This window comes from Photorhabdus stackebrandtii, from assembly GCF_011189495.1.
Taxonomy (GTDB): Bacteria; Pseudomonadota; Gammaproteobacteria; order Enterobacterales; family Enterobacteriaceae; genus Photorhabdus; species Photorhabdus khanii.
Genome location: NZ_PUJV01000003.1, coordinates 230,687 through 288,357, shown reverse-complemented (window position 1 = coordinate 288,357; position 57,671 = coordinate 230,687). Strand labels below are relative to the sequence as shown.

Sequence of the window (57,671 nt, the reverse complement as noted above, 5' to 3'; positions counted from 1 at the left end):
AGACATCTATAATATTGCTATAAAACAAAAAAAAGTAGAAATATCAAAGGATATCATTGAGCTTTTGAGCCGTGGTCGTGAAAAATTAGAGGAAAAATTAAATTCTGGAGAGGTTATATACGGGATTAATACAGGGTTTGGCGGGAATGCTAATTTAGTTGTGCCATTTGATAAGATCTCAGAGCATCAGAAAAATTTGTTGACTTTTCTTTCTGCCGGCACTGGGGATTTTATGTCCAAAACTTGTATTAAAGCGTCACAATTTACTATGTTACTTTCCGTTTGCAAAGGTTGGTCTGCAACCAGGCCAATTGTCGCTCAAACGATAGCCGATCATATTAATCATGATATTGTTCCTCTGGTTCCTCGCTATGGTTCAGTCGGCGCAAGCGGTGATTTGGTTCCTTTATCTTATATCGCGCGCGCATTATGTGGCATTGGTAAAGTTTATTATATGGGAGAAGAAATTAGCGCGGCTGAAGCAATTAAACATGCAGGGTTAACGCCATTATCATTAGAAGCAAAAGAAGGTCTTGCCCTCATTAATGGCACCAGGGTAATGTCAGGCATCAGCGCAATTGCTGTTATTAAACTGGAAAAACTATTTAAAGCAGCAATCTCTGCTATAGCTCTAGCTGTTGAAGCATTACTTGCGTCTCATGAGCATTATGATGCCCGAATTCAGCAAGTAAAAAATCACCCCGGCCAGAAAGCAGTAGCAAGTGCATTACGTAATTTATTGGCAGGTTCGACACAGATTAATTTATTATCAGGGATTAAAGAACAGGCAAATAAAGTTTGTCGTCACCAAGAAGTTACCCAACTAAATGATACCTTACAGGAAGTTTATTCAATTCGCTGTGCACCACAAATATTAGGCATAGTGCCAGAATCTTTAGCCTCAGCCCGAAAAATATTAGAGCGGGAAGTTATCTCTGCGAATGATAACCCACTGGTAGATCCAGAAAATGGCGATGTTCTGCATGGTGGGAATTTTATGGGACAATATGTCGCCCGGACAATGGATGCATTAAAACTGGATATCGCTTTAGTTGCCAATCACCTCCATGCGATTGTGGCACTTATGATGGATAACCGTTTTTCTCGTGGGTTACCCAATTCACTTAGCCCAACTCCTGGCATGTATCAAGGTTTTAAAGGTGTCCAGCTTTCTCAAACCGCTTTAGTTGCTGCAATTCGCCATGATTGTGCTGCATCCGGTATTCATACCCTCGCGACAGAACAATATAACCAGGATATTGTCAGTTTGGGATTACATGCTGCACAAGATGTTTTAGAAATGGAGCAGAAATTACGCAATATTGTATCAATGACAATTTTGGTAGTTTGTCAGGCAATTTATCTGCGTGGCAATATTAGTCAAATTGCGCCTGAAACAGCGAAATTTTACCATGCGGTACGTGAAATCTGCCCTCCTCTGGTAACCGATCGTGCATTGGATTCGGATATAATCCGAATTGCGGATGCAATTATTAATGATCAACTCCCACTACCAGAGATTCTTCTGGAAGAATAAAAAGAAAATGACTGAAAATTTTCAATGAGTTCTTGACTAAAAATGCAGAACCCCATTTACTGCAATAAAAACAGTATTAGTAAACAAGGGGTTTTGTATGATTATCTTTGTAACAGGAGCAACATCAGGTTTTGGTGAAGCGATCACCCGAAAATTTATCCAAAATGGCGCTAAAGTTATTGGAGCTGGCCGCCGTAAAGCACGATTAGAAAAATTAAAAGTTGAACTGGGTGAAGATTTCTACGCTGTTCAACTTGATGTGACTGATCGGGCTGCGATCAACCAGGTTATTCAACAATTACCAGAGTCACTTCGTAATATTGATGTTTTGGTTAATAACGCAGGTTTGGCGCTTGGATTGGAACCCGCGTATCTGGCTAATCAAAGTGATTGGGAAATAATGATTGATACCAATGCTAAAGGAGTTGTGAATATGACCCATGCCCTGCTGCCTGAAATGGTGGAAAAAAATCATGGGCATATTATTAACATCGGTTCTACCGCTGCGAATTGGCCATACTCAGGTGGGAATGTTTATGGCGCAACTAAAGCCTTCGTCAAACAGTTTAGTCTGGGCTTACGGGCAGATTTACAGGGAAAAAATATCCGTGTCACTGATATAGAACCTGGTTTAGTTGGCGGTACCGAGTTTTCTTTAGTCCGCTTTAAAGGTGACAATGATAAAGTGGATAAAACCTACGATGGAGCTCAGGCATTAACAGCCGAAGATGTCGCAGAAGCTGTTTTTTGGGTTGCCAATTTACCTGCACATGTCAACATTAATACATTGGAAATGATGCCGGTTTGTCAGTCATTTGCCGGGCTTAGTGTGCATAGAAATATATAATCACATTCTTCTTGATAATTTGTTGAATATCTTCATGCTATCTTATAATTTATCTATCTGATAATTTCCTATGTGCCATCGAATTTGGCTCCACTCTCTTTCAAGAGGATAAAAGATGAATTTTTGTAATTCTTTGATATTAAAAGCTATGCCCGCTATCGCTCTGGCCATTCCTTTGTTATGGCAAGCGCCGGCACTGGCGGCAACCTGCTCTTCCGGGGGGACCTGCGTCACAGTAAATGGCAGCGGAGATACTGCGCTAAGTAAAGAAGCGGCCCGTCAAAGTAAAGAGCAATGGGATGAAACCAAGAATCTTCGTACCAAAGTTAATAAACGTGCCGAGAAGGAATTTGATAAGTTCGATAAAGCAATTGATGCTCGCGACGCATGTATGAAAAGTACCAATATCAATGCTTATTGGGAACCCAATACCGAACGTTGCTTAGACAGCAATACTGGTATGCCTATCAGACCGTAATATAAGGTGATGATAATGAAGATGAAAAAAGCACTTTTATTCAGTGCGTTGATCGTTACTGTATCTCCATTTACGCTTGCTGCACAAGCTTCATGCGAAAGTGTGAAAGAGCAGATTGCACAGAAAATTATCCATAATGGTGTGCCAGAATCTGGCTTTAAATTGGAAATTATTCCTAATGACCAAACCGAACAAGCCGGTGGTAAGATTGTTGGTCATTGTGAAAATAATACCAAAAAGATTGTGTATACCCGGCAAGGAAGCCAATCCACAACCCCGTCAGTCACAGAATAAACCTTTATTGTTTTTCTGGGGGATACGCGGAATTCAGAGAAAATATTACACAAATACTTTCCAATCTAAATAGTGGTCGAGGCTGCACGCCTTCGACCTTTAATTTAATTAGCCATCCCACCTGTTAATCTTACCAGTCAGGCTGGTATTTCATTAATACAGAACCGCTATCCTCTCAAATAGAAAACAGCCGATCACCAGCTGCTTATCCAAATTTCGCCTTACGCCAAGTAATCCTGTTTTCTTATTTAGTGATCAAACATCACAGTCACGATATTTGTCAATTTTGCCTATCCAATATTACTTTACAACTTGTTTTAATAGAGTGGAAATATCCAGATAGCAGGATAGATCTTTTTCTTCCGGGCGTAAAATATAAGGGATTTCACCTAATTGTGGTGCATTAATGTGACGGCGTAACCTATCCATGATTTTCGCATAATGCGATATACCAGGATTAATTCTATTTGCTACCCATCCAATTAACTGCAATCCATCATTTATGATCGCCTGCGCGGTTAAAATTGAGTGGTTTACACAGCCAGGTTGAATGCCTACTACTAAAATGACTGGAATTTTTTCCCGAATCACCCAATCAAAATAAAAAGTTTCATCATTCAGCAACATACGCCAACCATCGTTACCTTCAATAATAACGCAATCTGCTTTATTGCTAAGATTATTTAATCCTTGTTTCATCTGATCGAAATCAACCTGGTTTTCTTCATAGTAACTGTTTTTCCAGATAACGGGGTTAATTTCTTCATATTTAAATTGAATGGGAGAAGATTTTTGCAAAATCACACCATCTCGATTACGCATTCCTTCTTCTGTTTCATACCCTTCTGTAGCTATAGGTTTATAACCTACGGCCGTTTTTCCGTCACGATTAAAAACTTGTAATAAGGCGCGGGTAACAACTGTTTTACCTATATTGGTATCTGTCCCCGTAACAAATAGGTGAGTTAACATAAATTCTGTTTTCCATAATGACAGATAAAATCCAGCTAATGAGCACTTAAGTTTAAAGGGGGCGGCTATAAGGGGGATTGCGTTAGCTCAATGTTTTGTTTAATTATTGCATAAATTGAGTAAGAAAAATTTATATAAAACAAATAGTACCACCAAAGAACGTTTGTCAGGTCTATTATCCTTTCATTAAATTGACCAACAATGAACCATCATATAAAGCTTTTTTTACTGATGACACCGCAGATAATGTTCCTGAGTTATTGAATTTGGTTGCAACCAACTCAACCTGTTTACTGTAAGCAGGCAAAGCGTGTCGTTGAATGCATCCATTAATGACAGGATATAAAATTTGCTGTGAAGCATTAAGTGGAGAACCAATCAGAATTTTTTCCGGGTTAAATAGATTCACCATAATTGCGATAATACGACCAATTTTTACCCCTATATCACGGATAATATCTATAGCTAGAGTATCACCGTTATTTGCCGCTTGACAAAATGATTCAATAGTCAGTGGTTCACAGTTCAGTAAAGAATCTGGCATCGTTATTAACTGCTGCCTGACTCTGGATAAAATGTGACTAATCCCTGCAACTGTTTCCAGACAGCCCAGGTTACCGCAAGAGCAGCGTTCACCATCAGGTTCAGCCTGAATATGCCCTATTTCCATAACACTATCATCGCCTGCATGTAATGTTTGTCCTGCAATGATAACGCCAACCCCAACATGTTCATCAATAACAACCTGGATAATATTCTGACAATTTTTTGCCGCACCATATAATAATTCAGCCATCGTCCAGGATGTGATTTCATGTTGGAGAAATACCGGCAATCCGGTACGACGATGCAGATATTCCCCTATTGACAATTCTTTAACCTGATAATAAGGAAAATTGCGGATTAGACCTTTAGTCGGATCTACAATCGCATTTACAGTTATGCTAATTGCCGTCAGACGTTCAAGGCGAGAGTGATAACGATTGAAAAATGCGTCAATCTCATCAGTAATACGGTCCAAAAAGGACTTTTTATTGCTGGCAGGTAATGGTAAAACATCTTCAACAATTAATTTGCTGCTTAGATCACGAAGGCCCAATATTAAATTTCCCAGGCTAATATTAACACACAAGAAATGCCAGCTTGCAGAATCAAGTTTCAGTCCGGTCGCCGGGCGTCCTCTGAATCCAAAATCCAGAAATTCTGTTTCCATTACTAAATGTGTCTCGACCAATTCCCGAACAATCTTAGTAATACTGGCTGGGGCAAGTTGTGCTCTTTTAGATAGCTCAATACGGGAAATTGGGCCATATTGATCAATTAACCGATAAACAGCACCAATATTAGTCTGTTTTATTTGATCAATATGACCTGGTTGTCCATCCATACTCACCCTTTTGCTCTTTAATTAATTTGTGCTTCGAAATAATTGTTGGCTGATTATGTCGATGTTTTAGGCAAAAGGTATCATTCTTTCAATCAATATGTGATATTAAACACGAAATTTAGCTGATTCTTACTCATTTTTCCCATTCAGGATATTAGATATGAGTAGTCTTGTCAGTCTATCTGCCGCGGCTGATACTGGTCGGCTTTTATGATTGACTAACCAAACCTCAGAGAAAGATCGGTTATCAGCTAATGGAATATACTGAACACCATCAACTTTCATACGGGTAAAAGATTCAGTCACGACGCTGATTCCTAATCCGGCAGAGACAAGGCCAAGAATAGTCATTGCCTCTCCTGCTTCCTGTGAAATCATCGGTGTCACACCCGCCTGAGTAAGTAAGGTGATAATTTCATCATACAAAGCAGTTCCAACTTCACGCTCAAAAAATACCAGCGGATAGCCCGCCAACATTTCGAGTTTTATCCCCTGTTGGGTATATTCTAATAAAGGGTGTCCATCATAAACAGCAAGCATAAAAGATTCACGAAATAATAGCCGATGCTCCAGATTATCCGGTAATTGCGTATTACGCATTATCCCTATATCTAACCGTCCAGTCAGCAACGGAGCAATTTGACGCTTGGTATTCATTTGATGCATATGAATAGATACCTCCGGGTATCGTTCGCGGAATTGCCGTAAACTCAACGTGACTTTATGCATAAAAGGTGTTGTGGAGGTGAAACCAATAGATATTTCACCTAATTCTCCTTTCTGCATTCTTGCTGCTTTTGTCGCTGCAGCATCAACCTGAGCCAGAATCTGATAAGCCTCTTCCAGAAACATGTTACCTGCCGGGGTCAGACTTACATTTCGGTTATTACGTTCTAATAACTGTGCGTTTATACTATTTTCAAGTGACTGAATTTGTTGACTTAATGGAGGCTGTGAAATATTAAGCCGTTCTGCTGCATGACCAAAATGTAATTCCTCTGCAACTGCAACAAAATAACGTAAGTGCCGTAATTCGATAGCCATAATCACCTTTGAGATCTAATACATATCATTATGAATTATTAATATATTAGACAAAATATTTTGCAATTCATATGCTTGATCTACATCAAAACGCAAGTTACTTATTATGAGTTAAGTAAGGAAATCATGTGAGCACCACCCGTAGCATCAGCGAAAGCCCAACTCCCGATAATAATCTTGTCCAGGATATTCAAAATAAGAAAGATTATATTCAGAAGGCAGATCCTTTATATATCAGAGTGACGTTGTCACTCTTTACCGTAGGATTAGCAACATTTGCCCTGCTCTACTTTGTTCAACCAATTTTACCTATATTATCTGAAGATTTTGGTGTTTCTCCGGCCACCAGCAGTTTATCTTTATCGCTTTCGACTGGTATGTTGGCATTGGGGTTATTGATAACCGGTCCTCTGTCTGATGCCATTGGCCGTAAAAATGTTATGGTAACCGCGTTATCTGCCGCCGCATTTTTCACTTTACTCAGTGCATTTATGACTCATTGGCATGGCATTTTGATTGTGCGTACTCTGGTTGGTTTATCCCTCAGTGGCGTAGCAGCTGTTGCAATGACTTATCTTAGTGAGGAGATTCATCCTCACTTTGTTGCTTTATCAATGGGGCTTTATATCAGCGGTAATGCTATTGGTGGAATGAGTGGACGATTAATATCAGGAGTGATAACTGATCACTTCTCATGGCGGGTTTCTGTCATCGTATTAGGCTTATTTGCCTTAATTGCTGCAATTATGTTTTGTCGTATGTTACCTGAATCCCGTCATTTTCGGCCAAGTTCCCTTAAACCTAAACCTTTATTGATCAATCTAAGATTACATTTTCGTGATAAAGGGTTGCCGTTATTATTTTTTGAAGCATTTTTGCTCATGGGTAGTTTTATTACGGTGTTTAATTATATCAGTTATCGTTTATTGGACTCCCCCTATCATTTTAGTCAATCAACTGTTGGTATGTTATCCATTGTCTATTTGGCCGGTACATACAGCGCATCTAAAATGGGTAGATTAACAAGTCAATATGGATTTGGAAAAATGCTGATAGTAACGATTAGTATGATGCTAATTGGTATTCTTATTACTATGCTGTCCTCTATTGTGATGATTATGATTGGGATGATCATACTTACTTCCGGTTTCTTTGCCGCACACGCTGTCGCCAGCAGTTGGGTTGGCCGTCGCGCTCGCCGGGCCAAAGCACAGGCGTCATCTCTTTATCTCTTTTGTTATTACGCCGGCTCAAGTGTAGCGGGTACTTTTGGCGGAATATTCTGGCTGCAATTGGGTTGGAATGGGGTTGTTTTATTTACTACCATTCTTATCCTTTTCGCCCTGCTTTTGGGGATTAAGCTCGCTAAGTTCTCTGAGACAAAATAATCAAAAACAACGCTTGAATTGCGGATTATGCTGGAAAAAGAAAAGGAGAATGAGGTAGTTAAGGAAACCAGTTTATAAGGCGAGTCCTCTTTTGGGTGTATTGACTGGGGTTTGTGGCGTAACGGAACAGTAAACGCCGTTAAGTGGTCAATTTAAATAGCCAAAACTAGTAAAATTAAACTGTTACTCCTGATTGAATTATTTGTTCTCACCCTCCGAGGCTGACTATGGTAAGTATCAATAATTAGTCTAACCAAATTGACCAGACCAACAAAAATGGTATACTTAAAAGTGTGTATAACAAGAGGTCATTTTATGGAAAAGATTAACATCTACGACGCGAAAACTAACCTGTCCAAAATTGTCCAGGAAGTCGCTCGCACTGGTGAACCAGTGATGATCGCTAAGAATGGTCATACACTGGTTAAAGTCATTGCATACAGAGAAGATAAACCGAAGCGCAAGCTGGGGTTCCTCAAAGGTAAAGGTAGCATTCCCGCCAATTTTGACGATATGAACAGCATCGAAGTTATTGATATGTTTGAAGGAAAATACTCTTAATGGATTTGCTGTTAGATACCAATATCTTGCTGTTCATGGCATATGAACCGCAAAAACTGAAAGGCGATATTGTTGATCTGCTTGAAGATACTGACAAAACTCTTTGTTTTAGTGCGGCGTCAATATGGGAAGTGGTCATTAAACGCAATCTGAACAAAGCTGATTTTTCTGTCGATCCCGAACAGTTCAGGGACGGGTTGTTTGAGGCTGGCTTGATTGAAATCCCCATAAAAAGCGAGCATACGCTTGTTGTAAGCGATTTACCTGAAAAACTACATAAAGACCCGTTTGACCGGTTAATTGTCGCTCAGGCGAAGCATATCAAAATTCCACTGATCACAAGTGATAGAAAGCTGATAGATTTTGTCAGTGATTATATAACCGTGATCCCTAACAAATAGCCAAAATAAGTAAGGTTATTTGGCTATCGTAGATAGGCTGGCTAAAAATAGCAATTCACGATGTCAGTTGGCTACCCAATTTTTGGCTATGTAAATTGACCGTTTAACGGTGTTTACTGCTCCATTGCTCCCGAAACCCCTTGACTCAAGTCAGCCACCCGAGAGAGGGTTTCAATATAGTATGAAACTAATTAATAACAACTTTAAAATCTGTAGGAACTAAATTTGCTAAAAAATGCGAACTGACCTTATTTTTCACCCGCAGAGCAAGGTTCGGAGAAAGGGAGTTCTTATCACTATAACGCAATTCACCATTCTTTATAAGATAAAAATAAGGATCAATGAAATTGACGCTGTATTCTCCAATCCCCGTATCACTGGAATATATGCCAAAATTATCAAAACCATTCTCAATGTACGTCCCGTTATTGAAAGACCAATCTTGAATTGGCTGCGTCCTTGACATTTCTACTGTAGAGCTTAGTGGAGTGAGAAACTGTGCTTTAAACGTGAATGCAAGATAAAGATTTGTAATACCTGGATAACGAAATAAGTTGCGAAACTCTGAAATGCTTTGACCATCAAACCATATAAATCCTGGGGTCCAAATGCGAAAATCCAAATTTTCCGCATGCCATTTTTCTATTTTTTTATCAGATGCCAATGGAAGTTTCGTAACGATACTATTTGGAGCATATTTATTTATATAAATATTAGTCATAATAGCGCCTCATCTTTTAATTAATTTACTTGGTTCAATAGCCCCACCTTACTTATTATCTCTTTTTCACAGTATACAACCATAATCGGATTGCCGCTAACTATTTGCCAAAATTGCTTCATGTTTGCCACATTTCTAAAATAATATACAGTAAGATTATCCCCATGTGCGAATAAAAGTGAACAAGTAATATTTTGCTTATGATTAACGGCTAGCCATTGGCCGCAAAACAATTTCTGCTGGGCAACTACCTGCTGGATGCTGAAGGATAAAAGCAATTGCATCAGTGACAGCAGAAAGTGGGATAGTTTCTACATCTTCTGGTAATTTAATTCCTAATTCTTCAAGCTGGCCTGGCGAAATTGCGCATACACGTATGCCTTGTTTCCATAGTTCTTGCTGTAACGCTGCAGTAAACCCAACGACTGCCCATTTTGATGCCGCATAGCAACTGGCCCCTGGTAAGCTGGCTTTCCCGGCCAGAGAACAAATATTAATAATGGAGGACTGTGTACTTGATAATAGATGTGGCAAAGCCAGATATGTCATATGAATTAAGGCGGTGACATTAGTCGTAATAACCTGATCAATTTCTTTCGGCATCAGATCCATCAGATTGCCAAAATGAAAGGTGCCGGCATTATTGATTAAGACATCCAATCCACCCAATTTTTCACAGGTGAAATCTATCAGTTGCTGGCGGAAATTATCATGACATATATCCCCCGAAAGTGAATATATTTCGCGATTATCCTGATATTGTTGGGACAATATCTTAAGTCGATTATCACGTCTGCCGGTTACCACCATTCGAAAGCCATTGCTTGCCAGCATTTCAGTAATTGCGCGACCAAGCAAACCACTGGCACCGGTGAGTAACACACGTTTATTATGCAACATCTCCTCTCCTTAATTTTAGCAACCTACGTTTAATTATGGCATAAGAAGGGGGTACTACACCTAATAACACAAAATAGCGGACTCCCATCCGGTGGTATTATTTGCCGATGAGAAATCCGCTTAGCTTTATATTATCATCAAATAGCTACAGAATTATTTATCATTCGTTTTTTGATGATTCGGTACAAGAGCGACAACCAAAACCAAGTACTCTGCCCGCTTCACTACCAGATAAGGTGCGCGGTACTGCCCCAGCCAGACTAACAGGTTGGGAAAAAGTCGCTAGCCGGAGAGAATTTTCCATTTGACCAGTTTCAGTATTGCCCAGATTTGTGTTTTCCATATGATTTACCTCTTTTTTTATATTAGATAGCAAAGTGTGCGCCTGAAATGACGCGGTACTATTAACGCTCGCTAAGCCAGCGCTAACATACATTGCTGAGCCTGTGCTCGGACATAACTACTGGGATCACACATGGCAAGACGACATACCTCATCACGATGTTGTGTATCAGTAGAAAAACTCAGCATGGAAACAAAAGCGATAGAACGTAACTCTTCACGGGCATGGTTGCTAGCAATTCTATGCAGGAGTTCTCTGCTACGTTCATTGCCTTCTTTCATCAAAACAGAAAATAAGGCCTTATGTGCACGGAATCGTTCAAACCGCCCTTTTTTAATCCATGCAACCTGAAAGCCAGAATTATTTGCCCTATCCAGATCAAATTCATATTGGCGCTGTCCACGCCCTCTGGGTTGAATGATGATATTGATAGAGACGGATAAATTTGGTGGTGGAAATTGAATATGCATATCTTTACTGCGAAAGAAAAATATGACTTTGCCTGGGGATAACATCTGTTCGCCAAAGTAATTCATAGCGACTTCTTCACCCTCAACGCCATCAACACTGTCATAGTCATACTCATAAAGACGTGTAGTATAACCATCACCAAAAAAGTTAGTTGTCAAAAAATCAAAATTATGGTCATGAGGTTCTAACCAGGAAAATGGCGCAGGTGCGGACTGAGGCCCAGGAGGTAGCCATAGAACCATGCGAATAGCAAATCTCTGGTCGCTATATAGAATAAATGTCGGTGGCTGAACATTGTTTCCAGATTGAAATTGGTTAGGAAATTCTAATTGGTTACAGATGATGTCCAATACTTCCTGCTTGTTAGCCGCAAAATCTACTAACCATTGACTGGCTATTTCTATCTCTTCCCGCTGGTAACGGCCACAGGAAACGTTATCCACCATACTACTGGTCTTCAAAAGCTGAACCAGTTCAGGCAATGCCAATGGCTTACCTGGTTTAGGCGTGAATTCAAGAGTCATGCATTTTTCTCCTGCAAAGTTGCCAACACTGTCTGAATCGCATTACGGACATAGTTGCTGTTATCATCCAATGCACTATCAATCAACGGTTGTGAAGCCTGATGACGAAGAATAGCAGCCCACGCCATCGCTCTGGCTTCTTCTGCCTGGTGAGTTTTAGCAATATGGATCAGCAGTTTTTGTGTACGTGGATTCCCCTGATATGTCATGACTGAGAAGATCGAACGCTGCGAAATTACCCGTTGCAAGCTATTGAATTTTGGTTTGCCAACAATACGCCCCTCCGATTCCGATAGTTCAAAAATCGTTTGACGAGCGGAAGGAACACTTTTAGGAATAATGAGATTCAAAGAAGCTGACAACGAAGCAGGTTCGTGCTGGATGTGTACGTCCTTATTGGCGTAATAATAAATAATATCCCCCTCCTCCAGAAACATATCCCCTGCGTAACTGAGCGGTGTTTCCCCACTGTTGCTCTGCTCAATTGGAGCATAGTCAAAACCATATAGGGAGGTACGGTATCCAGGGCCAAAGAAACCAACACTCATCAGGTCAAATGCATGATCATGGGCATAACGGTAGGAAAAAGGGATACTCCGTGCCTGAAATCCCACAGGGATCCAGACCATCAAGCGCAACACAAAAACTGGGCAAGTGTACAGAACATAACTTTGTGATTGTCCATTATTGGCATACTGAAAAGTTTCAGGAGTCGCTAAGGCGTTACTCACATGTTGCAATACTTCATGACGATTAAGCGCGAAGGCTTTAAGGTGAGATGCCGTATTTAACATATCATCCTGGTTATAACAGGATGCACTCAACCGCTCGATAACGCCGGAATCGGTCAGATATTCGATTAAAGCCGCCAAAGTAATTTGCGCATCAGGTTCAACTGCCAATTTTATTGCCATGTTTAATCCTCCCTTGCAACATCAAATCCATTGAGCTGTAAACTATTTCTTGCCGTTTCACGCATCATCGTATCGGTATCTTCACGGGCTATCTGGTGTAACAATTCCAGACATGCAGCACTATCAATCTGCGCCAGACTTTCTATGGCCTCCCAACGAACAAAATTGGCGTAGTCAGACGTTGCGAGTTTCGTCAGGGCAGCACTTGCGCCATGATATTTCATCGCTCCCAATAGCCGGACATACAGCTGAATACGTGACGCACTTAAGTTAGTGCAAATAGTTTCGATTGGTTGTAAGCTCAGTCGATCGTAAATCCAACTGATCCACCCTTTGGCACCTGAATGTGCAATGAGTAAAAAAGAGCTATCATGATTATCACAACCGAAATCAAGAATATTCTCGTAAGCATTAAAGCGATATAACCGATTTGGCTCGAAAGTGAAAACGCCTAATGAAGTCAATGCTTCTGGTTGCATAAATGGATCATCATGATTAATTTTGCATTTATAATAAGGAATTTGTATTGCTTCTTGTGATGGATTGATGATAAAAGTATCGAACTCATTGACGTACAATTTCTCATTATTCGTTTTACCAATAAAGCGAATAAGTAAATTAAAATTTTTCTGTCGGTGAATATAAATACTATCCTCAGAGAGAAGTTCATATTTATCAGTAATTTCTTTCTTTTCTAACAGATCATTCAGTATCTCAATAATATTATCACGTGATAACTTATTTAAAACCTCACCTACTGACCAAAAATCCCCACCATGACTCTCCATCGTCTTAGAGATTATCTTTTCCAACTGTTCTAATTTTAAAATTTCTTCTGTACTCTGTTCATCAAAATGTAAAGGTTTACACTTTCTTGCTTTTGGCAACCCATTTTTTTCATGTAGAGTCGTAAAATAGCTATCACGTGAATCACGTAGCCAGTCTGACAGAGAGATATTTTTTTCTTCTGCTTCAGCAATAAGATTATCAATGCTTTTTTCAGCGATTAACTGGGTAATACTATTTTTAATGATCATGTTCTCCAAACGATCTTCTGTTTCTCTATTCACTACAATTCCCATTCCAACTGAATATTGTGGTGTATTTCCAATATGATAATGATGTGGTGGAAGAATAAACATATCGCCGGCTTCTATTGTCCAATTATCGGCATAGGGCCGTAGTTTCTCCATATCAAACCGATATCTTATTCCCTCTATTTTTTCAAAAATATCCTTATTGAACAGAGACATTTCTTTGGCATTAGGCCCAAGATGAAAATGCACCACTGAGCTATAAGGATCATCAAGATGGACACCAAACGGTGTGTATCCATAGTTACCAATAAACAGACAAGTTCCTATTAAGGTATTTCTTTCTCCAAGAATTTTTCGCAAAGGAGCAAAAATTGAAGAAACTGCTTGAGAAATATAATCAGACCAACGTTCAGTATCATTGACAATAACACAGAACCGTTCACCCCCAGTCGTTCGCGATATCCAGTTCTCAAACGTCTCGTTTTCATGAGGATCGGTATAAAGGATAGGATCAATGTGTTCCGCACTTAATCGACCCTCTATATACACCCGAAATAAAGATTCCTGAGAAGCCATCATCTCTTTTTTCAAAATGTTAAATAGTGAAAACAAGACATCATCAGAAAACAATTCAGGATCAAAAGCCTCTTTTATTAATTTAGCAGGCATAATCACAGGTGAATTAACCGGATCGTAAGTCTGTTCATCTTCTCTTATCTTATGTATCTGATAATGCTCACAAACCTCATTAAATTTTTTAACATACTTAATATAAGCGTTCATATGAGATTCCGCCTTTTGATGATAGCGAAGGGATAAATAGAGCGGTAGATAAAAAAAAGAATAGGTTAGAATGATAGAATAGCAAGGAAGAATTATATCAGCGCTTTTTTATATGACAGGCAAAAATACACTTTGGAACACATCAATTAAAACAGGAGCCGGATAAAAAAAACAAACTCAAAAATATGATTTAAAAAAAATTTATTGTAGTTGAATAATGAGATAATAATTTATTAAAACTAAAATTATAAACCTAAAAACTAAAGAATTAGAGGTATTAAGTTGATATAAAAATGCAATATATATCACATATTTTATCATTCTTGATATCCTTTTCCCTATCTTTTAACAAGGTCAAGTGCCATACAAAGGCGACGCATGCGTCGCCCAATAGTGATTTTTATTTTCCGTAAGGCTTAACAGTTAGCTCGCAGAATCCTTATATCGTCAAACGCCCTCGCAGCACATTACGGGTTTCAATGGACGATTGACTAAAAATATTTCCGGCACTATTGCGAAACGCCTGATTCACTTCAACGGCCCGAATGGACGGATGAACATTCACAGCTTCCGGCTCCAGTTGGGTAAGACGCGATAAAGTATAGGCTTCACTTCCTTCAGAAGTACCTGTTGATGAACTGAATTCCCAAGTTTGATGATTTACCGCATAAGCTGTACGCGTAAGCTCAATTATCCCCGTAGTCGTCGACACAGCGCTAAAACCTACAGATACCCATCCCAGGATATTAGCTGCATTAGCATTACTGTCTGCAACAGCAGAAGCGGCTATTTCGGTAGAAAGCGACAGAGCATTGGCCCCAAATGATACCGTCGATAAAGCGATATCCCAGTGTCTGCTGGAACGGCTGGCAATTTCACCCAATTCAATAGGTACTGACCCGATAACCCCCGCACTGATTGCTTTAGTACCGTTCCGTACCGAGTTTACTAGCGAAGTGGTAAAGTTTATGGCACTGATACCAAAGCTCAAAACACTTAACCCCAAATTAACCCAATTTAATATTCCAGATGTTTTCGGATCTTTTTCCGATAATGCAGTCGACGCAATTCCTATTGTACTGGCGGCTAGCTCAATGACGGTCGCAGTGATTGCAAGCGTGCTGGTAGAAGCAATAGCACCCAGAGCACCCCCTCCAGCAATGAGACCCGCACTTATTGCCACTCCAGCCCCCAGTGACACAATTCCGACAACGATACCAATTGCACCTAATATAATGCCTAATATCCCTCCCGCACTCAGATGACCATTTAAATCAATTCGGTTTATCGGATCGCCCTGGCAATAAGTATAAGGATTAACCCCTCCCCGACCAAAAGGACTCCAGCTATCCGGGCTGTGAAATCTCATTAAAACTGGATTGAAAACACGATACCCATTACCTAAAAAATACCATCCTGTAACCGGATCGATCTGTGCTCCGCCCAAACCGGGTAACGAAGAAATTAAGCTCCTGAAACCGTAAGGTGTATAGGATAAAGACGTCAATTCTCTTTCGTTCTGACTCGCCACAACGGTGTTATTGCGGTCATTACCATATTGATAATAACTTGATTGACCTTTTACGGTGCTCTGGTGACCAAGCCGTTGTTGATCACTACTCAGCCAGGTAATCGCTTCATCACCCAATTGAGCATTAGTCACTTTACCTGAAGCATAGTGCTGACGATTGACCGTACCGTTCGCTAAGATCTGTGTTGTCAACTTATTCAGCGCATCATACTGGTAGCTGCATATCAGGTTACCTTTACTGTCTTTGACTTGTGACAGGCGATTATTCTGGTCGTAAATGAGAGTCTGACCTTTTTCATCTCGTATCAGGTTACCGTTAGCATCATAACTTAGCTCTATCTGATGCCTATCGCTGGTAATGCGAATAAGTTGGGTCGGATCGACCTTACTGAAATGATAATTGATTGTCTCCTTGCCATCCCGGTATGTATTATCGAGCTGCTTGATATTTCCCCATTGGTCATAATGGTAAATTTGTTGATTCAACACACGACCCGTATGATCAACTGGTGATTGTTCTCCCTCACATTGGTACTGACTTAAACGCTGGTTACTATCATATTGATAGCGTTCATTTTTCATCACCACCCCATCTACCGAAGTGATACGTTGGTTGATTTGATTATTCTTGGTATAACTCAACGTAATAACTTGTATTGCAAAATCACTGACTAGTGTACGTTTTATCTCTCGACCAAAAACATCGTATTCAAGTTTTGTGACTAATTGGGATAATGACGTCGTGTCCGTTGTAGTGGTGGTCACCAATCGCCCAACCTGATCATATTCAAATGTCGCATCTTGTGGACCTTGCTGCGTTTTCGCTAATTTCCCCTGAGCATCGTAACTATAAACATGATCATGACCAAAACTATCTTTATGACGCTGAATCAAGCCAGACATCGTGTAAAGATAATCACCTGATGAAATCGGTTGATTACCCTGCGACAACGATTCCCGTTGTAATACACCAGACGGAAAATAACTGTAACTGCTCTGAGACGCAGTGTCTGATGCAGATAATAAAGCCCCCGTTTTTGCGTGGTAACGAAAATTTTGCTGACTTGTTTCTGTCGCAAATTTGGACATGACACTGCCAAGATGGTACAGATAATCTATATTTTGCTTGGAATGTGAAGGCGTGATGGATTGAATAGGTTTATCGCCTTGAGGCCCATATACATATTCTGATTTACGGCCACCAACCGTATCGTTTACTACACGCCCAAGGCCATCATAGGTTATCGCACCTAACTGTGTGCCATTAACATGCAGTGCAGAGATTAACTCTTCATGGCTAAAACCGGCAAAGACAGATTCTAATACGGTCCCATCCGGAAGCGTTTTTTTCACCGCACGATCAAACACATCGTACGCTATATGTGTGGTATGGCCTTCCGTATCGGTTTCGGTCACATTGCGGCCGAATCCATCATAATGATAGATACGAGAACTGTATATTGTGCTATCCGGATACACAACATTGATAGAACCCGGCTGGTCAAAGTTATTTTGCTGAATATTTAACATTCCCTGTCCTTTCACTCCCTGCATAATTGTCCTTGCAACAGGATTATAAATTTCCAGTTCTATCCGGCCATCGCTGTACTCAGTACTGTAACGGTTCCCCCAGCCATCATATTGATACGTTTTCGTTGTGACCAAAGGCGCAGTCAGGCGGGTCAGAGGATTAGAAGTTAAATCCCATAACCAATCATTTGTGGTTTCTTTAGCCAACTGCCCCAAAGCATCATATTGTCTGGCAACTACTTGGCGATATGTACCCTGATAAATTCCCGATGTCCCCCAGGTACCGTCATCATCCTGTTCTTCAAGCGAACAAATGCGCCCCATGCCGTCATAATGGGTTTTACGTCTGACACCTTGAGAATCAGTCTCTATCATCACCGGCCAGAAACTATTTTCATCACCACCGGGGTATTGATAAGCATAACTACGGTTAATTTCTTTTGTCGTGCCCGGATCGATAATTTGTTCAGTAATGCGACCTAAAAGATCATAGGATTTGTCCGTAATGACATGATTAACATCAACCTCACGAAGTTGCCGCTGTGTATAAATAGAAGTCACATTTTTCGATTGCATTTTTACGCCATCAAAACCCGTTACCGTTGCGGTTGTGGTAATGGTGTTTGTTGAATATTCATATTTAAATGCCGTTACCGTTGACTGATTATTCAGTACAGAAGATATTTTCTCCAACAGACCATGCGTCTTATTCGCAGGTGAATTAACATAAGTAAAGGTTCGTGCTATTTTGCTATCAACTGTTTCTGAAGCCTTGCAGATATATTCTTTAATATAAGCACCGGTGAAAGTTGGCAACTTCTTGTATGTGTAACGAGTCACTTTATCTACTACTTTCTGCGAGGCATCAGGTGATCCTTTTTGCGTAACTGATTTTAAAAACCGGGAAAAACCCAATGGATCCGCAGGGCAATTATTTCCGTCCCCGTTGACAGGATAATAAACATATTCTTTCTGTATCCCACTTTTTTCAGTAACACGTAAAGTATTACCCCAATCATCAGTGACAATATTGACCACCTCTTCCCGTGAAGCATTTGCCTGTAGGTCAGTATAATGTGTCACCACCCGTGATGGTTGCTGTAAATTTTCTGGTTGTTCAGAGAAACTTTTCGACAGATCTTCATTATATTTAATTTCTGTTGTAATTCTTTTATTGTCCTGGGTTTTTGCTTCCTTGGTCATCAAATGGAATTTATTAAACACTCTTTCCGTTGATGAAACTACTTTTGTGCCATCTAAAACACGTTCAATTGATGAATAATTATATATCCCAGTGACCAAATATAAATTATCTTGACTGGAATCAATGCTTGTCCGACCAGAAGAGTATCCCAAAAAATTATGTACCGAGCTGTATTCATAGGATTTTCTAATTGCCGGTTGCCCATTGCCAGGTTGGATAGTCAATGCAGCAGCATAAGGAATATATTCGGTATCTGTCACTTTATGCCCATTATCTTTATAACTCACCAGTTCAATATAACCGGTTGGTGTACGGAAAGTATCTATAACTGGAAATAGACCCTGCAATGTTTTATAGGTCATTTTAAATCTTGCAGAATCAATAGGGCCTGAAGCATCATAAGGCACTGTTACGGTAATCAAATAATCATTCCGATAATCAAACGATATTCTTGCAATGACATTATTATCATCAGGGTATTCAACTGAGGTACAATTAACTCCATCGTAATTGAGTTTAAGATAGGTTTTCCCAGTTGCACGATATTTTATTTCGGATAATTCAATTCTTGAATTATAAATAAAATCAAATGCTTCACCGTCAGGAAATTCAATTGCGGTGGTTTTCGCAATGTCACTTGACCCAATTCGTTTAAGTATCTCTATAACACCATTCTTATTATAAACATAGAAAATATTGCTATCGAATTTATGTACACGCAGATCTTTTAATTTTTTATCTTTAAAGCTGATATCATAACCATTAGGTGGAAGTGGTTTACATTTAAATTGCTCCCCATTTGCTCTTCTAAATGTTAATGTTTTCACATCCAATGTCGTTAATGAAAATCTCCAGCCAATACCGAACCCACTATTTAAAGTCGTTAATGGTGAAAATGATAGACTCAGTGCTTGCTCCAGATTACCTACATTATTTGGTCTTAACGTGATAATATTGATATTTGCACTATACTGACCTGTTCTGGGATCGACGCCTGTATTAATATAAGATCCAAAGTTAAAGGCATTGGAGTATATATCGTCAGCTTTCATTTTAAATTTCCTGTTTAATTAAGGTTATAGTCAGGTAAAATATTCTTATTTATCAATTTACGGACGACAACAGATACTAAATTGCTGGTAAACGCACAAGTGATTACCAGCAATAAATAGAGTTGGAAAAGTAACTTATATTCTCGTTATTCTCAGTTCACGCCCTGTATTAAAAGATGATATTTTAAATTTATGTTGGCAACCGTAATTATCAATAATTGAGACTTCGTAGCCTTGATCATGATGACTACTCGTCCATGAACACCCCGTAACCTGGAGTACCTCAGCCGCAAGCTGAGTGTCTGGAATAGTCACAGAATAAGAATGGTCAATAACACATCCTCCATTCACATTATCACGTGCATTTACAGATGAAGTTCCTCGTTTAAATACTCTTCCTCTTGTCAGGAATCGTTCATTTGATGAGTCTTTACCAAGAGCATATATACTATTAACAGTCCTGTCATTCCCCTCAAAAATCCTCAAATTATAGGGTAATGTCCATGTGTAAAGATTGATTGTCTGATGATGGGTATCTGATTTTGTAGGGTTTTCTTCTTTGTCGGATAATTTCTTTATTGATTCATGCAATTGATTGGCATTAATCGCATAAGGCACGATGGCTTCTAATGAAATTTTACTATCAAAAACATCATCACCAACTGACATATTAGTCGTTAGTGTACGTTTCCCTGTTGTATCTTCGAATGTCATTTTGGCCATCAACTGCTCTATTCCTGTTTTACCACTACTTACATAACGATAGATAATTTCAGGAACACTCTTAACATTCGCACTCTGTTCATTCTGTTGATGGTTTTCGTTTGTACAGCAATCGCCAGCATGATCTGTGACTGGCTCATCAAATGAAGCATTATAAGCACCATTCAATAACCCAAACACATATCTACCCCGAGTATCTGTTGTTGTCCATCCTGAAGGCATTTTTAATTGATCATAGCTCAGGCTATCACTTAATGCCGCTACCTGTATCGATCTTTTTTCAGCATCGCTAAGCGCTATCTTTACCCAATTATTGCCATTATATTCCTGCTTAAGTACAGAAATTTTTACCATGGATTGATGACGCCCATTAGCATAAAAACGGTTATCAGTTTTCTCAATAGTAAATGTTGTGATTTTCTTTGCCATAATACCCTCCAATCTTGCGAATTAAGCTGTAATAGAAATAATATCAAGTTCAAAGCCATAGAATGGCCCTTGTAACTCAGGGATAATTCTAATGCGATAATGCCTTGATAATTCGTCATTAAATTCTTTCAGGGCATTCATAATAAATTCGCTGTATTTTCCCTGTGCGAAAAAGACGAATTGAGTGGTTGAGGGCGTGATAGAAACATATTTACAAAGTGCTTGACGTAACGTTTTAATAAATAGCGCACTATCTTCATCTAATTCGAACAGTTTTCTATCTGTCGTTGTCCTATCCATATAATTACCTTCACCTAAACTATAAAGGTTTATTTCTCGATGGTCACGACGAAGTAAAAACTGTTTATTTATATCCAGATCAAATACTTTAGGTTCAACGGTCGGATCAAGTAAATGTTTTGGAATAACAAATTCAATCAAGAAACGACGCTTATTAACAATAATAGGCAGGTGTTCCAGACCAGCTGAGAAGTAACACAGATTCCCAACCCATGAAGAATCTTCTGTTTCCGAATATCCGGAATATAGAGCAGAAAATTTACTTTTTTCTATAATATTCATTATAACTCCTAAAATATTAGTGGTAGTAAAAAATAGTATTAAGTAAAAACTCAGCCTATAACTGCGATTTCACATAATGAGTAAGTTCATTTAATGTTAAAATAGAATGATCTGAAAAAAGCTCGGCTTTAATACTAATACGATACGTTTCCAATATAAACACTTGAATTTCCACATAGTCAAGACTATCAAATTTAAGCGAAACAAAAGAGGATTCTGGTGTTATTTCTGTCTCTTCTATATCTTTCATCATTAATATTCTATTTTTTACCTCAGTAAAAATGTCACTTTGTGTAGGCATTCTGCATTCCTTTTATTCCATTTTAGAGATAATTGAAATCTTTGAAACAAAAATAGGATTTTCATTATATAAACATCGATAATGAAAAATACGGACATAGTCTTTAGGACCATTTTTAATCAATAATGGAGGGTTTAATTCAATACAAATATTCGGCGAAGACAGTAATTCTGTGCTATAAACAACCGTTTTCTTAATCTTTATCCCTTGCCCGGTATGTAAAGTAAAAGATCGGTTCAAATAATCGTTTAACTGATTAAAATGGTAGTGTTCAAAATTAAGAAAACTTGTAGAATTAATGACAAAATGAAATGCAAGCGCATCCAGAAACCACCCAACAGAAGTAACACTGGGAAAATAATGTTTAAAGATGACATGTTTTTTATCAATATCTCTCTCGGTTATCGTTAGCTTTTGACAGTTATCCTGAATGACCCAATCTTCAATTGATGCCACTGTATTCTCTACACGGGTATTGCCGGACAATGTGCTTTTCCTGCATGGATTTTCCAGTTTAAACGTTTTGCTTTTAGCATCAATGTTCAGTTGATGTGGTAATGCGGTATAAACATATTGACGGAATAAAGCATCAATATTCAGTACCTCAGCGGAAAAAGCTGAAAATAATTGAGCAAATTGTTGCCGTACATAAAGAAGACTCAACATGCCTTGTACGGGATATTGCTGCATATTGTGCAAAGACTCGCTTTTCTCTGGATAATGAATGGGGTTAAAATCCCCAGAGAAGTTTGACCAGTGTTTAATATCTTCTATTCCAAAAATCAACATTTCAATCACCTTACCTTAGAGATAACCAATGCCGCGTTATGCCCCCCAAAACCTGCACTGATATTAAGAGTCACTTCTGGTTGAGCCGTATAACAATGTTGATTAGGTAAATAATTAAGGTCGCAATCTGGATCAGCCCGATGTAAATTCAATGTTGCCGGTAAACAATTTTCAGCCAGTGCTTTCACACAAACAATGGTTTCAAAACTACCTGCGGCAGCAATAAGGTGACCTGTATAAGATTTTGTACTTGATATAGGTACCTGATAAGCATATCGGCCCAATGCGGCTTTAATTGATTGTGTTTCATAAAGATCATTTAAAGGTGTAGATGTGCCATGAGCATTAATGTAGTCAATATCTTCCGGCGAAATTTGTGCCTGCTCAATGGCTTTAGTTATTGCTAATATCTTAGGTTCAATATCTTCTGTTGGCCGGGTTAAATTGGCGGCATCTGAATATTGGGCGTAACCTTTAATTTCCGCCAAAATGACCGCGCCACGCGCAACCGCCGAATCATAATCTTCCAGACAAACCACCGCCGCGCCTTCCGCCAGCACAAACCCGGAGCGATCAAGACTAAATGGGCAGCATGCAAGATTCGGGTCTATTTGTTCTTTCGATAATGCATTGAGTACATCAATACTCCAAATATTACATTCTCGAGTGAGTGATTCAGCAGCCCCGGCAATCATACATTTTGCACGGCCTGAGCGAATAATTTCAAATGCATCTCCTATCGCCATTGTTCCCGTTGCGCATGCCGCCATAATGGTATTCTGGTAACCACGTAATCCATACATGATCGAGCATGCCGCCGTCATGGAACTTGGCATAGTGATAAGATTGCTCATGGGATGAGCTAATTTTACTTCCTTATATTGACAAGCATAATCTCCGACACTATCGATAGCACCCCAACCACTGCCAAGAATTATCCCACATTCGTATTTATCATAATATTCAACCGGAGATACATTTGCGCCAAATGCTTGCGCGAAAGCCTGATGAGTGGCTTTCAACGCTATTTTTCCACAATCAGAAAGCATATGCGTTAACTTTTTCGGCAAGAGCTGATAGCGTGATGGATTTGGTGCAAGGAAAGAAAAGAAACGTGAGTGAATAAATGAGTTAGGAAATTCAATTCTGTGAAATTGATGTCGTTTCTCGATAATACTTTGCCAACATGATTCAACATCTTCACCAATCGGTGTTACGGCGCCCATACCGGTAATAACAACTCTTTGGGTTCTCTGCATATTGGTTACCATTCATACATGGATTGAGAATGTCAATTTTCTAGTTATAAAAGTAGGCTAATGAAGATATATCACCATAATCATAAATAAGTATTTTCAATATTTCGGCCAATAGAATTTCTATTATGTGAATTATGCAAGATGAATTGATAAATTATTTCCTTCCAGTGATAAAAGCAATAATAAATATCCACTAATAAACATATTGTCATTTTAATATCATAAGATTATTAATCAGCATGATATTCATGCCAAAATATCATGATAAATTCTACGGATTTATTTCCTATAAATTAATTATTCTGTTTAATAAATATTATCATTCTACCGCATATGCTCATTTCTAATCAGCCTCACGCAGTGAGTAGAGTAACACAGTCTAACTTTATCCGTATCAAAACATATACCCCGTTCCCTTGTTTGTAATATATCACCCAGTTCTGTATAAATAATCAGCAGAATTACTGAGGATTAATACGCCACCATTTTCGCGCACGTTGTCAAAAAAACGCGCGCGGCTACGCACACGATTAAGCAACCTTTTCTTGTCTGGTGTCAATTCAGCAAGTGCCCGTGCCGGAATCGGGAAACCCCACGCCCTGCTGCTCAGAACGAAACCATCTCTGCCGGATTAAACGTGCTTACCACTCCCAAAACCCCCTTAACCAACGGAATGACTACCGGAGAGAAATAGGAGCCTAGCGGAATACTCGTGTGGTCAATGCGGGTAAGCATGGTAAAGTCGTCGTTGCATCCGGTAAGATCGTCGCTGATAGCTTTGCCAATGCGCACCGTCTGCGCCACTCCATGACCGCTCCAGCCATGTACCATATACACGGGTACGCTGTCGCCGCTCTTGCGGGCGTCGAGGGCACCGTTCAGGGTAAGATCGCTGATCCCGCCCCAGGAATATTCTAGTTCGTTTTTTTCCAACTGCGGGAACACGGTTCTGATACGCTCAAGCAGATAGTTGTTCACATCACGCGGTGACCAGGAGTTGCCAGTACCCTGTCCACCAAACAACAGGCGGTTGTTGCGCACCGCACGATAGTAGTCGACCTGTAATTGTGTATCGTAGACCGGCAGATCTGACGGGATAAGCTCTTTGACATCCACTGGCAACGGCGGCGTTACTGCCACATAGGTGAAAAAAGGCACCGTAGTAGAAGGGCCAGAGATAAACTCACCCGTTGAGACATGCACACCCAACACCACGGCTTTACTCGCCCTGATAGTCCCCCGCTCAGTTTCTACGACTGTGCTACCAGCATCCTGCCTGATGCCCTTCACTTTCGTGCTGTCATAGATTCGCCCACCCAGTCTGGCGAAGCCATAAACCAAACCACGCAACAGTGCCAGAGGCTGGACCTGCCCGCCGATACTGTCGATATTTGCTCCATGGTAAATACCCGAACGCACATACTCTTCCTGCAATTCGTGCGGTCCGATAACCTTCATTGCTGTATCTCCCATTTGGCGCCGGGCGTCAGCATTAGCCACCAGCGGCCCCATGTGGCCTGCGTGCACCGCAACAGTGATATGACCATATTTGCGGTCACATTCGAAACTGTAACGTTCACGGAGTTCATCCACGAGATTCATCGCTTCAACCGAAGCAAAACGCCATAGGCGTTTAGCCTCATCGAATGAAAGTTTTTCCAGTATAGTTTCAGCTTCCCAGCGTGCGAGTCCGGGGGTCATCTGTCCCCCATTGCGGCCAGAAGCGCCTGAACCAATGTTATCCTTTTCAACCAAGATCACGTCCACGCCCGCCTCAGCAAGATGCAATGCCGTGGAAGCACCCAGCAACCCACCGCCGATGACCACAACCTCGCAGTTCTGATCTCCAGGCAGGCTTCCAAAAGCTGACCAGTCAGCCAGAGAAGCTTCATAATAGTTAGCTGGCATGGCGTCAGCAGCAGCAGCGTCTTTATGCCAGTTCCAGATACGCGGATCCAGCCCCAACCGGCTGGCTCTGTGCTGCGCATCCTCTAACAGTGTCGGCCGGAGCTTATCAAAATTGACGGCAGGGGCATCGGCCATGGTTAAGGTTCGGGCGAGCAGGGATAAGTTGGGAAGTACGGATGAAAGTACTCCCACCCCAGCGAGCGTCGCGGTGGTAGAGATAAAGTCTCTTCTGTTCATTGTTATTTCAGCACTCCTGTCATGATCTTGAAATCACCCGCTGGCTTGGTCTGGGGCGTTTCCCTGTGAGTGAATCCGGCTCTCTAAGCTGTATTTATTGCTGCCAGAGCTCCCTTTCAGACCGGCGAGAATTAGCAAGATAACAGTGCCGATAAGCGGTATGAAATGCAGCAATAACCACCAAGCGCTGCTGTTGATGTCGTGCAAGCGGCGGGCACTCACTGCTAGTGCGGGCAAAAACGTGAGCAGCAGATAGACGGCGCTGAACCAGCCCATATAAATTTCAGGATTGGCAACGGCAAAGTAGCTTTCAAGGAAAGAGATAATAAATACAGCCAAAATCTGGAACAGAACAAAATACCAGAACTCTTTACGCCGGGCTCGCCCCCTGAAGCATGCATAGTTCTTCAATACATTTAAATACCAGTGCATTGTTGTCCCCTCTTGTGAAGTAGCAGGTTCTACCTACAGTTCAGCCAGATCGAGCAGCACAGACTCCAAAATGTCAGGCAGACGCCCGATGTGATTCGGTGTGTGATAACGGCAGGATCACCAGACGCAGTGAAGGTACTTCACCATCGGCTGATTGATTAACGTCCTGACATTTCCATAGTGAACCAGAACGCACTCCCGGCACTGTCGAGGTCACGACACGCGCATCGTCATTAATGACCAATGCTGGCTTACCAATGGCTCCCAGAGCTGGCAGAAGTAACCGATCCAGCGTCGAAACCAATATATCCGCCGCCGCAACACCAGCAAAATTCTCACCGATGAGTACCGGATGGGCTATTGTAATCGTGTAGGCCCCGTTACAGACATAATCCACATAGGGACCGTCAATGAAGGGAAGATGGCAACCTGCCGGCTGCCGGAACCAGTCAAACAACCGGAAGTCCAGATGCCTGCGCTGCTCCTGATTATGTTCCAGTTGTGCTTGTTGAATGGTACTCCCTTCCTGACGCCACCACTCCAACGTCCAGTAACCTCCCTCCTCCCCAGCCGTCTTCGGTGACGCGTAACTGGCAAACCCCGCCCCGTTACACCAAGCGTTGCTGTGCAGTACATCGTGGATATGTTTTTGCAATGCAGTGCGCTGCTCCCGCGTTAGGCGGGTACCTTCTGTATAATGTAACGGTATCTCCGATAAAATACGCGCCGTCGCATCTGCCAGGGCTGCGGTGGCCCTCTGTGCCGAGGTCAGGATATCGTCCAGGATATTCCTGGCCCGTTCTGCATGTATGTTGTTGTCCATGTGCCACTTCCTTATCCTGGGATGAATGCAGCCGCGTTACTCGCAAGCCGGTCTCTGCAAGAACGGCGCATCAATATCCATGCACAATTTGCATTCAAGCAGGTGGTCGGTAATTCGGGTAATCATCCTCTGCGCCAGCCGATAGCAAACGAAGTCGTCAGCCTTATGTAGAGCGTCAAGGAGTGAACGCCAGGCGGTGACAACCTCGCTGTGTACAGCTGCCTCTCGGTACAGAAGCGCCACCAGAGGCGTCCATTCGGCCTGAATCTCCAGCTCCTGGTTGGCAAGCCTGGCCGACTGGGCCTGGGATGCCAGGGTTAACAGGCAGCGCATATCTGCCTGTATGCGGGCATCCGGTTGCGTCGCGGCGGCAAAACTGTCGATCAACTGCCCAAGTTTGTGCAGTTCACCCGGCGTTGAACGTTGCGCCGCAAGCCTCGCGCTGTGGCCGATCACCGCACAGTGAAATTCGCTGAAATCCGCTAACTCACCTGAAGCCATCAACCGCAACGGGTGATATTTCCGCGTTGTCTCAACGGGAACCTGACACACGAAACTACCGCCATGACGTCCGCGCCGGGTATCGATCAACTGCCTGGTGCGCAGCGTATTCAGGGCATCTCGCACAGTTACCGGCGACACACCCAACAAACGTGACAGCTCGTTTTCATTAGGCAATTGCTCATCGGTTTTTAATACCCCAGAGATGATCGCGTTGCTTAAACGTTCCACAACCTGTTCGGTCCGGGTGGCCTGATCGAGCGGGGCGTAGACGATGGAATATGCCATCATTCTTTAATTCCTGATTGAAAAAACACGGATTCCAGCCTGTCTGCAAACGACACTAAAAAATACCGTGGCGATGCAGCGCTTTTGCATCCTCCGGTACCGGGGTGATTGCATCCCAAAGCTCAGCCACTTTACCGTTCTCAATGCGCCATAGCTCGAAGTAGCTATGACGCTCTCCGGCGATACTCCCCTCCGAATGGGTCAGAACAAACTGCCCATCGGCTACCGTACGGTGAATTTTGGCGTAATGCAGGCCCTGCCCTTCATCCCTAAGTTGCTTAAGATACGAGATGACCCCAGCCGTACCATCGGGAATATCGGGGCTGTGCTGGCGAAAAAATTCACCATTAGTGTAGTTCACAAACTCTTCGTAGTGACCCTCGATCAGGGTACGTGTAAAAAAGTTGACCACCAGCTCGCGATTCTTCTCCCGGTCATGACCATGGCCTGCTTCAGTCGGGCCGTCTAATTGAGTCCGGCCACTGGCGTTGGGTTCGGCCTGTGGTACCAGGCCGTCCCAGTGCTCCACGATTAAGCCGTCGGCAACCCGGTACAGATCGAAACCGACCAGCGGCCGGTCGTCTAATTCCGTAAAACGACCGTGGATGGCGACCAGATCACCATCTTGCAGTACACGATACGTTTCGTGATGCAGTTCAGGATGTGTCCGGACCAACTCACGCAATCCGGCAAGACCCTCTTTGACCAACGGGGAATGTTCGATGAAATGCGGCGCAAAATAACGCTCAAGCGCCCCTAAATCACGGTCAGTAAACAACTCATGGTGCGCACGCGACACCAAGTCGCGTGGAGATCTATTCTGAATCATGACGGATGTCCTGTGTCAGTCGTTGGAACTCATCACGTGTTTGATACGCGTATATTCATCGAAGCCATAAGCCGACAGATCTTTACCATATCCAGAACTCTTGAAGCCGCCGTGCGGCGCTTCTGCCGTAAGAGGAATATGGGTGTTAATCCAGACGGTACCGAAATCGAGTTCACGTGACAAACGCAACGCGCGGCCATGATCGCGAGTCCAGACACTGGAGGCCAGTCCGTATTTCACGTCGTTAGCTTTCTCTATGGCATCCTGTTCATCGCGGAACTTCTGCACCGTGATAACCGGGCCGAAAATCTCGGTCTGGATTGCTTCATCGTGCTGTTTCAGACCGGTAATTACCGTAGGTTCAAAGTAATAACCCGAACGTTCGGCCTGACGGCCTCCTGTTTCGATACGGGCATAAGCGGGCAGACGCGCAATGAACCCTTTAACCTGTTCCAACTGACGAGCATTATTAAGCGGCCCATACAGCGCCTCTTCATCTTCCGGATAGCCAAAACGGGTAGCTTTAGCTGCCGCCACCAGTTTGGCGACGAAGGTATCGTAAACAGATTCATGCACCAGCACACGCGAGGCTGCCGTACAATCCTGACCCGCATTGAAGTACCCCGCGGTAGCTATGGTTTCCACCGCTTTATCCATATCTGCATCGGCGAAAACAACCACCGGCGCTTTGCCGCCTAGCTCTAAATGTGCTCTGGTGAGATTAGCCGCCGCCGAAGAGGCAACCTGCAAACCTGCACGCACGGAACCCGTGATGGAAACCATAGCCGGCGTTTTGTGCGAAACGACCAGAGCACCCGCACTGGCATTACCCAACACCACGTTGAATGCACCTACAGGGAAGAACGGAGCGGCCAATTCAGCCAGCAACAGAGTACTTTCCGGTGTGGTATCGCTCGGTTTGAGTACCACAGTATTGCCCGCTGCCAGCGCAGGCGCTATCTTCCATACTGCCATCATTAGCGGGTAGTTCCATGGCGTAACTTGCCCCACCACGCCCAGTGGTTCGCGCCGGATGCTGGTCGTCATACCAGGAAGATATTCAGCCGTCGCTTTGCCTTCCAGAAAACGGGCGGCGCCAGCGAAGAAACGGATATGATCCACTGACGTCGCAACTTCCTCAGAGGCAATCAGATGCTTGAGCTGCCCCGTATTGCGGCTTTGCGCTTCGATCAGACGTTCAGCGTTTTTTTCCACCGCATCGGCTAATGCCAGCAACGCCTGCTGACGTGCTGACGGTGTGCTGCGCCCCCAGATCTTGAACGCCTCTTTAGCCGATGCATAAGCTTCATCAACATCCGCTATAGTCGCGTTAGGAGAACGTGCATAGGCTTCACCCGTGACCGGGCTTACCAAGTCAAAATATTCGGAACTTTTAGATTCAACATACTGACTATTAATGAAATGCCTGAGCGTTGTTACCGCCATGGTTATCTCCTGATGGATTGGATAATATAAAATATAACCTATAACTTAATATATTCAATTGCTATATAGATGTTAATTTTTCAACTAAAAGAAAGAATAAAAGAATAATTAGATACATAGATGTAACTTTCGACATTTCTGTTCAGGAAAATATGCTGCTCTGTGAGCAGGATCTAAGATTTTTTTAACCGGAAGAAAAAATTCGGGGGCTATTCCTCGGCAGGGTTATTTACAATCGAGCCAATATCAGATATTGCTCAACTTGCAACATCAATATTAAAAAACGAAGCCTTATTGGAGAAATCACGATGAAAAAGACAATAAAAAATATATTTTTATTCACAGGAATTATATTTGGAAGCTTGACATTATCTCATGCGGCAATTATTCCACCTGGTACAAAACTGGCAATTAATCAGGATATTGTTCTTCATAATGGTTCAGAACCTGCGTCTCTTGATGTCCATAAAGTTGAAAGTGATGTTGAATTTGATATTATTCATGATTTCTTTAGTGGATTAATTGACACAGGCATTGATGGTAAGTTAAAGCCCGATTTAGCCATCAGTTGGGAAACCAAAGATAATAAAGTGTGGTTATTTCATTTAAGAGAAGGAATAAAGTGGTCTGATGGTTCTCCTATTACTGCCCATGATGTGGTTTTTAGTTGGCGACGTTTAATTGATCCTCAAATGGCATCTCCATATGGCAGCTATATTGAAAACATGTATATAGCCAATGCCAAAGATATTCTTGCCGGAAAGAAAAAAGTCGATGCGTTAGGTGTCAAAGCATTGGATGATATGACGGTAGAAGTGACATTAGAACAGCCGCTATCCTATTTCTTACAGATGGTGGCACATCCGGTAATGGTGCCTATCAGCCAAAAAGCGGTTGAAAAATATGGTGAGAAATGGACTCAACCGAATGTGTTTGTCAGTAGTGGCCCGTTTAAACTGGCTGAATGGATCGTCAATGAAAAAGTCATTGGTATCAGAAATCCACAATATTGGGATAATGCACATACCGTTATTAATAAAGTCACCTATCTTGCCGTCACATCAGACACAGCGGTGGTAAACCGTTATTTAGCAGGTGAAATAGACATAACAAAAAGTATCCCATCAACTTTATTTAACTCCTTAAAAACCAAGTTAGGTAGCCAGGTTCACATTTCACCTAAATTAGGGGTTTATTATTACGAATTTAATACCCAAAAAGCACCTTTTAATGATATCAGAGTCAGACAAGCATTAAATTTGGCTTTAGATAAAACCATCATCGCAGACAAGGTATTGGGTCAAGGTCAAAAAGCCGCTTATAATAATACCCCGCCGAATACCGGAGGAATGAATTTAAAACAGCCTGATTATGCATCATGGACACTGGCGAAAAGAATTGAAAAAGCCAGGACCTTATTGAATGAAGCGGGTTATAACAGAAATAATCCGTTAAAATTTAATCTTCTTTATAATACATCAGAAAGTCATACAAGGATTGCTATTGCCGTATCTTCAATGTGGAAGAAAAATCTGGGCGTAGATGCTGTCTTACAAAATCAAGAATGGAAAACAATGCTAGACACAATGCATCAAAGTCATTTTGATGTGGTGAGATATGCATGGATAGCTGATTACGATCACCCAGCCTCATTTTTAAATAACTTTGTGACCAACAGTTCTAATAATACATCATTATATAGTAATGATATTTACGATGATCTGATGCAAAAAGCCAAAACGACAAACGATATAAAATATTTCCAGCAAGCACAAGATATTCTTACAAGAGAGGTACCGTCAATTCCTATTTATTACTATGTCAGTGCCAGACTAGTAAAACCTTATATTGGCGGATATTATATCAGCCCGCTTGGTTTTATATCATTGAAAGATCTTTATATTATTGAACATTAATAAGATAGTATTTAACTTATTGCATTACTTAAATAAATATTACGGTTTAAAACAGTTTGATTCGTTTTTAACCGTAATGTTTGAATCGACTTCCTTAATCAATGAATCTGGCACACCAACTTCAACGGCAAGCTTCCTCCAGGTAGAGACCTTTTCTATGGTTTCATCAATAATTCCGTTGATCATTTCTCTGGTGAACAGTGGGCTTAGTTTATAGCAAATAGATTCCATGTAATGACTATCGGTGACCACTTGGACAGCCACCGATATTCGATAATAAAACAGTTCATCACCCGTCTATCTCTATAAAATTAACGTGTTCAAACGCTACACCTCAATCGCCATAGGATTAGAGAGTAATTTCCGTAAATTCCGCATTTCTCTTCCCTGATTAATCGCGACAGCACCCACTAAAACTTCATTTTCTGTACCCAATAAAATGGCTTTATCTGATTGCAGATCACCTTGGATATGCCACTCCTCAGCCTGCATTTTGCCAACCATCTGAATGTTAATGCCCCATTGATCTGTCCAAAACCACGGAACACTTGGCTGTGGAGGCTTCAGTCCCATCATTGCATGTGCGGCGATAGTTGCCTGACGGTTAGCATTTTCCCAGGTTTCACGACGTTGGAGATCCCCAGTTATTGGCTCTTTCTGAAGGCAAACATCCCCGGCAGCAAAAATATCCGGTTCAGACGTCTGGCAACAGCTGTCAATGACTATACCACCATTAGTAACCAATCCGGCATCAGCAGCGAGCTTGTCCCTGAATTCCGCACCGATACCATAAATAATAATATCTCCGATCACCTCTTCTCCGGTGTTCAGTATAAGCACTAATTCATTCTCCTGCCTTTGTGCGGAAACAATATTGATATCAAGGAAGAATTGCACCCCTTTTTCCTGATGGCGATTTAAAAGATAATCCTGCAACAACGGAGGTGCACAACGCCCCATGATGTTATCCGCCTGTTCGATAACCGTCACATTTGCACCCATTTCACAGGAGGTTGCCGCCAGTTCCAGACCAATAACACCTCCACCGACAATCAAAACCCGTTTACCTTCTTTCACCGCCTGGCGTAAGCGTTGCGCATCATCCAGTGTTCTCAGGGTATAAACATTCTCACCGAGTTGATCAAGTAACGGAAACCGCTTGGCTCTTGCCCCCATCGCGAGCAGGAGTTTGTCATACCTGAGCTTGTCGCCATCTTCCAAAACGACGCAATGTTCCGCGGGAATAATACGACTGACCGGCTGACCCATGCGTAAATCTATCCGATTTTTCAGATAGAAATCTTCGGAGAACAAATATTTCGGTTCTTCCTCCGGGTTCATTAAATACTCTTTTGATAAAATAGGCCGCTCATAAGGTGCATGATATTCTTTACCAATTAAAATAATATCGCCATCAAACTGTTGCTGCCTTAAGGTTGCGGCGGCCATCGCCCCCGCTTGCCCTGCTCCGACAATAATAAAAGTCTGATCTCGCATATTATGCCCCCATTTAATTCACAGGTTGAGCACTGACCATTGCCATTCCAGCCAGCCATTCCTTAATCGGTTGGTAATAATGACGTTGGGCTTTATATTCGCCATAAACAGAAAGTGCTGCAAAAGCGGCAATCCAACAGCGGATTTCCTGTCCTCCCTTACCGCCCTGAATAGCGATCCCGCCATTCGTTAATGAAGCAAGGCGCCGTATATCGCCACTGCAAAAAATACTCAACAGTTCTTCATCCCACTGAGGATTCAACGGCGCAACAACATTTTCACCACGCGCCAACGATTCTCCAACCGCAATCACCCGGCCTTGCCGTCTTTGACGCGCTTCTTTTGTCGGATTTCTCCCGGCAATCAAGCCCTCTTCAACTTCCGGCGGTACCTGTCCAATCTGCGATATTGGTGGATCATGTGATAAACCACCAGAGCCCAACAACAATACCCGCTGATCTGTTTTAAACAAGAATTGTCCAATCGCACGACCAAGCGCAACGGTACGGCGGCATGTCGGTAATGGACTGGCGGCACAGTTAATAAAGACTGGGAGAGTCGGATAGCGCTGTAAATCCTGGCAAAGCAACATCAATGGTTGAACAAAACCATGATCAGCCTGCATACGCCAGGATTGTGCAACATCAATACCGGTGTCATATAAAGCAGAAATGAGATCCTTCGCGGTGTTTTCAGGCACATTGAGTGGACCTTTGCCAATATCCCAGTCCCCCACAGCATTCGCTCTGACCCCAACACAAAATGCCGGCATCAGGTCATAAAAAAAACCATTGAAATGGTCAGGGGCGAAAATCACTATCAATTCTGGATCATATTCTTTCACTTGTTCAGCCAATTGTTGAAAAACCTGCCGAACGTGCTTTTCTGTCGCTCCAGGTGGAGAACAAAAATCCATCAAAGGTGTGTGTGAAGTACAGATCAATTTAATGGTCATCTGAATTCCCCTTTTTATCCGGTGACATGATCCCCGCAGTGATCCGGCGAACCCCGCGAATACTTAACCCGGCGTCAGCCGTTATCATGACGCCGGTTAAGGTACGGTTGTTTGCACGGGAAGCGAGCATGACATATGGGCCGGTGAAATCTTCCGGCTGAGGCGTGAATTGCAAAGGTAAAGCTGCGCCAATACTTTCCAATGGCAGACTGTCTGTGATGCATTTATCCTGCTGGGATAATGTGGCCGGGCCACGGAGATCACTTGGCATGCCACACGGCGCGACACCATTAACTCTGATAACCGGTGCCAGTTCATACGCTAACTGGCGGATCATCCCGACTGCGCCATGCTTGCTGGCGGTATACAACACACCGCCACCACCAGAAAACCATGATGAACTCGACAACGTAAAAATCATACTACCTTCTGATGCTGTTAGCGCAGGTAATGCCGCTTTGGCCCCCAGAATGTACCCTTTCAGGTTAACCCCCATCAGTTCATCAAATCCTTTGTCAATCTGTTCTGCTGACGCATCAAGCAGGCTGGTTTTGTGATCCCAGAGCCCGGCATTACCGATAAAGCAATCCAACTTACCAAAACATCGAACAGTTTCTGCAACTGCCCGTTCATTGTCTACAAAAGAGGTGACATTCCCCTGAATAACACAGATATCTTTGCCGAAACAGTGCACCAGCGCTGTCGTTTTTTCCGCAGATAACTCTAAGACACCGACTTTGGCACCTTCCGCAATAAAACGTTCCACTAAAGCCAAACCTAAACCGGAGCCACCACCTGTTAATAAAATGACTTGATCTTTCATCCAACTCATTATTGCTCCTCCGAAACAGTGATATAAATTTTTCCATCTTCAACAACAACAGGGTACGTCTTCAATGGATCTGTCGCAGGAAGACAAAGCGCCCTCCCGGTTCTAAGACAAAAACTGGCCGTATGCAGTGGACACTCAACTGTTGCATTGTCTTCCAGATACCCTTCGGATATAGAAGCATTACCGTGACTGCACCGGTCATCAACAGCAAAGAATTCGCCGTTATAGTGAAACAGCGCAATATCCGGTGTGTATTCAACCTTACGCGCTTCTCCCTCGGGCAATTCTTCAACAGTACATGCAAATAACTGGCTCATCAGAATAAGACACTCAGGTTATGGAAAGTTAAGACGGCTTGATCCAGAGTAATTTCACGTCTGCAAACCAGCCAGCTACCCGTATTCAGATTGCGGCGAACATAATCCAACCGCTTACCGACATAAAAAGCTTCATCTTTCTCTTTTTGTGAACGATACAGCAGATAATTGGACTGAACATGAAATTGGTCTGGCAAACCTGTTTCAGTAATCACCAGGTTTGTCAGTAGATGACGAGTACGGGATGGCGGTTCCTCTGCCCATGCCATACCCGTTTCTAACCGGGCAATCCGGCGTTCAAGCTGAAATTTATTATCATTGAATAACCAAGTGGTTGGCGGCTGGATACTTTTGCGGCGGTCGCGGGTTTGGGCGTTAACAATGGTGCGCATGGTATAACTAAGATCTTCTGATAACAGTTCAAGCCAGTCACGAAATTTCCACTCATCCAGTAACGCTATTTCGTAGTACAAGAACTGACTTATTTCATAATGCAGCTCTACCGATACCCGTTTTTCTTGATTGACGATTAACTCTTTCATTTGACCAACTCCTGCTGATAAGCCCGGCTTTTTTCCTCTATCTCATCCCAGGTTTCACTGGTCAGTAAGTCAGCCCAGCGTTGATACATGCCACGGGCAACAGTTTCGGAAAAAACATAGTTGGTCACGCCTGGAATACCATCATCCCGTACTCTTTCTTGTCCCAGCCTCATTTCCATACACAACGGGCTGTTACGGGCTTTGTAGCCTCTGAGTACCTTCTGGATTTCCACCCAATTTTCTGAATCATCCTGTTCGAGAAAACCTGCCGGACCAAATGCACGGGTTGCACTATTTTCAAAAGCCTCTTTTACCTCTGGAGAAGCCGCTTTGTCTGCAATGCAAAATGCCCATACTTCCACCTGGTCTGGTCCGCGTGGATGCCATACCCGCATCGTCGCTGTACCGTTAAGCCAGGAGAGTGTTGGAAAAATATTGTTGTGGCCCGCAAGACGCAGTGCCCTGACTTTCCCCAGGCGCTGCTCTGCTTCGGCGTAGGTTTCACGGTAGTAACGGGCGACGGCACCATCAACCCAAACGTTGGCATCAGGTTTTTCAGTCAGGAAAAATCCACTACCGTGACCGTTCTGAGCAAATTGCACTGCATCTTTTGCCGTTTCCCAGACCGGCCGGGAAGTCTGACCAGCGCCTAACGCTTTTTCATTATCGCCCTCTTTTACAGCTAAAACCTGTACAGCAGAGGCATGACTAAATAAAGCGTGGTATTGATCGCCGGCAAACTGTTCAGCAGGTAATTTCCAGTTACAGTTGATGACCCACTTTTGCACACCGCCGATAACTTCTGTTCCTCCCTCGCGACGGTCAAGCACACCATCAAGATACCAGGCCATATCACCAAGATAATCAATCAAAGAGGGTGCGGTCGTATCCCAGTTACCGAAAATCAAACCCTTATAACTCTCCACACACGGAACTTCCTGAAGTCCCCATTTCTCTTTGCAAAGCCCGTGTGGATAGGCGCACGATTCCAGTGGAACGTCAACTAATCGCCCATCAACACCGTATGACCAACCGTGATAAGGACAAGTAAACGCACGGGTATTACCACTATCCGCGTAACAAACCCGCATTGAGCGGTGACGACATTGATTTAGAAAAGCTTTAACGGAACCCTCTTTCTGCCGGACAACAACAACACTGTCCTCTCCCATATAAGTATTAAAAAAATCTCCCGGACGTGGGATTTGGCTATGATGAGCCAAAAAGAGCCAACAACGACCAAATATTCTTTCGAGTTCTAACTGATAGAGCTCAGGGTCAATATAAATCTGAGGAGTTACACGACCGGCTCGGGCATCAATCAGGCGGTAAATATCTGAGTTTTTGCTCAATGTCATATTATTGATCCTCATGTAAATGAAAAGTTGACTTTTTGCCAACATGCAAAATGAATGCTATTAATAGATTAATAATTTGTGAAATACATTGTTTGTTTAAATTGAGACTTTTTTTCGATATGTAGAGGAAACGGCAATGGAATTAAGACACTTACGATACTTTATTGCAGTAGCAGAAGAATTAAACTTTACTAAAGCCGCAAGAAAATTGCATACCGCACAACCTTCATTAAGCCAGCAAATAAAAGATTTAGAAGACTATATTGGATCTACATTATTAGAAAGAAATAAACGCAGAGTTTCTTTAACCAAAGCCGGGGAAGTTTTTCTCCAACAGGCCAGGATTATTCTTGACAATGCAGAGAAAGCAAAAAAAATGGCACGCAAAGCAGCACAAGAACAAATTGTGCTGACCATTGGGTTCGTTCCATCAGCAGAAGTTAAAGTTCTACCTGAAGTTATCCCGGTGTTTCGTCTTTCTCATCCTGAAGCAAAAGTAGAACTTATTAGTTTATTTAATCCAGGACAAGAAGAAGAATTATTACAAGGTGATATTGATGTCGCTTTTATGCGTCCGCCGATAAAGAGCGATTATATTGATTTTAAAGTTATTCTTAATGAACCATTGGTAGTACTTATGCCTGCTAATCATAGGCTAAGATATTGTGAGAAAATTTCAGTCGAAGACCTACATGGTGAAAACTTTATTATTCCTGATCCAACACAATCCGGTATATTACAACAGATTATAGAAAATTATTTTGCTGAACATAATGTCTCCCCGAATATTATTCAAACAGCTAACAATATGTTGTTAATTTTAAACATGGTCAGCCTGAATTTAGGATGTGCAATAGTGCCATTCTATATTACTAGCATCATGACCGATGCTGTTGTTTGCCGGCCATTGTCAGGATACTCACCAACAATAGAGTTAATAATGGCATGGCGAAAAGACAACACATCAGAATTATTATCACATTTAATAGATATTGTTGAAAATAAATATCTATAGAAATTAAGTATAATCGTTTTTACATTTAAGATTAGACATATTAAGTATTAGTTAATATTGCTTGATGTCGTTATATTAACATTAAATTAACCTGAAAAAAATAAGGGAAATATTGTTATGTCAACGACAAACCGTCAACATAAACCTGTACAACCTGAGTTACGATCGCTTTGGTCAGCAATTGCTGGTGGTGAAGTTCATTTGCACCATATTAATGTAAAAGGGATAAAAACCCGCGTACTTGAAGCTGGCAGCGGCCCTGAAACCCTGATTTTCTTGCACGGCATTGGTGGTCATCTGGAAGCCTATATGCGTAATGTTCTGCCTCATGCTGCACATTTTCGCGTACTGGCAATTGATATGTTAGGACATGGTTTCACTGATAAACCTGTCCGCTCTTATGAAATTATCGATTATGTAGAACACTTGCGGGATTTTGTCGAAACATTAAATCTGAAAAAAATTCACCTTTCCGGTGAATCTTTAGGTGGATGGGTCGCCGCCCGCTTTGCGGCAAAATATCCACGATATATTCGCCGTCTGGTGCTGAATACAGCGGGAGGTATGATTGCCGATCCAAATGTGATGGAACGCTTGCGCACTCTGAGCCTGAATGCAGTGAAAAACCCGGATCTGGAAGCCACCCGCAAGCGTCTTGAATTCCTGATGGAAGATCCTGCTATGGTGACAGAAGACCTGGTTGAATCCCGTTTTGCGATTTATCGTCAGCCAGATATGTTATCTGCAATGGAAAACATTATGTGCCTGCAAGACATGGATACCCGCCTGCGTAATCTTCTGACCGAAGATGAGCTGGCAAAAATTCAGGCCGAAACTCTGGTGCTATGGACAACTCACGATCCAACTGCCGCGGTTTCCGTGGGTCAGCACCTTGCCGCGCTTATCAAAAACAGCCGTTTTGTCGTAATGGAAAAATGTGGTCACTGGCCTCAATATGAGGATCCAGACACCTTCAATCGAATTCATATCGATTTTCTGCTAAACGGCAACAAATAATGTCGCTTGCAAATGGGTGATATTCCCCCCGGAATATCACTTTTGTCGCCTGATCAGGAGCAACAACCAATGAATAACGTGATAAACCATCTTGGCGAAAAATTGTTTCAATCATGGCGGAGTCATCAAGCCATCAACCCGATTTCTGATGAATATCCAAAACTGACATTACACGATGCTTATCTCATCCAGCAAAAAGTTATTGCCCGCCGTCTGGAAACAACCGATGAACGAATTATCGGTAAGAAAATTGGTATCACCAGCCAGGCAGTGATGGATATATTGGACGTAGATCAGCCAGACTTTGGCATTCTCACCTCAGATATGTATTACGAAAATAATGCCACTGTGCCCATTGAACAATTAATTGCGCCGAAGGCTGAAGGTGAAATTGGCTTTATCCTGAAACGCAATTTGCGTGGTCCAGGTATTACCGCGGAAGATGTACTGCAAGCAACAGCTTATGTTGTACCCTGTATCGAAATCGTCGATTCCCGTATCCGTGATTGGAAAATAAAAATCACGGATACGGTTGCTGATAATGCCTCATCAGGTTTATTCGTTATTGGTAACGGTACCCGTCTGCCATCAGAAATTGATTTGGCTGCCGTTACCATGACACTGGAAAAGAACGGCAAACTGATTGATACCGGCATAGGTGCCGCCGCATTTGGGCACCCTGCCAACGCCGTTGCCTGGTTGGCGAATAGGCTGGGAACGCTGGATACGACGCTACGCCAGGGAGAAATTATTCTTTCCGGTTCCCTTGCCACAATGGTACCAGTTAATGCCGGTGATCAATTGAAAATCAACTTATTGGGCCTGGGATCTGCCAGAATAAATTTCGCCTGAAAATTTATGAATGGTGTGGGCCACCGCCAACTTTCCAGCAACATTTGCTGTATTAACTAATACAGCCATATTAGCTTTCGCCGAGATCCCATTGGTTTCTCGGTCAATCATTCTCATCAGATACTTTGTCAACGAATTACCAACAATATTATTCTTCTTAGCCTCTAACACCGCATCTTGTATAATCATATCAATCTTTTGACTCTCTATCGCATCCTCTGGCTTGGTTGGTGTCGTAATTAATATCCCCTTTCCCCCCGGCAACATCCAATTTATCTCAATCGCTTTGGCAATTACGGCGGGATCATCAAGACGTTGTGGACTTTTGAATCCGCTGGAACGACAGTAAAATGCAGGAAAATCATCCGACTGATAGGATATGATTGGCACATTCCATGTCTCCAGGAATTCCAATGTTAATCCAATATCGAGGATATTTTTTGCGCCAGCGCAGACCACAGCAACACGGGAACGCGTTAACTGAGTCAAGTCTGCGGATATATCCATACTCGTCTCTGCACCTCGATGTACCCCACCAATCCCCGCAGAACAGAAGAATTTAATACCCGCTATTTCTGCTGCAAGTATTGACGATGCCACTGTTGTCGCCCCCATACCGCCACTCGCTAACACGACCGGAATATCCCGACTCGTGACTTTTGGAACATGAGATGCAGTAGCAAATTTCTCAATTTGTTCATCTGACATCCCAATCAGAAATTCACCATTATCTATTCCTATCGTTGCGGGAACTGCCCCACTTTCACGAACAGCCTGCTCAACATGCTTAGCTGTTATGACATTATCAGGGTAATCCAAGCCATGTGTAATCACATTGGATTCCAGAGCAACAACAGGTTTTCCTGATTCAAGCGCGTCTTTTACTTCACAGCTGAATTTAAGTGGAACGCTATGACTGATATTCATGTTATATACCTTTTCATTCTCTTGATATTATCTACTAAATATAACATTAGAGATAATATATCTATTAATATCTACTTATTGAATCTTACGGATTGTATTTATTACTGGTAATTTAAAAGCGAGATTATTTTCTCAATCTCAGTCACACCTTCATTTTCCAACAGTTGATAGTGATCCGATATCAATTCAATTATTTTAGGTGGTGTTGATGAAAACACGCCAGATTTTTCGATAAATGAATCATTATCTTTATTCGCCTTGAGAATAGTTATAGGTGCCTTTAGATATCTGTGATAAAGCTCATCAATACTGTACTTGAAATCATAAGTCAAAGTCACAATCCTAACGATACGTTTTACTAATGATGGCTCCAAGTTTTTAAAACGACTACATATAAAGTTAATAAATGTCGCTTCACTATTCACCTGTTCTAAGCAAGTTTTAACCATTGGGCTACTGATTGAACGAGCAAATACAGAAAAAAGTATTTGAACAAAAGCCGGATTAGTAAATTCAGCGCCTTTATCGTGATATTTCTCTTGCTTCATGTGAAGATGAGGCGATCCCGGTGCTAACAAGTTTAATGCCTTAACTTCTTCTCCGGCTTGTTCAAGCTGGTACGCAGCCTCAAATGCTACCCGGGCGCCAAATGAATATCCCCATAATGTATAGGGCCCTTCTGGCTGTATTTTCTTTATCTCTTTAATATCTTCCTCTGCCATTCTCTGGATAGAAGAAAACGGTATTTCACTCTCGTTTATCCCATATGCCTGTATTCCATAAAATGCCCTGTCGGGAACCACTTTATTAGCCAGCAACCTCAAACTCATAGGATATCCGCCCAAACCCGGCCAACAGTAAATTGGATCCTTACTTGCCTGATTCAATAAGATTAATCTTGATATTGTTTTAGCATCGGCTTGCTCAATCCACTTAGCCAACTCTTCTATATTGGGAGATTGAAAAAGTATCTGTAGCGGAAAACGAATATTAAAGGCCTCATTGATCTTATTAACCATAGCAACGGCCATCAAAGAATTACCTCCACTCTCGAAAAAATCATCGTGTGCAGATACTGAATCCCATTTCATCACTTCCATCCAAATTTTTCCAAGCCTCAATTCAGTCTCTGTCCGTAATGGCACTAATGGTCTCTGTGTTGAGATATCCTCCACTGCTTTAGATTTTGACAAAGACGGGTAATCTACTTTTCCATTGGCCGTCAAAGGTAATTTATCGAAAACTAATACCTTATTTGGGATCATATATTGAGGGAGTTGCTGATGAAGATCATCTTTAATGATCTCAACTGGCCCTTTCATATGAACAACATCTTCTTTCATACCTTCACAAGTGTATTGCTCTTGGCTAACACTCCCGCCTATACAGAAATAAAATGCCGCCATAGGTTTATCAAGCGCATTCAGAATAGATCGCATCCTTTTCGCCGAAGGTAAATCGTTATTGCTCTCTGAGCTGTAACCAGATGACATTAATCCAATACACAATTGATTACTTTGCAACGCATGTAATCGACGACCCAATGTAATATAATAATGCCATTCAGGGACACAACGTGGAATAATTGACACACCAAAACTGGAACGATCATAAACTTGCTGATTAATCGCGATAACATCCTTTTTCCGAACAATATCATCACTTACTCGCACAAATTCCCCGTTAGAAAAGTGATATAAACCACATGGCATCTCAGGTATTTTATTAGCATGTGTTTGCAAATAAAGATCGGTATCAAATGGTGGTAATCTATTTTCATAGCGACATATTTCAAATGCACCAAGGTAATAATCCTGAATATTACCATCATACCAATCAGGACAGGCAGCTTGATATTCACTTTCACCAATACCCAAGCCGATTTCCGGTAATATATCGTCAAAGAGCCCCATCATATGACCCGCTTCCATTTTCAGAACTTCTTGTATGTTGTTCTTATAAACGGGCTCAATAGCTTCACGCTTTCCAATAAAATGTACTTTTATCATTGGCTTTTGCCGACGACTCAATGTTGAAATTTTTATTAACTCATGAGTCACAGGATGATAATAGTAAATCCCCGCATCCAAACCGAGAACATGATGCAATTCAAAATACATTTGAGTCGCATAGAGAGCACCCGGTGAAGCATAGGCATATTTTGGCAATAAACGTTGATGACTGGTGAACTGACCAAAATAACGCAACACATAGCCGAAATCTTTAAGTGTTAAATGATTCAGTGGCAAAGAGCAAATTTCACGCTGCTGAGTGGTTGTCAGCAATGTTTTTAGTTTCTCTACCGTTATTTCTGTCCCCTCAAAATAGCGATATGTCTTGCGCCCAAAGACATATTCTCTTTGTTTTATCTCTCCTTCTTTATAAGGCAGTAAGATTACAGGACGATTCTCACACAATTCTTCACTCCGACAACCAGAATTAGAAAGTTGAGCTTTCACCTGGAGTTTATTGGTTTTTGATTTGTGATGTGAGCTACTATTACCTTGATCCATCAGCGCGGCTTCTTTTTCATCCAATTCCACACATGCTATGAGATTTTGGAAACCCGTTCTGGCATCTTTCTTAATTAACATTGCCGCTGTTTTTATCCAGCTATGTTCTTCAATCGCATGACGTATTTCATCAAGCTCAATACGATAACCTCGTAACTTGACCTGGCTATCAACCCGACCAACAAAATAAGTATTACCATCGGCCCCTCTGGTCACGAGATCTCCCGTTCGATATAACCACGGGTATTTAGTTTCGGATGCAAGATGATTATAAATAAATTTATCTTTTGTCATTTCTGGCTTATGCAAATAGCCACGTGCTAACTGAACACCCGAAATATAAAGCTCGCCAATTTCACCCACCACCACAGGTAATCTATTCTCATCAAGAACGTAGTATTCTGTATTATCTACAGGTATACCAATTGAAATAGATGTTTGATAATTTGGCAAAGTTTCATTTGTCACCCAGAAATACGATGAATTAATCGTACATTCTGTTGGACCATATAAATTGATTAATTCACAGTGAGTAAAACTATTCAAAAATTGAGCGGATAATTTGGTTGTCAGCGCCTCTCCTCCACTGAATACTTGAGTCAGTGATAAGCAATCCAAAAAATTGGGATTATCTAGTAACGCTTGCAGTAAAGTAGGAACACATTGCAAAGTTGTCACTTGATGTTGAAGAATTGTTTTAATAATCGCATCCGGATCGCGATAGCATCCTACAGGGCCAATAATCACTTGGACACCTATTGCAGGCGCTAAAATTTCCCATTGAGCAGCATCAAAACTCATTGGCGTTTTCTGCAAAATTCGAGAGTGCTTGCCTAAGCTGAACGCTTTTGCAAGAAATCTCATTTGATTCACAATACTGTGATGCTCAATCATAACTCCCTTTGGTTTACCCGTACTACCAGAAGTATAAATAATATAAGCCAGGCTGGTTGGGTTGGGAACTCGAGCCGTATTGAGAATATCTTCTATTGTTCGTGTTTTTATCGTCAGAGCGACATCTTCCGGTGTGATAATTAATACTGATTTTGGTGCAATGTCCTGCAACTGTTCTTTTAAATGCGATTGGGTAAAAATCACATCAATGCCAGAATCTTCTATCATATATTTGAGGCGCTCAGCCGGATAGTCAGGCGATAAAGGCAAATAGGCTTTATTCGCTGATAAAATACCCCACGCACCACAAATTAAATCTATAGAAGGGTCACAAAAAAGCCCAATACCCACTGAATTTTTTGAGCTCATTTCTGATAGACAATATCCAATCTCTTTCACTTTCAAATAGAAATCAGCGTAATTAAGCGATTGTTCTTTATCAATAACAACATATCCATCTGCCTGGTACTTTAGTTGACTTTCAAGCATATCCATCAATGTTATTGCGTCTTCTTTAAGGCAAACATCAGTGATTAAATCACATTGTTTAATATTATTTTCTAACATTTTCAGTTACTTTATATAATAATGAAGTAAATATCGCCGTAGTTAAAAATGACATTTTATCTACGAAATTATAAGTGTCTTTTTGATCATGATTGATGACTTATATTTTATTAAAATCATTCAATTAATTAAATTCAACAAAGACACACTCTTCGAGGCAAATAAATATCCTTGCCAATTACTATAAGTAATCTGGCATTCGTATAAGACAATACCTTAAAGATTATCTAAAAAATTAATTTATTAGATGATGAATTCAAAAAATTTAAATTATGATTATTCAATACTCTCCGTAAATAAAACGGTTATTATTCTCCCCTGTAATTCCGGATCATTTATTTGTGATTTCGTGATAAGATACATCTATCAAAATGCACCTCATCACGATATAGAATTATCAATCAATTAATTTATTGTTCTTTAAATATTCCAATATTAATTGAGAGACAAGAGAACACCTTTCCTTATCGTCATAGTTCATCCATACTATTTTCTCAATCTCCGATGACGCTCTTATCTCTCTAAAGCGTTTTTATCTTCTTCCCCAACGTCCCTTTTACCCCCCTGGAATATAATATTTTAATAAAACAATAGAGCCAGTTTATTATTCAATCGGTGCTTCTTCGAAAGAAGGAGGAAGCAAAGGAGTGTTTGTAAATTGATTTGCGGCTGCCCTATAAAGGGTTAAACCATATTTTTTCCACAATTGATTCATAACATAAACCAGTTTTGGATTATGTTCTTCTTCTTCCTCTAATGCCCTGGCAATAATATGCGACCACTCCTGTTCCCAGACAGAATAAGTCATTTCGTCTTGCCTGAATGAATAAGCCTGATTAAGCGCAGAAAATTTAGCGGGTTTCGATAAATCAGTCGTTGAAAACAAAATGCATAACATGCCAACCCAATAACATTTAATAATATTTTTACTTTCTTCCGCCGGTAAACGTGCAGAGATCTTTCTCATTGCAAACAACGAGGTAATCAAATGAAGAAGCAAAAAATCACCCGGCTTAGCAAGATAAATCAATGTTATGACATAGAACAACTGAGCCCAACTTTCTTCTGCATCTTGGGTCCCAATCCAAACCGGCAAACGATATATTTCTGGGTGGCCTTGCATCAAGAGACGAGCAATACGATATTGCAGGCCTGATCTTCTTAATTCAGGATGTATTAAATCGGTATCGGCCAGATTTTCATTATCAACCAATGAATTTACCCAATCGGTCAATTCTATTTTCCTTTCCTCCCACAGCGTTGAAATTCTCAATATAGAATCAAAAGCATTCTTGTCGTTTAGAGAACTATCAATAAATGCTCTCTCTGAATGACAAGGAACAGAGGAGAATGCCATGTAAGCAAGCCCTTCAATAATCATCCAAGGATGATCGATATCCAATGCCCAACCTAAATGAATGGTACCGTGAGTTAATGCACCAGCCCATCCAGACAAAAGCGTCGGCATATATTCTTGCAATACCTGTTCAATCCCTTTCTTTTTAATTTCCTCTTCAAAATAATCACAGTAAGAAGAATAACTTGTTCTTTTGCCTAAGAAATATTTCCAATTCGCACTGTCTATCACATGCTTTAATGTTTTAGGGGGTTCAAGCCCCATACCATAGGGCGTCAATTTAGCATAATTATCATAATAGTCTTTAATTCTATCCGCACTGATGCCCAAACCATGCAGCGCTATAACCGCATGTTTAACGTGATTAGTAAGATGACCGTTAAATTCAATATGATATGAACGATCATTAAGTAGTTTGTTAATCATTTTTTTACCTTATAGTTGATGCTATTCTTATTTTGACTCAGTTGTTTTTCTAGTTAGGTAAATTCCTACTAACACAAACAATACTCCAACAATCTTCACTAACCCAGGAGTAATCCCCTGATATAACCAATCAAGCAGTACTGCTGATAACATTTGCCCGGCAATAACAAGGATGGCGGCATTCATCGCCCCTAGTTTAGGGAAAATATAGCTACTGACAGCCACAAACAGAGCACCAAACACCCCACCCATATAAGCCGCTGCTGGAATAGAGTCAAAATCCCATTCATTCCATTGCCAACTCGATAAAAGCGTTAATACCACTGTTAAGAGAAAAAAACCACCGATATGATTCCAAAGTGAAGCACCAAAAGAACCTATCGAGACACTTAATTGCCCGTTAATTGTCCTTGTCGCCGCTATAAATATGCCATTTAAAAAGGCAATAAGAATCAAACTCAGCATTAGTTGCTTCCCCCAAACAGAATTAACATACTGCCAAATAGAACAAAGAAAATAACATATAAATCTTGTATCACTATCTTTCTTTTTCTTGTTCTTAAAAGTCCGAAATGATCAGCAACCAAACCAAAAAGTATTTGCCCAACTAACCCTAATGAAATTGTACTAGATAATGGCAGCCCACCATTAATAGCAACAGCCGCTAACACAACGGTAAGCGCACCAGGAATACCACCAAGATAAAACCATATAGGAATATTCGATTTCTTATGTTTCTTTTCGTCTGTTTCTTTTTTAGAAAAGAACTTGGCCACAATAATAAATAATATCAAAGCAACAATCGCGCCAATACCATGAGCTACCCATGATGCAAAAAAGGGTGTTGTATTTTTCGACAATATGCTATTAGTGTAAATCATCAACGTCAGTAAACTGCCACCAATAATTGCCAGTAAGATATTTCTTATCTTATTAATCACTTAAGTATATTCTCCTCAATAATATGGCATACGTCATAAAAACAATTAGCAATCCAAGTTGGCCTGGCTTCTTCCAACATACCGACACTATGTATACCATATGTCACTGCTATTGATCGCATGCCAGCTGCCCTTGCCATATAAATATCGTGAGTGGTATCACCTACCATAACAGCCATCTCTGGTATAGCACCGTAATATTCCAAAATTTTCCTTCCTGATTCCGGATCAGGTTTAGGTTTTGAAACGTGATCAGCACCAATTATCCGGTCAAACACAGCGTCTATTCCCGCAGCCTCAAGTAATGCTGTCGCACTTGCGGTAAATTTGCTGGTCGCTACCGATAGTTTTATATCTTTTTTATTTAAAGCGATTAATCCATCTTCAACACCAGGAAATAACAATTCCTTTGCTTTTGGCAGAATACACCGACGATACTGCAATTGATATTGTTCAACAGCTTTAGAGATTAACGCCTTTTCAACAGATATATTTAAGAGCATTGCAAATGCTTTCTCTAAAGGCAGACCAATTGTAGCGCGAATGTTTTCATCTCCTGCTAATGGAATGTTAAATACCTTAAAAACAGCATTGAACGTTTCTATTATTGCTCGAGAAGTATCAAACAATGTACCGTCTAAATCGAAAATGAGTATTTTATTCATTAAAAATATCTTTAAAAGATCCTCAGTTATAAAAATAAATTAATAATTTGGCAATTTAATCAACAAGGTTTCTTTGAGTTTAATTTCAGGGAAATAAACCTCTTCATTCCATTTTTCTTGTTCGATCGGCTCTAATGAAATGGAAATAACCTCTTCTCTACAACCAAACATCTTTGTTACCACCTTTGTCAATTCTAAAGATAAGATATCTTTATCTTCTTGTGAGAGGTGAGCAGGAAAATGTTTTATATTAATATGTGGCATATGTAACCCTTTAAATTCTAAAAGATAATTATTCTACTTTTGTTATATAGTATTCACGATGGTTTATAAGTTCCAAAATATCGATCACCAAAATCACCAATGCCTGGATTCATAAAAGCATCTTCATTAAGCCCATTTTCAATTGAAGAAGTAACAAGTTGAATTTTAGGATATGATGTTGTGATTCTATGAAGACCAACAGGAGAAGAAAGAAAATTAACAACGATAATATTATCTTCAGGTACGCCTTTTTCTTTTAGTAAATCGATAGCCTTAGCTAATGATCCGCCCGTCGCCAACATAGGCTCAAAAAGTAAAATAGTTCTCGTCGCAATATCATCAGGTAAATTCGAATAATAGTAATGAGGCAGTTTTGTCAATTTATCTCTTTGAATAAGAATTTTTCCCGTTGGGAACTCAGGATACATTTTTCTATATTCGCCTTCTATGCTTTCTCCGGCACGGATTATCGAAACACCACAAAGCTTAGTATTTAAAACAGTTCCATTATAAATATCCCCAATTGGGGTTTGAATATGATGAGAGGTATAGGGTAGCAATTCAGATGCTGCCTCTAATAATAATCGAATAATGCGATCAGAGTAAAACACAAACTCCGATTGTTCGGCGTTACGATTACGCGCTTTTGTATGCAAAGAAGTCAAATACTGACTTTTCGGTAAAACATGTACGTTCTTATGGTTATCCATTATAATTCCAACTAATATTTATAGATAAATGTTATTCAACTATTTCCGATATCAAATAAATTCGTGACAATTAGAGCGTCTTTTGTGGTTGCAAACGAATTTCTTACTAATGCCACAGGCTAAATCAGACAACACAAAACAGATATTTCAGCATATTTCTCTTTCATTAAGGATACTCGTTGTGCTCTCCATATCCTCTGATAAATAAATTATCGAAAGTTGAGGGATTGCGCTAACGAGATAGGGACAAAAATAGCGTATTACACACTATTGATGACGATTATCATTGCATTTAAGCATCACATATCGCCTGAAATATAAACTCTCATATCTATTTTCTTAACGCAATAGCCTAAATCTACAGCACCATGCTGTAGATTATTATTTTATCATTTAAATAGTTGTATTTACCAATAAAATCAAAAATAGGCTATTAAATTCAAACCGCATTTTCAGATTTGTCTTATCTATCTATTAAACCGTTATATAGAATAATAATCTGATTTGTCAGAAAAATAAAAAAACAGGGCTTGGCATAGGCTACTTTTTCCGCACTGGGTGAAGTAGGGTAGCGTGTGATTGTTCTTTGGTTGATTTTCCAAATCACGCCTATTCTCGCGGGTTCCAGCCTATATCGTGGGAGGCGTAAAGATGCAACATTATTAATCGCATATTGTCGATAATATCACAAATATTAATGAACGAATTGCAAGGCCTTGCCCAATATCGCAATGCCTTGCTTTTCCTCAGCACCAAGAATATTTTTCACTCTACTTTCCCAAACAAGAAATCCTCAGTTAAATTCAAGTCGCTGATATTGAATATAGTCTTGCTATGAAAATCACTAAACATCAGCTTTATACAATGTAATAATTTCTTAATAACCAGGATACAGGTAATACACTTTCCCGAATAAATTGCAGAAAGCTATTATTGTTCTTACCAGAATCATCAAGAGATGCTAAAGTTGAGCTATATCAATATCTCAATGAGCATGCCATATGATCCAGGAAAAACGTGTTATTCGTCGAATCCAGTCTGGTGGTTGTGCGATCCACTGCCAGGATTGCAGCATTAGCCAGCTGTGCATCCCTTTCACCCTGAATGAACACGAGCTTGACCAGCTCGATAATATCATTGAGCGTAAGAAACCTATCCAGAAAGGGCAAACTTTGTTTAAAGCAGGAGATGAGTTGAAATCTCTTTATGCTATCCGTTCTGGCACGATTAAAAGCTACACCATCACCGAAGAAGGTGATGAGCAGATCACAGGTTTCCATCTCGCAGGGGATTTAGTGGGTTTTGACGCCATCCTTAATACTCAGCATCCAAGTTTTGCTCAAGCCTTGGAAACATCGATGGTTTGTGAAATTCCGTTTGAAACACTGGATGACCTGTCCGGTAAAATGCCTAATCTTCGCCAGCAAATGATGCGTTTGATGAGTGGGGAAATTAAAGGCGATCAAGAAATGATATTGTTGTTATCCAAGAAAAACGCGGAAGAGCGATTAGCCGCATTTATTTATAATCTCTCCCGTCGTTTCGCTCAACGGGGTTTCTCACCAAGAGAATTCCGTTTAACCATGACCCGCAGTGATATTGGTAATTACCTTGGTCTGACTGTTGAAACCATTAGCCGTCTGCTTGGACGCTTCCAGAAAAACAATACTCTCGGCGTAAAAGGTAAATACATCACTATTGAAGATATGGATAAACTGGCCGACTTAGTCGGGAAAAAATCTGTTTCAATTACCTGAGGTTAAAACCAGATTATCCGTCAATCTCCTTTCTACCTCGTCTTGAGGAGGATGGAAAGGAGGCAGTTTTCCCGCTCGGCGGCGGACAACATTGAATGGCGTGGCATATGACCTGCTTGTTCTTGAAAATGAGGGTTTATGAAAAAGCACTGTACCGCCAACTTATAGTACACAACATCAAGGGGTTAGCGTTCTCGAAAGCCTTTCTTGAAACAATATTCTCAAAATACTACACTATCAATAAATTTTATAATCCCTCAAGGCCCAATCGTGGTTTCCTCCCTCAGTGCGTGACATTCGCGCCTTCAGAATTGAATAATGGTCTGAATCCTGATGCTGCAGACGCCTCATCGGCTGATTATCTTGCATTGATAGCGCGATTGACAGGAGTTAGTGACAAGGCGGTTTCAGGAGATGTGCCAGGATCAGATCTGTATCACCCACTAAAAGGGGGGATACCGTTTCCACTTCTGCTCGAAGCCAAGCTCAGACACGCTGCTGAAACCGGAGAGTCAATTTAATTTGTCGATCTGCTCCTCCTCTGACCTGTCCGGTTTGCCTATATTGGTTTATCTTTAGTATTGAAACGTATTTTGTCTAGCCTCTGTGAGGGTACTATGTATGGCAAACTATCAAAACCTTTTAGTTGCAATTGATCCAAGTCAGGACGATCAGCCGGCATTAAGACGTGCAGTTTATATCGTGCAACGTAGCGGTGGCCGGATTAAAGCTTTCTTACCTATTTATGATCTCTCCTATGAGATGACAACCTTGCTCTCCCCCGAAGAAGCCAGTGCTATGCGTAAAGGTGTTACCAGCCAGCGCACTGCCTGGCTTAAACAACAAGCGCACTACTATCTGAAAGCCGGTATTGATATTGACATAAAAGTGGTATGGCACAATCGGCCTCATGAAGCCATTATCCAGGAGGTCATTACGGGTGAACACGATTTGCTTCTGAAAATGACGCATAAGCATGACAAGTTGGGGTCCTTGATTTTTACCCCACTTGACTGGCAGTTACTGCGCAAATGCCCATGTCCGGTATGGATGGTAAAAGATCAGATATGGCCGGATCAGGGCTCTGTTCTGGTTGCGGTTAATTTATCTAATGAAGAATCGTACCATCATGAACTGAACCTAAAACTGGTCAGGGAAACCCAGGAACTGGCACGCCAGATCATGCCAGATCCCGAAATTCATTTGGTCAGCGCTTATCCTGTCGCACCGCTGAATATTGCTATTGAACTACCGGATTTCGACCCAAGCATTTATAACCATGCGCTGCGTGGTCAACATCTTATCTCAATGAAAGAGCTTCGCCAGAAATTCTGCATTGATGAGAAATACACTCATATCCATGAAGGGTTACCGGAGAATGTTATTCCTGAAATGTGTGATGAGATGAATGCGGGTATTGTCGTTTTTGGTATTCTGGGCAGAACAGGGCTGTCTGCTGCTTTTCTGGGAAACACCGCAGAACATGTGATCGACCACCTAAAATGTGACCTTCTGGCTATCAAACCTGATGGCTTTACATGTCCTGTCAAAGCAGCCAAAGAGTAACAGTAACAAAATGATAAGTATCCATTTGGTGTTAAAACCCGGAACAGATTTTATGTCCCGGGTTTATTGACAAGAGTTTTAACGCCAGATAAACGGTTCAGGCAATGTAACGCCAAGGATCTCCTCGCGTGCTATGCGCCAGAAAAGACGAATACCGGCTTTAACTTGATGAGTTTCTTTCCCCAACACTTTGAAGATTAGACCGCATTGATTAGGTAAGCGACTGGCACCGCTGGCTATGCCGGTTTCAGCATTGTATTGAGGTATGATGCGCGCCAGAATGCGATCATGGTGAACCGAAGGTGTCAGTAAGATCACATTGCCGAACACATGAAATGGCCCCATCACCCCGACACTGTTCAACGGTTGTTTTTTGGGCTCCAATACATAACGTTCAGCAAACAATATTTTGTCTTCGAAATCCGTTGCCGTAATCCGTGATGAGTAAACGTCAAATTTAAACCCCTGATCGGCGGGATGGTATTTGCGACCAGACATGATTATCTCGGAATATATTAACGTGGCAGTTGGGTGAATGGTTATCTGGGTATCAGTAATAAACCGGGAGCCACTATGAGGTATAACCGGATCGGGCATCATTTCCAAATAGCCCCCCTGCGCTATCTGAATAGTTTGTACCTGCGCCGCATAGTTATTCACCATTGAATGAATCTTCGTCGCCGATTGGGTGGTGACATGACCAAATGCATCTTGAGCAACATGAATGTCGAGCGCCAGCCTGTCCCCCTGCAATATACATCCCGACGTGGAGATCATAAATACACACGGCATCTGCGGCAGTGCCTCATCCCAATACAGCGCCCGTTGCACCAAATAAGGAACCCGGCGTTCCATGCGGGCCAGAATACTGTGGTCGCCACGCCGGGCAAACCCCAATCGCAGATAGCCGCTTTTACCGATATCACCGCTTGCCATCTGGGGAGGTTCATCCTGAAACAGGGCAAGTTCCGGCGCGTTGAAACCAAGCTCGCTAACCCGTTTATGTGCTTCACCAATAATTCTCTGCGAGCCGGTAGAGGTCATTGTGTCGCCTGTAGCGAATGAGTAAATAAGAAATCTCGCATGATCATATTTACCAGCGTTTCAACACCTTCACCCGTCTTGCAGTTGGTGAGGATATAAGGACGCTGACCACGCACGACTTGAGTGTCACTCTCCATTACTGCCAGACTGGCGCCAACATAAGGTGCCAAATCGATTTTATTGATCACCAGAATATCCGCCTGTACCAGTCCAGGCCCGTTCTTGCGCGGGATTTTTTCCCCGTCAGCCACATCAATCACATAAATATAAAAGTCCGCCAATGCCGGGCTAAAAGTGAGTGTCAGGTTATCCCCACCACTTTCAATTAACACGACATCCGTGTCAGGAAAACGAGCCTCCATTTCCTCGACCGCAGAAATGTTCATACTGGGATCTTCGCGCACCGCGGTGTGTGGACAAGCACCGGTTTCCACCCCGAGTATCTTCTCCTCATCCAAAATGCCTTTCAGTGTCCGTTTGACCTGTTTAGCATCCTCAGTGGTAACAATATCATTGGTGATAATCAGGGGTTTTATTCCGCGCTGAATCAAAATAGGCGTGATCACTTCAATAACCGCCGTCTTACCTGAACCTACCGGGCCGCCAATACCAATTCGGGTAATTTTTTTCACAGAAATTTCCTCACTCGATTAAGACGTAGTTGTTAATTACTAAACAACCGGGTAAACGCACCGACGTGCAGTGCAGCCAATACATCGGTCACGGGTGCATAAGATGCCATCTGCTCAATTCCGCCCTTTTCCGCCTCATCACAAAATAGCTCAATATCCTGATTCAGTGAGAACAAGATACGCTGAATTTCAATATGGGTGATGCGCATCAGACGTATGGCTGCACTGAGTATTGTCATTGCGACACCATATTGATGCATAACAATGACTTCACGCGGAGCAGCACCTAATGCACTCATGACAACTGCCAGGGTAATCGGATAAGTCCCTGCGGCAATATCACTCTTTATTTGAGTCAGCCACCATGCAATCAACGATTCACCAGTTACCTCAACCGCCATTTCCGCTAACTTTTTCCCCATCCGCGTCACCATAGTGCGACTTTCTTCATTTAATTTGCGGTTAAATACTGCCCAATCATGGGAGATGGCGGCGTCACGCTGCCCATTATTCAGTGCCTGACAAGCAGCAATCACCGCCCGGCCATCACCGCTAACCGCCTGTAACAACGCCGTCCGGGTAAAATCGCTTAATGTTGCCACGTCATACACGATTTTACTCTGAATGGCTGATTCCAGGCCGTTTGAGAAAGAAAACGCGCCAACAGGCAACACGGAATCAGCAAATTGCATGATTCTGATTAAGCGGAGTGCATTCATTTTAATTTGATCACATGCTGATTCAGAAACGTGTTATCGACATGGACATGTGTTGCGGAATCCTCTGCACCACCAAATAATAAGCGTGCCTCGGAATTGTTAAGGTAAGGCAAGATCTCTTCGCCTTTGATAAAGGAATAAGGCAGCGCATGAAAACCATGCGTTTTCATTACCGAATCCATCACTTTAGTTGATACTGTCAGCGGAATATAAATCTGATTATTTTTAATCACTGACTTCCAATGCTGGTTACCTAAAGCATGACCAAGTTCGAAACTGGTTTTCATCACTGTCTCTGCATCCAACGACAGTAATGACTTCAAATGAATAACCATCACATCACGCAGGCTCATCTGGACAATAACGGCCAGCCCTTTAGTTTCATCCCACAACAAAATATCACCGTCCGACAATACCTGATTGCGGTCAAGAGAAATCCCCAAATCCAACCCGTTAAGCGTGGATTTGCGGCAACGGCTTTTTTGCGCTTCCCATTGCGAAAGCACTAAAATATCCGGCGAGATGCCTTGCAAGCGATCTCGCCAGAAAGCATCTTTTTTGGCATTACCAAGAATCTGTTCAATAACAATCATAAGATAATCCTCTGAATGCATGGATCGGTTAATCCGGTCAGAAAAATATTCTCTGACCGGGCAGCAAAAAATAGGTCAACTAAAGAAATAACGCTGATTAAGTGCTACTGTCCTGACGGGTTTTACCGTGGCATATTCACCATTCACCTTGACGGCAAAGGTTTCGGCATCCACTTCAATGGTTGGCGTTTCAGCATTACGCACCATATCTTTCTTGGAGATAGCCCGGCAGTTGCGCACCGCCATAACCTGGCGTTCCAAACCAAGCCTCTCTTTTACCTCTTGTTCCATCGCGGCTTGGGAGACAAAAGTCACACAGGTTTCCTGAAGGGTTTTGCCCAACGCGCCAAACATCGGACGATAAAATGTCGGCTGTGGTGTCGGCAATGAGGCATTCGGATCACCCATCACCGCCCAGTTAATCATACCGCCTTTGATGACCAGTTTAGGTTTTGCACCAAAGAAACGGGGTTCCCACAATACAAGATCGGCCATTTTTCCTACTTCAACTGAACCCAGAACGTGGCTTATCCCCTGTGCAATTGCCGGGTTAATTGTAATTTTGGCGACATAACGTAAGACACGGAAATTATCGTTATGTACCGCATCTTCCGGCAACTTGCCTCGCGCTGCTTTCATGGCATGAGCTGTTTGCATCACCCGCAGCCAGTTTTCGCCTACCCGCCCCATAGCCTGGGAGTCACTGGAAAACATTGATAGCACTCCCATATCGTGCAAAACATTTTCCGCGGCAATGGTCTCCGGGCGTACACGGCTTTCCGAAAATGCAACATCAGCCGGTACTTTGGGATTAAGGTTATGGCAAACCATAATCATATCAAACAGTTCCGCTTGGCTATTAATACCATAAGGCAGTGTGGGGTTAGTTGAACTGGGTAACACATTCATTTGGCTGGCAACTTTGATGATATCCGGCGCATGTCCGCCACCAGCCCCTTCGGTATGAAAAGTATGAATGGTACGGCCTTCGAAAGCGTCAATGGTGTCTTCAACATAACCACCTTCATTCAAACTGTCGGTATGAACGGCTACCTGAATATCCATTTCATCCGCTACACGTAAGGCATGACGCAATGCAGAATGGGTTGCTCCCCAGTCTTCATGCACTTTCAGCCCGGCCACACCCGCTTTGATTTGTTCTACCAGCGGCATAGCCACCGCAGCATGGCCTTTCCCTAAAATACCGACGTTAACCGGTAAGCCTTCAAAAGCACGTAACATACGATGGATATGCCAAGGACCAGCGGTAACCGTTGTGCCGTTAGTTCCGTCAGTGGGACCAACACCACCACCAAAGAAAGTCGTCAC

The 57,671-nt window shown here is 41.7% G+C and carries 54 protein-coding genes (2 of these 54 running past the window's edge); 14 read left to right on the top strand and 40 right to left on the bottom strand.

Annotated features, from left to right (window positions below; genetic code table 11):
* The 4 genes from stlA to C5470_RS04445 form a co-directional block, all read left to right on the top strand.
* Window positions 1-1,537, top strand: the 3' portion of a protein-coding gene (gene stlA, locus C5470_RS04460) for a phenylalanine ammonia-lyase StlA (RefSeq protein ID WP_166286292.1). Its footprint begins 62 nt before the window's first position; the window shows 1,537 of its 1,599 coding nt (coding positions 63-1,599); the start codon falls outside the window, past its left edge; the stop codon is at window positions 1,535-1,537.
* A 97-nt stretch (window positions 1,538-1,634) separates the two neighbouring features.
* Window positions 1,635-2,384 (top strand): bifunctional NADP-dependent 3-hydroxy acid dehydrogenase/3-hydroxypropionate dehydrogenase YdfG, encoded by a 750-nt coding sequence (gene ydfG, locus C5470_RS04455; RefSeq protein ID WP_166286290.1) that lies wholly within the window; start codon window positions 1,635-1,637, stop codon window positions 2,382-2,384.
* Window positions 2,385-2,499: 115 nt separating this feature from the next.
* Window positions 2,500-2,862: a DUF1283 family protein gene (locus C5470_RS04450; RefSeq protein WP_166286288.1), complete on the top strand. Its 363-nt coding sequence runs from the start codon at window positions 2,500-2,502 to the stop codon at window positions 2,860-2,862.
* 21 nt (window positions 2,863-2,883) lie between these two features.
* Entirely contained in the window at window positions 2,884-3,156 is a 273-nt protein-coding gene (locus C5470_RS04445; RefSeq protein ID WP_166286352.1) for a DUF1161 domain-containing protein, read from the top strand.
* A 300-nt stretch (window positions 3,157-3,456) separates the two neighbouring features.
* Here C5470_RS04445 and bioD read toward each other — a convergent pair whose 3' ends face one another.
* The 3 genes from bioD to C5470_RS04430 all read right to left on the bottom strand — a co-directional run bounded on the left by bioD (window position 3,457) and on the right by C5470_RS04430 (window position 6,559).
* Window positions 3,457-4,128: a dethiobiotin synthase gene (gene bioD / locus C5470_RS04440; protein WP_166286286.1), complete on the bottom strand. Its 672-nt coding sequence runs from the start codon at window positions 4,126-4,128 to the stop codon at window positions 3,457-3,459.
* A 175-nt stretch (window positions 4,129-4,303) separates the two neighbouring features.
* Entirely contained in the window at window positions 4,304-5,521 is a 1,218-nt protein-coding gene (mlc, locus tag C5470_RS04435) for a sugar metabolism global transcriptional regulator Mlc (protein WP_166286284.1), read from the bottom strand.
* Window positions 5,522-5,644: 123 nt separating this feature from the next.
* On the bottom strand, window positions 5,645-6,559 hold the full coding sequence (locus C5470_RS04430; RefSeq protein ID WP_166286282.1) for a LysR family transcriptional regulator: 915 nt from the start codon (window positions 6,557-6,559) through the stop codon (window positions 5,645-5,647).
* 146 nt (window positions 6,560-6,705) lie between these two features.
* Between C5470_RS04430 and C5470_RS04425 the strand changes: the two genes are divergently transcribed.
* From C5470_RS04425 to C5470_RS04415, 3 genes are all read left to right on the top strand, one after another.
* The gene (locus tag C5470_RS04425; RefSeq protein WP_339915928.1) at window positions 6,706-7,947 is read left to right on the top strand and encodes an MFS transporter; all 1,242 of its coding nucleotides are present in this window, start codon (window positions 6,706-6,708) and stop codon (window positions 7,945-7,947) included.
* A 315-nt stretch (window positions 7,948-8,262) separates the two neighbouring features.
* A complete protein-coding gene (locus tag C5470_RS04420) occupies window positions 8,263-8,508 on the top strand; it encodes a type II toxin-antitoxin system Phd/YefM family antitoxin (protein WP_166286278.1) in 246 nt (81 codons plus the stop codon).
* The gene (locus C5470_RS04415; protein WP_166286276.1) at window positions 8,508-8,909 is read left to right on the top strand and encodes a type II toxin-antitoxin system VapC family toxin; all 402 of its coding nucleotides are present in this window, start codon (window positions 8,508-8,510) and stop codon (window positions 8,907-8,909) included. The genes C5470_RS04420 and C5470_RS04415 overlap by 1 nt, the downstream gene beginning before the upstream one ends.
* Window positions 8,910-9,096: 187 nt before the next feature.
* Here the strand turns inward: C5470_RS04415 and C5470_RS04410 are convergent, their stop codons facing one another.
* The 18 genes from C5470_RS04410 to C5470_RS04325 form a co-directional block, all read right to left on the bottom strand.
* The gene (locus C5470_RS04410) at window positions 9,097-9,630 is read right to left on the bottom strand and encodes a hypothetical protein (protein ID WP_166286274.1); all 534 of its coding nucleotides are present in this window, start codon (window positions 9,628-9,630) and stop codon (window positions 9,097-9,099) included.
* Between the two features lie 204 nt (window positions 9,631-9,834).
* Window positions 9,835-10,530, bottom strand: a complete 696-nt coding sequence (locus tag C5470_RS04405) for an SDR family oxidoreductase (RefSeq protein ID WP_166286272.1) — start codon at window positions 10,528-10,530, stop codon at window positions 9,835-9,837.
* A 160-nt stretch (window positions 10,531-10,690) separates the two neighbouring features.
* On the bottom strand, window positions 10,691-10,873 hold the full coding sequence (locus C5470_RS04400; RefSeq protein ID WP_166285863.1) for a hypothetical protein: 183 nt from the start codon (window positions 10,871-10,873) through the stop codon (window positions 10,691-10,693).
* Between the two features lie 71 nt (window positions 10,874-10,944).
* Window positions 10,945-11,868: a hypothetical protein gene (locus tag C5470_RS04395; RefSeq protein ID WP_166286270.1), complete on the bottom strand. Its 924-nt coding sequence runs from the start codon at window positions 11,866-11,868 to the stop codon at window positions 10,945-10,947.
* Window positions 11,865-12,782 (bottom strand): hypothetical protein, encoded by a 918-nt coding sequence (locus tag C5470_RS04390; RefSeq protein WP_166286268.1) that lies wholly within the window; start codon window positions 12,780-12,782, stop codon window positions 11,865-11,867. The genes C5470_RS04395 and C5470_RS04390 overlap by 4 nt, the downstream gene beginning before the upstream one ends.
* Before the next feature lie 2 nt (window positions 12,783-12,784).
* Window positions 12,785-14,602, bottom strand: coding sequence for a HEAT repeat domain-containing protein (locus tag C5470_RS04385; protein WP_166286266.1), 1,818 nt, complete (start codon window positions 14,600-14,602; stop codon window positions 12,785-12,787).
* A gap of 439 nt (window positions 14,603-15,041) precedes the next feature.
* On the bottom strand, window positions 15,042-19,919 hold the full coding sequence (locus tag C5470_RS04380) for an RHS repeat domain-containing protein (protein WP_166286264.1): 4,878 nt from the start codon (window positions 19,917-19,919) through the stop codon (window positions 15,042-15,044).
* Window positions 19,920-20,054: 135 nt separating this feature from the next.
* Entirely contained in the window at window positions 20,055-21,071 is a 1,017-nt protein-coding gene (locus C5470_RS04375) for a hypothetical protein (RefSeq protein ID WP_166286262.1), read from the bottom strand.
* A gap of 21 nt (window positions 21,072-21,092) precedes the next feature.
* Window positions 21,093-21,653, bottom strand: coding sequence for a hypothetical protein (locus tag C5470_RS04370; protein ID WP_166286260.1), 561 nt, complete (start codon window positions 21,651-21,653; stop codon window positions 21,093-21,095).
* Between the two features lie 55 nt (window positions 21,654-21,708).
* A complete protein-coding gene (locus C5470_RS04365) occupies window positions 21,709-21,954 on the bottom strand; it encodes an acyl carrier protein (protein WP_166286258.1) in 246 nt (81 codons plus the stop codon).
* 12 nt (window positions 21,955-21,966) lie between these two features.
* On the bottom strand, window positions 21,967-22,752 hold the full coding sequence (locus C5470_RS04360) for a hypothetical protein (protein ID WP_166286256.1): 786 nt from the start codon (window positions 22,750-22,752) through the stop codon (window positions 21,967-21,969).
* Window positions 22,749-24,002: a beta-ketoacyl-[acyl-carrier-protein] synthase family protein gene (locus tag C5470_RS04355; protein ID WP_242687806.1), complete on the bottom strand. Its 1,254-nt coding sequence runs from the start codon at window positions 24,000-24,002 to the stop codon at window positions 22,749-22,751. Before C5470_RS04355 ends, C5470_RS04360 begins: the two co-directional genes overlap by 4 nt.
* Before the next feature lie 606 nt (window positions 24,003-24,608).
* Window positions 24,609-26,147: an NAD(P)/FAD-dependent oxidoreductase gene (locus C5470_RS04350; protein WP_207626876.1), complete on the bottom strand. Its 1,539-nt coding sequence runs from the start codon at window positions 26,145-26,147 to the stop codon at window positions 24,609-24,611.
* Between the two features lie 33 nt (window positions 26,148-26,180).
* Window positions 26,181-26,579, bottom strand: coding sequence for a DUF805 domain-containing protein (locus C5470_RS04345; RefSeq protein ID WP_166286252.1), 399 nt, complete (start codon window positions 26,577-26,579; stop codon window positions 26,181-26,183).
* A 73-nt stretch (window positions 26,580-26,652) separates the two neighbouring features.
* Window positions 26,653-27,402, bottom strand: coding sequence for a cache domain-containing protein (locus C5470_RS04340; RefSeq protein ID WP_166286250.1), 750 nt, complete (start codon window positions 27,400-27,402; stop codon window positions 26,653-26,655).
* Between the two features lie 36 nt (window positions 27,403-27,438).
* Window positions 27,439-28,194: a FadR/GntR family transcriptional regulator gene (locus C5470_RS04335; RefSeq protein WP_166286248.1), complete on the bottom strand. Its 756-nt coding sequence runs from the start codon at window positions 28,192-28,194 to the stop codon at window positions 27,439-27,441.
* A 52-nt stretch (window positions 28,195-28,246) separates the two neighbouring features.
* The gene (locus tag C5470_RS04330; protein WP_166286246.1) at window positions 28,247-29,020 is read right to left on the bottom strand and encodes a nuclear transport factor 2 family protein; all 774 of its coding nucleotides are present in this window, start codon (window positions 29,018-29,020) and stop codon (window positions 28,247-28,249) included.
* 15 nt (window positions 29,021-29,035) lie between these two features.
* Window positions 29,036-30,466, bottom strand: a complete 1,431-nt coding sequence (locus C5470_RS04325; RefSeq protein WP_166286244.1) for a gamma-aminobutyraldehyde dehydrogenase — start codon at window positions 30,464-30,466, stop codon at window positions 29,036-29,038.
* Between the two features lie 308 nt (window positions 30,467-30,774).
* Between C5470_RS04325 and C5470_RS04320 the strand changes: the two genes are divergently transcribed.
* Entirely contained in the window at window positions 30,775-32,382 is a 1,608-nt protein-coding gene (locus tag C5470_RS04320; RefSeq protein ID WP_166286242.1) for an ABC transporter substrate-binding protein, read from the top strand.
* 327 nt (window positions 32,383-32,709) lie between these two features.
* On the opposite strand, the gene hcaD is transcribed toward C5470_RS04320, so the two are convergent.
* Genes hcaD through hcaE form a run of 6 tightly spaced genes read right to left on the bottom strand, consistent with a single transcriptional unit; the run spans window position 32,710 to window position 37,883 of the window.
* Window positions 32,710-33,879: a phenylpropionate dioxygenase ferredoxin reductase subunit gene (hcaD, locus tag C5470_RS04315; protein WP_152962114.1), complete on the bottom strand. Its 1,170-nt coding sequence runs from the start codon at window positions 33,877-33,879 to the stop codon at window positions 32,710-32,712.
* A gap of 13 nt (window positions 33,880-33,892) precedes the next feature.
* Entirely contained in the window at window positions 33,893-34,834 is a 942-nt protein-coding gene (locus C5470_RS04310; RefSeq protein ID WP_166286240.1) for a 3-carboxyethylcatechol 2,3-dioxygenase, read from the bottom strand.
* A complete protein-coding gene (hcaB, locus tag C5470_RS04305) occupies window positions 34,824-35,666 on the bottom strand; it encodes a 3-phenylpropionate-dihydrodiol/cinnamic acid-dihydrodiol dehydrogenase (protein WP_166286238.1) in 843 nt (280 codons plus the stop codon). The genes C5470_RS04310 and hcaB overlap by 11 nt, the downstream gene beginning before the upstream one ends.
* On the bottom strand, window positions 35,666-35,983 hold the full coding sequence (gene hcaC, locus C5470_RS04300; protein WP_166286236.1) for a 3-phenylpropionate/cinnamic acid dioxygenase ferredoxin subunit: 318 nt from the start codon (window positions 35,981-35,983) through the stop codon (window positions 35,666-35,668). The genes hcaB and hcaC overlap by 1 nt, the downstream gene beginning before the upstream one ends.
* Window positions 35,983-36,525 carry a 3-phenylpropionate/cinnamic acid dioxygenase subunit beta gene (gene hcaF / locus C5470_RS04295; protein ID WP_036847323.1) on the bottom strand — a complete coding sequence of 181 codons (543 nt, stop codon included), beginning with the start codon at window positions 36,523-36,525 and terminating at the stop codon, window positions 35,983-35,985. The genes hcaC and hcaF overlap by 1 nt, the downstream gene beginning before the upstream one ends.
* Window positions 36,522-37,883 (bottom strand): 3-phenylpropionate/cinnamic acid dioxygenase subunit alpha, encoded by a 1,362-nt coding sequence (hcaE, locus tag C5470_RS04290; RefSeq protein ID WP_036847326.1) that lies wholly within the window; start codon window positions 37,881-37,883, stop codon window positions 36,522-36,524. Before hcaE ends, hcaF begins: the two co-directional genes overlap by 4 nt.
* 136 nt (window positions 37,884-38,019) lie before the next feature.
* Between hcaE and hcaR the strand changes: the two genes are divergently transcribed.
* The 3 genes from hcaR (at window position 38,020) to C5470_RS04275 (ending at window position 40,767) form a co-directional block, all read left to right on the top strand.
* Window positions 38,020-38,898: a DNA-binding transcriptional regulator HcaR gene (hcaR, locus tag C5470_RS04285; protein ID WP_036847330.1), complete on the top strand. Its 879-nt coding sequence runs from the start codon at window positions 38,020-38,022 to the stop codon at window positions 38,896-38,898.
* A 117-nt stretch (window positions 38,899-39,015) separates the two neighbouring features.
* Complete coding sequence (locus C5470_RS04280; RefSeq protein WP_166286234.1) at window positions 39,016-39,915, top strand: alpha/beta fold hydrolase; 900 nt, start codon at window positions 39,016-39,018, stop codon at window positions 39,913-39,915.
* Window positions 39,916-39,984: 69 nt separating this feature from the next.
* The gene (locus C5470_RS04275) at window positions 39,985-40,767 is read left to right on the top strand and encodes a fumarylacetoacetate hydrolase family protein (RefSeq protein ID WP_166286232.1); all 783 of its coding nucleotides are present in this window, start codon (window positions 39,985-39,987) and stop codon (window positions 40,765-40,767) included.
* On the opposite strand, the gene C5470_RS04270 is transcribed toward C5470_RS04275, so the two are convergent.
* The 8 genes from C5470_RS04270 to upp all read right to left on the bottom strand — a co-directional run bounded on the left by C5470_RS04270 (window position 40,729) and on the right by upp (window position 50,031).
* Window positions 40,729-41,694, bottom strand: coding sequence for a pseudouridine-5'-phosphate glycosidase (locus tag C5470_RS04270; protein ID WP_166286230.1), 966 nt, complete (start codon window positions 41,692-41,694; stop codon window positions 40,729-40,731). The two genes, C5470_RS04275 and C5470_RS04270, sit on opposite strands and share 39 nt — an antisense overlap.
* A 101-nt stretch (window positions 41,695-41,795) precedes the next feature.
* Window positions 41,796-45,668 carry an amino acid adenylation domain-containing protein gene (locus tag C5470_RS04265; RefSeq protein ID WP_166286228.1) on the bottom strand — a complete coding sequence of 1,291 codons (3,873 nt, stop codon included), beginning with the start codon at window positions 45,666-45,668 and terminating at the stop codon, window positions 41,796-41,798.
* Window positions 45,669-46,272: 604 nt separating this feature from the next.
* The gene (locus C5470_RS04260; protein WP_166286226.1) at window positions 46,273-47,451 is read right to left on the bottom strand and encodes a questin oxidase family protein; all 1,179 of its coding nucleotides are present in this window, start codon (window positions 47,449-47,451) and stop codon (window positions 46,273-46,275) included.
* 27 nt (window positions 47,452-47,478) lie between these two features.
* Window positions 47,479-47,916, bottom strand: a complete 438-nt coding sequence (locus C5470_RS04255; protein ID WP_166286224.1) for a DMT family transporter — start codon at window positions 47,914-47,916, stop codon at window positions 47,479-47,481.
* Window positions 47,916-48,392 carry a DMT family transporter gene (locus tag C5470_RS04250; protein ID WP_166286222.1) on the bottom strand — a complete coding sequence of 159 codons (477 nt, stop codon included), beginning with the start codon at window positions 48,390-48,392 and terminating at the stop codon, window positions 47,916-47,918. The genes C5470_RS04255 and C5470_RS04250 overlap by 1 nt, the downstream gene beginning before the upstream one ends.
* A complete protein-coding gene (locus tag C5470_RS04245; protein ID WP_166286220.1) occupies window positions 48,389-49,057 on the bottom strand; it encodes an HAD family hydrolase in 669 nt (222 codons plus the stop codon). The genes C5470_RS04250 and C5470_RS04245 overlap by 4 nt, the downstream gene beginning before the upstream one ends.
* Before the next feature lie 39 nt (window positions 49,058-49,096).
* Window positions 49,097-49,321, bottom strand: coding sequence for a tautomerase PptA (gene pptA, locus C5470_RS04240; RefSeq protein WP_036847357.1), 225 nt, complete (start codon window positions 49,319-49,321; stop codon window positions 49,097-49,099).
* A gap of 53 nt (window positions 49,322-49,374) precedes the next feature.
* Complete coding sequence (gene upp, locus C5470_RS04235) at window positions 49,375-50,031, bottom strand: uracil phosphoribosyltransferase (protein WP_166286218.1); 657 nt, start codon at window positions 50,029-50,031, stop codon at window positions 49,375-49,377.
* Between the two features lie 1,001 nt (window positions 50,032-51,032).
* On the opposite strand from upp, the gene C5470_RS04230 reads away from it, so the two are divergent.
* The 3 genes from C5470_RS04230 (at window position 51,033) to uspE (ending at window position 53,354) form a co-directional block, all read left to right on the top strand.
* Window positions 51,033-51,788 (top strand): FNR family transcription factor, encoded by a 756-nt coding sequence (locus C5470_RS04230; protein WP_036847363.1) that lies wholly within the window; start codon window positions 51,033-51,035, stop codon window positions 51,786-51,788.
* 95 nt (window positions 51,789-51,883) lie between these two features.
* The gene (locus C5470_RS23550) at window positions 51,884-52,309 is read left to right on the top strand and encodes a hypothetical protein (protein WP_242687805.1); all 426 of its coding nucleotides are present in this window, start codon (window positions 51,884-51,886) and stop codon (window positions 52,307-52,309) included.
* A gap of 100 nt (window positions 52,310-52,409) precedes the next feature.
* Window positions 52,410-53,354, top strand: a complete 945-nt coding sequence (uspE, locus tag C5470_RS04220; RefSeq protein WP_166286216.1) for a universal stress protein UspE — start codon at window positions 52,410-52,412, stop codon at window positions 53,352-53,354.
* A 78-nt stretch (window positions 53,355-53,432) separates the two neighbouring features.
* On the opposite strand, the gene C5470_RS04215 is transcribed toward uspE, so the two are convergent.
* From C5470_RS04215 to C5470_RS04195, 5 genes are all read right to left on the bottom strand, one after another.
* Complete coding sequence (locus C5470_RS04215) at window positions 53,433-54,398, bottom strand: urease accessory protein UreD (RefSeq protein WP_152962127.1); 966 nt, start codon at window positions 54,396-54,398, stop codon at window positions 53,433-53,435.
* The gene (ureG, locus tag C5470_RS04210; protein WP_036847376.1) at window positions 54,395-55,030 is read right to left on the bottom strand and encodes an urease accessory protein UreG; all 636 of its coding nucleotides are present in this window, start codon (window positions 55,028-55,030) and stop codon (window positions 54,395-54,397) included. The genes C5470_RS04215 and ureG overlap by 4 nt, the downstream gene beginning before the upstream one ends.
* Window positions 55,031-55,062: 32 nt before the next feature.
* Window positions 55,063-55,749, bottom strand: a complete 687-nt coding sequence (locus C5470_RS04205) for an urease accessory protein UreF (protein ID WP_166286214.1) — start codon at window positions 55,747-55,749, stop codon at window positions 55,063-55,065.
* Window positions 55,746-56,342 carry an urease accessory protein UreE gene (locus tag C5470_RS04200; RefSeq protein ID WP_036847382.1) on the bottom strand — a complete coding sequence of 199 codons (597 nt, stop codon included), beginning with the start codon at window positions 56,340-56,342 and terminating at the stop codon, window positions 55,746-55,748. Before C5470_RS04200 ends, C5470_RS04205 begins: the two co-directional genes overlap by 4 nt.
* 75 nt (window positions 56,343-56,417) lie before the next feature.
* Window positions 56,418-57,671, bottom strand: partial view of an urease subunit alpha gene (locus tag C5470_RS04195; RefSeq protein ID WP_166286210.1) — the 3' portion only. Its footprint extends 462 nt past the window's final position; the window shows 1,254 of its 1,716 coding nt (coding positions 463-1,716); the start codon falls outside the window, past its right edge — the gene reads right to left on this strand; its stop codon occupies window positions 56,418-56,420.

Bases quoted from the DNA above. Each gene is read 5' to 3' on its own strand.
- ydfG (WP_166286290.1), top strand. From the start codon at position 1,635: ATGATTATCTTTGTAACAGGAGCAACATCAGGTTTTGGTGAAGCGATC.
- C5470_RS04450 (WP_166286288.1), top strand. From the start codon at position 2,500: ATGAATTTTTGTAATTCTTTGATATTAAAAGCTATGCCCGCTATCGCT.
- C5470_RS04445 (WP_166286352.1), top strand. From the start codon at position 2,884: ATGAAAAAAGCACTTTTATTCAGTGCGTTGATCGTTACTGTATCTCCA.
- bioD (WP_166286286.1), bottom strand. From the start codon at position 4,128: ATGTTAACTCACCTATTTGTTACGGGGACAGATACCAATATAGGTAAA.
- C5470_RS04430 (WP_166286282.1), bottom strand. From the start codon at position 6,559: ATGGCTATCGAATTACGGCACTTACGTTATTTTGTTGCAGTTGCAGAG.
- C5470_RS04420 (WP_166286278.1), top strand. From the start codon at position 8,263: ATGGAAAAGATTAACATCTACGACGCGAAAACTAACCTGTCCAAAATT.
- C5470_RS04415 (WP_166286276.1), top strand. From the start codon at position 8,508: ATGGATTTGCTGTTAGATACCAATATCTTGCTGTTCATGGCATATGAA.
- C5470_RS04410 (WP_166286274.1), bottom strand. From the start codon at position 9,630: ATGACTAATATTTATATAAATAAATATGCTCCAAATAGTATCGTTACG.
- C5470_RS04405 (WP_166286272.1), bottom strand. From the start codon at position 10,530: ATGTTGCATAATAAACGTGTGTTACTCACCGGTGCCAGTGGTTTGCTT.
- C5470_RS04400 (WP_166285863.1), bottom strand. From the start codon at position 10,873: ATGGAAAACACAAATCTGGGCAATACTGAAACTGGTCAAATGGAAAAT.
- C5470_RS04395 (WP_166286270.1), bottom strand. From the start codon at position 11,868: ATGACTCTTGAATTCACGCCTAAACCAGGTAAGCCATTGGCATTGCCT.
- C5470_RS04390 (WP_166286268.1), bottom strand. From the start codon at position 12,782: ATGGCAATAAAATTGGCAGTTGAACCTGATGCGCAAATTACTTTGGCG.
- C5470_RS04385 (WP_166286266.1), bottom strand. From the start codon at position 14,602: ATGAACGCTTATATTAAGTATGTTAAAAAATTTAATGAGGTTTGTGAG.
- C5470_RS04380 (WP_166286264.1), bottom strand. From the start codon at position 19,919: ATGAAAGCTGACGATATATACTCCAATGCCTTTAACTTTGGATCTTAT.
- C5470_RS04375 (WP_166286262.1), bottom strand. From the start codon at position 21,071: ATGGCAAAGAAAATCACAACATTTACTATTGAGAAAACTGATAACCGT.
- C5470_RS04370 (WP_166286260.1), bottom strand. From the start codon at position 21,653: ATGAATATTATAGAAAAAAGTAAATTTTCTGCTCTATATTCCGGATAT.
- C5470_RS04365 (WP_166286258.1), bottom strand. From the start codon at position 21,954: ATGCCTACACAAAGTGACATTTTTACTGAGGTAAAAAATAGAATATTA.
- C5470_RS04355 (WP_242687806.1), bottom strand. From the start codon at position 24,002: ATGCAGAGAACCCAAAGAGTTGTTATTACCGGTATGGGCGCCGTAACA.
- C5470_RS04350 (WP_207626876.1), bottom strand. From the start codon at position 26,147: ATGAACAGAAGAGACTTTATCTCTACCACCGCGACGCTCGCTGGGGTG.
- C5470_RS04345 (WP_166286252.1), bottom strand. From the start codon at position 26,579: ATGCACTGGTATTTAAATGTATTGAAGAACTATGCATGCTTCAGGGGG.
- C5470_RS04340 (WP_166286250.1), bottom strand. From the start codon at position 27,402: ATGGACAACAACATACATGCAGAACGGGCCAGGAATATCCTGGACGAT.
- C5470_RS04335 (WP_166286248.1), bottom strand. From the start codon at position 28,194: ATGATGGCATATTCCATCGTCTACGCCCCGCTCGATCAGGCCACCCGG.
- C5470_RS04330 (WP_166286246.1), bottom strand. From the start codon at position 29,020: ATGATTCAGAATAGATCTCCACGCGACTTGGTGTCGCGTGCGCACCAT.
- C5470_RS04325 (WP_166286244.1), bottom strand. From the start codon at position 30,466: ATGGCGGTAACAACGCTCAGGCATTTCATTAATAGTCAGTATGTTGAA.
- C5470_RS04320 (WP_166286242.1), top strand. From the start codon at position 30,775: ATGAAAAAGACAATAAAAAATATATTTTTATTCACAGGAATTATATTT.
- hcaD (WP_152962114.1), bottom strand. From the start codon at position 33,879: ATGCGAGATCAGACTTTTATTATTGTCGGAGCAGGGCAAGCGGGGGCG.
- C5470_RS04310 (WP_166286240.1), bottom strand. From the start codon at position 34,834: ATGACCATTAAATTGATCTGTACTTCACACACACCTTTGATGGATTTT.
- hcaB (WP_166286238.1), bottom strand. From the start codon at position 35,666: ATGAGTTGGATGAAAGATCAAGTCATTTTATTAACAGGTGGTGGCTCC.
- hcaC (WP_166286236.1), bottom strand. From the start codon at position 35,983: ATGAGCCAGTTATTTGCATGTACTGTTGAAGAATTGCCCGAGGGAGAA.
- hcaF (WP_036847323.1), bottom strand. From the start codon at position 36,525: ATGAAAGAGTTAATCGTCAATCAAGAAAAACGGGTATCGGTAGAGCTG.
- hcaE (WP_036847326.1), bottom strand. From the start codon at position 37,883: ATGACATTGAGCAAAAACTCAGATATTTACCGCCTGATTGATGCCCGA.
- hcaR (WP_036847330.1), top strand. From the start codon at position 38,020: ATGGAATTAAGACACTTACGATACTTTATTGCAGTAGCAGAAGAATTA.
- C5470_RS04280 (WP_166286234.1), top strand. From the start codon at position 39,016: ATGTCAACGACAAACCGTCAACATAAACCTGTACAACCTGAGTTACGA.
- C5470_RS04275 (WP_166286232.1), top strand. From the start codon at position 39,985: ATGAATAACGTGATAAACCATCTTGGCGAAAAATTGTTTCAATCATGG.
- C5470_RS04270 (WP_166286230.1), bottom strand. From the start codon at position 41,694: ATGAATATCAGTCATAGCGTTCCACTTAAATTCAGCTGTGAAGTAAAA.
- C5470_RS04265 (WP_166286228.1), bottom strand. From the start codon at position 45,668: ATGTTAGAAAATAATATTAAACAATGTGATTTAATCACTGATGTTTGC.
- C5470_RS04260 (WP_166286226.1), bottom strand. From the start codon at position 47,451: ATGATTAACAAACTACTTAATGATCGTTCATATCATATTGAATTTAAC.
- C5470_RS04255 (WP_166286224.1), bottom strand. From the start codon at position 47,916: ATGCTGAGTTTGATTCTTATTGCCTTTTTAAATGGCATATTTATAGCG.
- C5470_RS04245 (WP_166286220.1), bottom strand. From the start codon at position 49,057: ATGAATAAAATACTCATTTTCGATTTAGACGGTACATTGTTTGATACT.
- pptA (WP_036847357.1), bottom strand. From the start codon at position 49,321: ATGCCACATATTAATATAAAACATTTTCCTGCTCACCTCTCACAAGAA.
- upp (WP_166286218.1), bottom strand. From the start codon at position 50,031: ATGGATAACCATAAGAACGTACATGTTTTACCGAAAAGTCAGTATTTG.
- C5470_RS04230 (WP_036847363.1), top strand. From the start codon at position 51,033: ATGATCCAGGAAAAACGTGTTATTCGTCGAATCCAGTCTGGTGGTTGT.
- C5470_RS23550 (WP_242687805.1), top strand. From the start codon at position 51,884: ATGGCGTGGCATATGACCTGCTTGTTCTTGAAAATGAGGGTTTATGAA.
- uspE (WP_166286216.1), top strand. From the start codon at position 52,410: ATGGCAAACTATCAAAACCTTTTAGTTGCAATTGATCCAAGTCAGGAC.
- C5470_RS04215 (WP_152962127.1), bottom strand. From the start codon at position 54,398: ATGACCTCTACCGGCTCGCAGAGAATTATTGGTGAAGCACATAAACGG.
- C5470_RS04205 (WP_166286214.1), bottom strand. From the start codon at position 55,749: ATGAATGCACTCCGCTTAATCAGAATCATGCAATTTGCTGATTCCGTG.
- C5470_RS04200 (WP_036847382.1), bottom strand. From the start codon at position 56,342: ATGATTGTTATTGAACAGATTCTTGGTAATGCCAAAAAAGATGCTTTC.